Origin of the sequence: Sphingomonas gilva (assembly GCF_003515075.1) — a bacterium.
Lineage (GTDB): Bacteria > Pseudomonadota > Alphaproteobacteria > Sphingomonadales > Sphingomonadaceae > Sphingomonas > Sphingomonas gilva.
The window spans coordinates 53667-110046 of record NZ_QWLV01000002.1 but is presented as its reverse complement, the minus strand read 5'-3'; the positions used below and the strand labels follow the sequence as shown (position 1 = coordinate 110046).

55 protein-coding genes and 2 riboswitches (2 of these 57 only partly in view) are annotated in these 56380 nt (G+C 68.3%); of the genes, 26 read left to right on the top strand and 29 right to left on the bottom strand.

Annotated features, from left to right (window positions below; translation table 11 throughout):
- Window positions 1-89, bottom strand: the beginning of a protein-coding gene (locus D1610_RS05155) for a VOC family protein (RefSeq protein ID WP_118863706.1). Its footprint begins 268 nt before the window's first position; 89 of the gene's 357 nt are visible here — the first part of the coding sequence; its start codon is at window positions 87-89; the stop codon falls past the left edge of the window.
- Window positions 90-247: 158 nt separating this feature from the next.
- Here D1610_RS05155 and D1610_RS05150 point away from each other — a divergent pair, with 158 nt between their 5' ends.
- The gene (locus D1610_RS05150) at window positions 248-823 is read left to right on the top strand and encodes a TetR/AcrR family transcriptional regulator (RefSeq protein WP_118863092.1); all 576 of its coding nucleotides are present in this window, start codon (window positions 248-250) and stop codon (window positions 821-823) included.
- A gap of 138 nt (window positions 824-961) precedes the next feature.
- Here D1610_RS05150 and D1610_RS05145 read toward each other — a convergent pair whose 3' ends face one another.
- The 7 genes from D1610_RS05145 to astD all read right to left on the bottom strand — a co-directional run bounded on the left by D1610_RS05145 (window position 962) and on the right by astD (window position 7544).
- Complete coding sequence (locus tag D1610_RS05145; protein WP_118863091.1) at window positions 962-1729, bottom strand: phosphoadenylyl-sulfate reductase; 768 nt, start codon at window positions 1727-1729, stop codon at window positions 962-964.
- On the bottom strand, window positions 1722-2156 hold the full coding sequence (locus tag D1610_RS05140) for a DUF934 domain-containing protein (RefSeq protein WP_118863090.1): 435 nt from the start codon (window positions 2154-2156) through the stop codon (window positions 1722-1724). The genes D1610_RS05145 and D1610_RS05140 overlap by 8 nt, the downstream gene beginning before the upstream one ends.
- On the bottom strand, window positions 2149-3783 hold the full coding sequence (locus tag D1610_RS05135) for a nitrite/sulfite reductase (RefSeq protein ID WP_118863089.1): 1635 nt from the start codon (window positions 3781-3783) through the stop codon (window positions 2149-2151). Before D1610_RS05135 ends, D1610_RS05140 begins: the two co-directional genes overlap by 8 nt.
- Window positions 3784-4011: 228 nt before the next feature.
- On the bottom strand, window positions 4012-4308 hold the full coding sequence (locus D1610_RS05130; protein ID WP_118863088.1) for a DUF2849 domain-containing protein: 297 nt from the start codon (window positions 4306-4308) through the stop codon (window positions 4012-4014).
- Window positions 4305-5096, bottom strand: coding sequence for a uroporphyrinogen-III C-methyltransferase (gene cobA, locus D1610_RS05125; protein WP_118863705.1), 792 nt, complete (start codon window positions 5094-5096; stop codon window positions 4305-4307). The genes D1610_RS05130 and cobA overlap by 4 nt, the downstream gene beginning before the upstream one ends.
- Window positions 5097-5427: 331 nt before the next feature.
- Window positions 5428-6081 carry an ankyrin repeat domain-containing protein gene (locus D1610_RS05120; RefSeq protein WP_118863087.1) on the bottom strand — a complete coding sequence of 218 codons (654 nt, stop codon included), beginning with the start codon at window positions 6079-6081 and terminating at the stop codon, window positions 5428-5430.
- A gap of 35 nt (window positions 6082-6116) precedes the next feature.
- The gene (gene astD / locus D1610_RS05115) at window positions 6117-7544 is read right to left on the bottom strand and encodes a succinylglutamate-semialdehyde dehydrogenase (RefSeq protein WP_118863086.1); all 1428 of its coding nucleotides are present in this window, start codon (window positions 7542-7544) and stop codon (window positions 6117-6119) included.
- A 239-nt stretch (window positions 7545-7783) separates the two neighbouring features.
- On the opposite strand from astD, the gene D1610_RS05110 reads away from it, so the two are divergent.
- Both D1610_RS05110 and D1610_RS05105 read left to right on the top strand, forming a co-directional pair.
- Entirely contained in the window at window positions 7784-10210 is a 2427-nt protein-coding gene (locus tag D1610_RS05110; RefSeq protein ID WP_118863085.1) for a YadA-like family protein, read from the top strand.
- A gap of 5 nt (window positions 10211-10215) precedes the next feature.
- Window positions 10216-10773 (top strand): hypothetical protein, encoded by a 558-nt coding sequence (locus D1610_RS05105; protein WP_118863084.1) that lies wholly within the window; start codon window positions 10216-10218, stop codon window positions 10771-10773.
- 120 nt (window positions 10774-10893) lie between these two features.
- Here the strand turns inward: D1610_RS05105 and D1610_RS05100 are convergent, their stop codons facing one another.
- A complete protein-coding gene (locus D1610_RS05100; RefSeq protein ID WP_118863083.1) occupies window positions 10894-12282 on the bottom strand; it encodes a protein adenylyltransferase SelO family protein in 1389 nt (462 codons plus the stop codon).
- Window positions 12283-12319: 37 nt separating this feature from the next.
- Here D1610_RS05100 and D1610_RS05095 point away from each other — a divergent pair, with 37 nt between their 5' ends.
- From D1610_RS05095 to D1610_RS05085, 3 genes are all read left to right on the top strand, one after another.
- The gene (locus D1610_RS05095) at window positions 12320-13183 is read left to right on the top strand and encodes an alpha/beta fold hydrolase (protein ID WP_118863082.1); all 864 of its coding nucleotides are present in this window, start codon (window positions 12320-12322) and stop codon (window positions 13181-13183) included.
- Window positions 13184-13279: 96 nt separating this feature from the next.
- Window positions 13280-14398 carry a glycosyltransferase family 4 protein gene (locus tag D1610_RS05090; RefSeq protein WP_245941993.1) on the top strand — a complete coding sequence of 373 codons (1119 nt, stop codon included), beginning with the start codon at window positions 13280-13282 and terminating at the stop codon, window positions 14396-14398.
- A 74-nt stretch (window positions 14399-14472) separates the two neighbouring features.
- A complete protein-coding gene (locus tag D1610_RS05085; RefSeq protein ID WP_118863704.1) occupies window positions 14473-15876 on the top strand; it encodes an NAD(P)H-dependent flavin oxidoreductase in 1404 nt (467 codons plus the stop codon).
- Here D1610_RS05085 and D1610_RS05080 read toward each other — a convergent pair whose 3' ends face one another.
- Entirely contained in the window at window positions 15877-16086 is a 210-nt protein-coding gene (locus D1610_RS05080; RefSeq protein WP_118863080.1) for a hypothetical protein, read from the bottom strand.
- Between the two features lie 154 nt (window positions 16087-16240).
- Here D1610_RS05080 and D1610_RS05075 point away from each other — a divergent pair, with 154 nt between their 5' ends.
- Together D1610_RS05075 and D1610_RS05070 are read left to right on the top strand one after the other, a co-directional pair.
- A complete protein-coding gene (locus D1610_RS05075; protein WP_118863079.1) occupies window positions 16241-16492 on the top strand; it encodes a ribbon-helix-helix domain-containing protein in 252 nt (83 codons plus the stop codon).
- A complete protein-coding gene (locus D1610_RS05070; RefSeq protein ID WP_281268948.1) occupies window positions 16489-16806 on the top strand; it encodes a type II toxin-antitoxin system RelE/ParE family toxin in 318 nt (105 codons plus the stop codon). The genes D1610_RS05075 and D1610_RS05070 overlap by 4 nt, the downstream gene beginning before the upstream one ends.
- Here the strand turns inward: D1610_RS05070 and D1610_RS05065 are convergent.
- Window positions 16803-17804, bottom strand: coding sequence for a 2-hydroxyacid dehydrogenase (locus D1610_RS05065; protein WP_118863077.1), 1002 nt, complete (start codon window positions 17802-17804; stop codon window positions 16803-16805). The genes D1610_RS05070 and D1610_RS05065 overlap by 4 nt on opposite strands.
- A 73-nt stretch (window positions 17805-17877) precedes the next feature.
- Between D1610_RS05065 and D1610_RS05060 the strand changes: the two genes are divergently transcribed.
- A complete protein-coding gene (locus D1610_RS05060) occupies window positions 17878-18366 on the top strand; it encodes an SH3 domain-containing protein (RefSeq protein WP_118863076.1) in 489 nt (162 codons plus the stop codon).
- Between the two features lie 100 nt (window positions 18367-18466).
- Here the strand turns inward: D1610_RS05060 and D1610_RS05055 are convergent, their stop codons facing one another.
- From D1610_RS05055 to ispH, 4 genes are all read right to left on the bottom strand, one after another.
- The gene (locus D1610_RS05055; protein ID WP_118863075.1) at window positions 18467-19654 is read right to left on the bottom strand and encodes an acetyl-CoA C-acyltransferase; all 1188 of its coding nucleotides are present in this window, start codon (window positions 19652-19654) and stop codon (window positions 18467-18469) included.
- Window positions 19655-20006: 352 nt separating this feature from the next.
- On the bottom strand, window positions 20007-20462 hold the full coding sequence (gene rnhA / locus D1610_RS05050) for a ribonuclease HI (RefSeq protein WP_118863074.1): 456 nt from the start codon (window positions 20460-20462) through the stop codon (window positions 20007-20009).
- Window positions 20459-21412, bottom strand: coding sequence for a homoserine kinase (gene thrB / locus D1610_RS05045; RefSeq protein ID WP_118863073.1), 954 nt, complete (start codon window positions 21410-21412; stop codon window positions 20459-20461). The genes rnhA and thrB overlap by 4 nt, the downstream gene beginning before the upstream one ends.
- A 10-nt stretch (window positions 21413-21422) precedes the next feature.
- Window positions 21423-22382 (bottom strand): 4-hydroxy-3-methylbut-2-enyl diphosphate reductase, encoded by a 960-nt coding sequence (ispH, locus tag D1610_RS05040; RefSeq protein ID WP_118863703.1) that lies wholly within the window; start codon window positions 22380-22382, stop codon window positions 21423-21425.
- A gap of 87 nt (window positions 22383-22469) precedes the next feature.
- On the opposite strand from ispH, the gene D1610_RS05035 reads away from it, so the two are divergent.
- The 6 genes from D1610_RS05035 (at window position 22470) to D1610_RS05010 (ending at window position 29012) form a co-directional block, all read left to right on the top strand.
- Window positions 22470-23111: a hypothetical protein gene (locus D1610_RS05035; RefSeq protein WP_245941992.1), complete on the top strand. Its 642-nt coding sequence runs from the start codon at window positions 22470-22472 to the stop codon at window positions 23109-23111.
- 201 nt (window positions 23112-23312) lie between these two features.
- Window positions 23313-23403, top strand: a riboswitch (glycine riboswitch).
- A riboswitch (glycine riboswitch) is annotated at window positions 23404-23511 on the top strand.
- A gap of 61 nt (window positions 23512-23572) precedes the next feature.
- Window positions 23573-24763 (top strand): glycine cleavage system aminomethyltransferase GcvT, encoded by a 1191-nt coding sequence (gene gcvT, locus D1610_RS05030; protein ID WP_118863072.1) that lies wholly within the window; start codon window positions 23573-23575, stop codon window positions 24761-24763.
- Window positions 24764-24775: 12 nt separating this feature from the next.
- Window positions 24776-25147: a glycine cleavage system protein GcvH gene (gene gcvH / locus D1610_RS05025; protein WP_118863071.1), complete on the top strand. Its 372-nt coding sequence runs from the start codon at window positions 24776-24778 to the stop codon at window positions 25145-25147.
- 237 nt (window positions 25148-25384) lie between these two features.
- Window positions 25385-26743, top strand: coding sequence for an aminomethyl-transferring glycine dehydrogenase subunit GcvPA (gcvPA, locus tag D1610_RS05020; protein ID WP_118863070.1), 1359 nt, complete (start codon window positions 25385-25387; stop codon window positions 26741-26743).
- The gene (gene gcvPB / locus D1610_RS05015; RefSeq protein ID WP_245941991.1) at window positions 26740-28422 is read left to right on the top strand and encodes an aminomethyl-transferring glycine dehydrogenase subunit GcvPB; all 1683 of its coding nucleotides are present in this window, start codon (window positions 26740-26742) and stop codon (window positions 28420-28422) included. Before gcvPA ends, gcvPB begins: the two co-directional genes overlap by 4 nt.
- On the top strand, window positions 28419-29012 hold the full coding sequence (locus D1610_RS05010; RefSeq protein WP_118863069.1) for a DUF938 domain-containing protein: 594 nt from the start codon (window positions 28419-28421) through the stop codon (window positions 29010-29012). Before gcvPB ends, D1610_RS05010 begins: the two co-directional genes overlap by 4 nt.
- 140 nt (window positions 29013-29152) lie before the next feature.
- Here the strand turns inward: D1610_RS05010 and D1610_RS05005 are convergent, their stop codons facing one another.
- The gene (locus D1610_RS05005) at window positions 29153-30052 is read right to left on the bottom strand and encodes a DMT family transporter (protein ID WP_281268947.1); all 900 of its coding nucleotides are present in this window, start codon (window positions 30050-30052) and stop codon (window positions 29153-29155) included.
- A 363-nt stretch (window positions 30053-30415) separates the two neighbouring features.
- Between D1610_RS05005 and cas5c the strand changes: the two genes are divergently transcribed.
- From cas5c to D1610_RS04980, 5 genes are all read left to right on the top strand, one after another.
- Window positions 30416-31024 carry a type I-C CRISPR-associated protein Cas5c gene (cas5c, locus tag D1610_RS05000; RefSeq protein WP_118863068.1) on the top strand — a complete coding sequence of 203 codons (609 nt, stop codon included), beginning with the start codon at window positions 30416-30418 and terminating at the stop codon, window positions 31022-31024.
- A gap of 49 nt (window positions 31025-31073) precedes the next feature.
- Entirely contained in the window at window positions 31074-32609 is a 1536-nt protein-coding gene (locus tag D1610_RS04995) for an aminoacyl--tRNA ligase-related protein (protein ID WP_118863067.1), read from the top strand.
- Window positions 32610-32796: 187 nt separating this feature from the next.
- Window positions 32797-33141, top strand: a complete 345-nt coding sequence (locus D1610_RS04990; RefSeq protein ID WP_118863066.1) for a DUF6152 family protein — start codon at window positions 32797-32799, stop codon at window positions 33139-33141.
- Window positions 33142-33145: 4 nt separating this feature from the next.
- Entirely contained in the window at window positions 33146-33613 is a 468-nt protein-coding gene (locus tag D1610_RS04985; RefSeq protein ID WP_118863065.1) for a DUF6644 family protein, read from the top strand.
- Window positions 33614-33653: 40 nt separating this feature from the next.
- Window positions 33654-34976, top strand: coding sequence for a M28 family metallopeptidase (locus D1610_RS04980; protein ID WP_118863699.1), 1323 nt, complete (start codon window positions 33654-33656; stop codon window positions 34974-34976).
- A gap of 120 nt (window positions 34977-35096) precedes the next feature.
- Here D1610_RS04980 and trhO read toward each other — a convergent pair whose 3' ends face one another.
- Window positions 35097-36011 carry an oxygen-dependent tRNA uridine(34) hydroxylase TrhO gene (trhO, locus tag D1610_RS04975; RefSeq protein WP_118863698.1) on the bottom strand — a complete coding sequence of 305 codons (915 nt, stop codon included), beginning with the start codon at window positions 36009-36011 and terminating at the stop codon, window positions 35097-35099.
- A complete protein-coding gene (gene glpD / locus D1610_RS04970) occupies window positions 36008-37456 on the bottom strand; it encodes a glycerol-3-phosphate dehydrogenase (RefSeq protein ID WP_118863064.1) in 1449 nt (482 codons plus the stop codon). The genes trhO and glpD overlap by 4 nt, the downstream gene beginning before the upstream one ends.
- Window positions 37457-37606: 150 nt before the next feature.
- Here glpD and D1610_RS16980 point away from each other — a divergent pair, with 150 nt between their 5' ends.
- Window positions 37607-40024: a ribonuclease R family protein gene (locus D1610_RS16980; RefSeq protein ID WP_182466704.1), complete on the top strand. Its 2418-nt coding sequence runs from the start codon at window positions 37607-37609 to the stop codon at window positions 40022-40024.
- Entirely contained in the window at window positions 40025-40354 is a 330-nt protein-coding gene (locus tag D1610_RS04955) for a hypothetical protein (RefSeq protein ID WP_118863063.1), read from the top strand.
- Between the two features lie 362 nt (window positions 40355-40716).
- On the opposite strand, the gene D1610_RS04950 is transcribed toward D1610_RS04955, so the two are convergent.
- Together D1610_RS04950 and D1610_RS04945 are read right to left on the bottom strand one after the other, a co-directional pair.
- The gene (locus D1610_RS04950; protein ID WP_118863062.1) at window positions 40717-41871 is read right to left on the bottom strand and encodes a saccharopine dehydrogenase family protein; all 1155 of its coding nucleotides are present in this window, start codon (window positions 41869-41871) and stop codon (window positions 40717-40719) included.
- A gap of 112 nt (window positions 41872-41983) precedes the next feature.
- On the bottom strand, window positions 41984-43753 hold the full coding sequence (locus D1610_RS04945) for an ABC transporter transmembrane domain-containing protein (RefSeq protein ID WP_118863061.1): 1770 nt from the start codon (window positions 43751-43753) through the stop codon (window positions 41984-41986).
- Window positions 43754-43887: 134 nt separating this feature from the next.
- On the opposite strand from D1610_RS04945, the gene D1610_RS04940 reads away from it, so the two are divergent.
- On the top strand, window positions 43888-45108 hold the full coding sequence (locus tag D1610_RS04940; RefSeq protein WP_118863060.1) for a polyhydroxyalkanoate depolymerase: 1221 nt from the start codon (window positions 43888-43890) through the stop codon (window positions 45106-45108).
- A gap of 17 nt (window positions 45109-45125) precedes the next feature.
- Window positions 45126-45464 (top strand): hypothetical protein, encoded by a 339-nt coding sequence (locus D1610_RS04935; protein WP_118863059.1) that lies wholly within the window; start codon window positions 45126-45128, stop codon window positions 45462-45464.
- Window positions 45465-45466: 2 nt separating this feature from the next.
- On the opposite strand, the gene D1610_RS04930 is transcribed toward D1610_RS04935, so the two are convergent.
- The 5 genes from D1610_RS04930 to D1610_RS04910 form a co-directional block, all read right to left on the bottom strand.
- Window positions 45467-45835, bottom strand: a complete 369-nt coding sequence (locus D1610_RS04930) for a YkvA family protein (RefSeq protein WP_118863058.1) — start codon at window positions 45833-45835, stop codon at window positions 45467-45469.
- A 41-nt stretch (window positions 45836-45876) separates the two neighbouring features.
- Window positions 45877-46359: a pyridoxamine 5'-phosphate oxidase family protein gene (locus D1610_RS04925; RefSeq protein ID WP_118863697.1), complete on the bottom strand. Its 483-nt coding sequence runs from the start codon at window positions 46357-46359 to the stop codon at window positions 45877-45879.
- Between the two features lie 62 nt (window positions 46360-46421).
- Window positions 46422-47375: a glucokinase gene (locus tag D1610_RS04920; protein ID WP_118863057.1), complete on the bottom strand. Its 954-nt coding sequence runs from the start codon at window positions 47373-47375 to the stop codon at window positions 46422-46424.
- Window positions 47376-47504: 129 nt separating this feature from the next.
- The gene (locus tag D1610_RS04915; protein ID WP_118863056.1) at window positions 47505-48683 is read right to left on the bottom strand and encodes an acetyl-CoA C-acyltransferase; all 1179 of its coding nucleotides are present in this window, start codon (window positions 48681-48683) and stop codon (window positions 47505-47507) included.
- A 128-nt stretch (window positions 48684-48811) separates the two neighbouring features.
- A complete protein-coding gene (locus D1610_RS04910) occupies window positions 48812-49243 on the bottom strand; it encodes a MaoC family dehydratase (RefSeq protein ID WP_118863055.1) in 432 nt (143 codons plus the stop codon).
- A 121-nt stretch (window positions 49244-49364) separates the two neighbouring features.
- Here D1610_RS04910 and putA point away from each other — a divergent pair, with 121 nt between their 5' ends.
- A complete protein-coding gene (putA, locus tag D1610_RS04905; RefSeq protein ID WP_118863054.1) occupies window positions 49365-52391 on the top strand; it encodes a bifunctional proline dehydrogenase/L-glutamate gamma-semialdehyde dehydrogenase PutA in 3027 nt (1008 codons plus the stop codon).
- 95 nt (window positions 52392-52486) lie between these two features.
- Here putA and D1610_RS04900 read toward each other — a convergent pair whose 3' ends face one another.
- Genes D1610_RS04900 through D1610_RS04890 form a run of 3 tightly spaced genes read right to left on the bottom strand, consistent with a single transcriptional unit; the run spans window position 52487 to window position 55067 of the window.
- A complete protein-coding gene (locus D1610_RS04900) occupies window positions 52487-52861 on the bottom strand; it encodes a VOC family protein (RefSeq protein ID WP_118863053.1) in 375 nt (124 codons plus the stop codon).
- Window positions 52862-52873: 12 nt separating this feature from the next.
- On the bottom strand, window positions 52874-54055 hold the full coding sequence (locus D1610_RS04895; protein ID WP_118863052.1) for a mechanosensitive ion channel family protein: 1182 nt from the start codon (window positions 54053-54055) through the stop codon (window positions 52874-52876).
- Between the two features lie 10 nt (window positions 54056-54065).
- A complete protein-coding gene (locus tag D1610_RS04890; protein ID WP_245941989.1) occupies window positions 54066-55067 on the bottom strand; it encodes a DNA topoisomerase IB in 1002 nt (333 codons plus the stop codon).
- 109 nt (window positions 55068-55176) lie between these two features.
- Between D1610_RS04890 and D1610_RS04885 the strand changes: the two genes are divergently transcribed.
- Entirely contained in the window at window positions 55177-55734 is a 558-nt protein-coding gene (locus D1610_RS04885) for a type 1 glutamine amidotransferase domain-containing protein (protein ID WP_118863050.1), read from the top strand.
- A gap of 216 nt (window positions 55735-55950) precedes the next feature.
- Here D1610_RS04885 and D1610_RS04880 read toward each other — a convergent pair whose 3' ends face one another.
- Window positions 55951-56380: the final stretch of a putative O-glycosylation ligase, exosortase A system-associated gene (locus tag D1610_RS04880; RefSeq protein ID WP_118863049.1), read on the bottom strand. 935 nt of this gene lie beyond the right edge of the window; the window shows 430 of its 1365 coding nt (coding positions 936-1365); the start codon falls outside the window, past its right edge; the stop codon is at window positions 55951-55953.

Here is a 56380-nt window from a genome sequence, read left to right as displayed (position 1 = left end):
ACGGTGAGGCCGAGCCGCTTGTAGAAGGCCTCCGAGGCCTCGATGTCGCGGCAGGGCAGGATCGCGGTGATCCGGTGATCGGCGGTCATTGGAGCCTCCGGCTTGTTTTCGACGGCGCGATCATGCCGCGCGTCTCGCGCCATCGCGACGGGGAAAACGCATGGCGGCCGCGTTTCCGGACAAGGGACGCGACATGTCCGCCAGCCGTCGCTCGCGTCCGGCGGCGCGGCCGGTGTAGCGTCGCGCGATGACCGGCATCACCGATCCCCGCGCGCAGCGCACGCGCCAGGCCATTCTGGACACCTTCGTGCATCTCGTTTTCGAACGACGCTACGATGCGATCCGGACGGCGGACATCATCGCCGCCGCGGATATCGGTCGCGCCACCTTCTACGAGCATTTCCCCGGCAAGGAGGCGGTGCTGATCGAGGTGATGACGCCGATCCTGCTGCCGATCGCCAATGCGGCGGTGGGTCGCGCCGGCCCGGCGATGGTGCGGGCGACGCTGGAGCATGTCTGGGAACGGCGCGCCGTCGGCAGGGCGATACTCGGCGGCGCGCCCGCGAACAGGCTGCAGCGCCGGCTGGCGGCGATGATCGCGCTGCGCCTGCCCGACGATGCCGGAGGCGCGCCGAAAGACCTGGTCGCCGGTGCGATCGCCGCCGCCCAGCTGGCCATGCTGCGCATGTGGATCGGCGGGGAGGTCAGCTGCCCGGCGGACATCCTCGCCGAGCGGATCGCCGCTTGCGGTCGGCTCGGTGTGGGCGGGACGTTGCTGAAGATCGATGCGAGGACGGCGATTACCCGCATGGGTAGCTCTTAAATCCTCCCCCGCGAAGCGGGGGAGGGGGACCGCCGCAGGCGGTGGAGGGGGCTGCCGCGAGCGAATCCCCTGTGGCGCTCCCCCTCCACCATGCTGCGCATGGTCCCCCTCCCCCAGACAAGCTGGGGGAGGATTTGGTCAGAACGACGGCAGATTCGCCGGATCGTCGCCGTCCACCGCGTCGTGGATGCCGCATTCGACCTTGTCCCAGCCGCGCCAGCGGCCCGAGCGGGGGTCTTCGCCCGGCTTGACGATGCTGGTGCACGGCGCGCAGCCGATCGAAAGATAGCCCTTCGCCTCCAGCGGATGGCGGGGCAGATCGTGCTCCTCGAACCAGGCGTCGATCCGCGCCTTGTCCCAATCGGCGAGCGGGTTGATCTTCAAGCGGTCGCCGTCGAGCTCGAAACGCGGCAGGCCGGCGCGGGTCGAGGACTGGAAGCCCTTGCGGCCGGTGATCGTCGAATCGAACGCCTCGGTGGCCCTGGCGAGCGGGATCACCTTCCTGATCTCGCAGCAGCCGTCGGGATCGTAGGACCAGCGCAGGCCGCTTTCGTCCCGCGCCGCCAGCACCTCGGCGTCGGGCGTCAGGTTGCGCACGTCGGTCAGGCCGAGCCGCTCGATCAGCGTGTCGCGATAGGCGAGCGTTTCGGGGAAATGCTTGCCGGTTTCGAGGAACAGCGCCGGCGTCGCCGGATCGACCTGGGCGATCAGGTGCAGCAGCACCGCCGATTCGGTGCCGAACGACGAGACCGCCGCGACGTCGCCCGCAAGGCCGTCGCGCAGCACGCCGGTCAGCATCTCCAGCGTGTCGCGGCCGCGGAACATGTTGTTCAGGCGGATCGCGTCGGCCTGGGTGAAGCGCGGGCGCGCGTCGATCATGTCGCGGATGCGCGCGGCCTCAGCCATGGCGCAGCTTCCATACCGGCACCGCGTCGTCGGTCGCGGGCTGATAGACGTACGGATAGATATTGAGCAGCCGCTCGGCGACCTCGGGATCGATCGGCGCGGCGGGCGCGAAGCTGTCGAAGCCGCAGCGGCGCATGAAGAGCAGCTGGTCGACCAGCACGTCGCCCTCGGCGCGCAGCTCGCCGGCATAGCCCGCCTCGCGCAGGATGCGCGCCGCCGAATAGCCGCGGCCGTCGCGGAAGCGGGGGAAGGCGATCTCGACCAGCTGCACGCGCGCGAGGTGCGGGATCAGCAGCCGCGCATCCTCGCCCGCCTCGAGCCGCACCGCGCTGGCGTCGGCCTGGTCGAGGAACGCGTCGAGCGTCACCGCCGGCTCCTCGTGCGGCTCGTCGTCGCGGAAACGCAGCGAAAATGCGGGATCAGCCATAGATCGCCTCCTTGAACGGCTCCATGCCGACGCGGCGATAGGTGTCGACGAAGCGCTCGCCGTCCTGGCGCTCGCGCAGATAGACGTTGGTCGCCTTCTCGACCGCGTCGACCACGCCGTCCTCGCTGAAGCCGGGGCCGGTGATCTTCGCGAGGCTCGCGTCCTCCGCGCCCGATCCGCCGAGCAGCAGCTGGTAGTTCTCGGTGCCTTTCCTATCGACGCCGAGGATGCCGATATGCCCGGCATGATGATGGCCGCAGGCGTTGATGCAGCCGGAGATCTTGAGCTTCAGCTCGCCCAGCTCCTTCTGGCGGCCGAGATCGGCGAAGCGGCCTGCGATCTTCTGCGCGACGGGGATCGAGCGGGCGTTGGCGAGGCTGCAATAGTCCAGGCCGGGGCAGGCGATGATGTCGCTGATCAGGTCGAGATTGGCCGAGGCGAGGCCGGCGGCGTCGAGCGCCTGCCACAGCGTATAGAGATCGGCCTTCTTCACATGCGGCAGCACGATGTTCTGCGCGTGCGTCACGCGCAGCTCGTCGAAGCTGTAGCGTTCGGCGAGATCGGCCATGAGGTCGATCTGGTCGGCCGAGGCGTCGCCGGGGATGCCGCCGGTGGGCTTCAGGCTGATGTTGACGATGGCGTAGCCGGGCGCCTTGTGGGCGCGGACATTCTGATCGAGCCACACGGCGAAATCGGGATCGCTGCGGTCCACGTCCTCGGGCAGGCCGGTCTCGAAGGGCGGCGGTTCGAAGAACGCGGCGATGCGGTCGAACTCGGCGCGGGGAACGTCGGAATTGTTGGCCAGGATCGCCTGCCACTCCACCTCGACCTGGCGGGTGAACTCCTCCTGGCCGAGATCGTGGACCAGGATCTTGATGCGCTGCTTGTGGATATTGTCGCGGCGTGCCCAGCGGTTCCACACGCGCAGCGCCGCCTCGCAATAGCTGAACAAATTGTCGACCGGCAGGAACGGCCGGATCAGCGGCGCGACGAAGGGCGTGCGGCCCATGCCGCCGCCGATATAGACCTCGAAGCCCAGCTCGCCGGCGTCGTTCCTGACCAGCTTCAGCCCGATATCGTGCAGCCGGATCGCGGCGCGGTCCTCGTCGGCCGCGGTCACTGCGATCTTGAACTTGCGCGGCAGATAGCTGAATTCGGGATGGAAGGTGGTCGCCTGGCGGATCAGCTCGGCCCAGGGGCGCGGATCGCAGATCTCGTCCGCCGCGGCGCCGGCATACTGATCCGAAGAGACGTTGCGGATGCTTTCGCCCGAGGTCTGGATGGCATGCATCTCGACCGTCGCCAGATCGGCGAGGATATCGGGCGCCTGCTCCAGCTTGATCCAGTTGTACTGGATGTTCTGGCGCGTGGTGAAATGGCCGTAACCGCGATCATATTTGCGCGCGATATGGCCGAGCATCCGCATCTGGCGGCTGTCGAGCGTGCCATAGGGGATGGCGACGCGCAGCATGTACGCGTGGAGCTGGAGGTAGAGGCCGTTCTTCAAACGCAGCGGCTTGAACTGGTCCTCGCTGAGCGCGCCCGACAGCCGGCGCGCGGTCTGATCGCGGAACTCGGCGACGCGGGCGTCGACGATCGCCTGATCGTACTGGTCGTATTTATACATGGTCGTTCTCGTGCAGGCGCCTGGAGGCAGGAGGGTTCACGCGGAGGCGCGAAGGCGCGAAGAGGAAAGAAGAGGGGTTCACGCGGAGGCGCGGAGACGCGGAGGAGATGCGCAGGTGGAGAGCGCCCGCGCCAGCGGGCAGAAAATCGATCGAGGCGAAGATATTTGAGCGCCGCTGCGCGGCGGATTCACGTCCTCCGCGTCTCCGCGCCTTCGCGTGAACCGAAATCATATCACCCAGCTCCCCGCATTCGGGTCCGCCGGCTTCAGCGTCAGATCGGTCCGCACCGTCGGGCCGAGCGCGCGGATGCGGTCCTTGATGTGCGCGGGGCGCGGGCCTTCGGGCGTCGCGGTCGCGTCGATCACATAGGGGCCGTTGACCCGGCGCGCGCCTTCCTCGGCACGGGCGATCGCCTCGCCCTGCTCATCGACGTCCGCCGCGTCCTCGACATGGAGCGACCAGTCGCGGCCGGTCCACCACACCACCGCGCCGGTGGGCAGATCGTTGCCCGTCAGGATCTTCATGCGTGCATTCCTTCCGCAGCGCGGGCCCATGCGGCCATGCGGTCCTGCGCGTCGGACAGGGTGACGACCTCTCCGACGACGATGATCGCCGGGCTCTGAACGGCCTCGCGCTTCACCATCGCGCCGAGATCGGCGAGCAAGGTGCGCAGCGCGCGGCTTCCCTCCAGCGTGCCCCTTTCGAGCACGGCGACGGGCATGTCGGGGGCGACGCCGTCGGCCATCAGCTTGTCGGCGATCTGATCGGCGGTCGCGACACCCATATAGATGACCAGCGTGCGGCCCTGCCCGGCGAGGCCCGACCAATCCTGATCGGTCAGCCCCTTGCACTGGCCGGCGACGAAGCTGACCGCCGAGCTGTAGTCACGGTGGGTGAGCGGCAGCATCGCCTCCGCCGCGCAGCCGAGCGCCGCCGACACGCCGGGGACGACCTCGACCTTGAGGCCCGCCGCGCGAACCGCCTCCACCTCTTCGCCGCCGCGGCCGAAGATGAAGGGATCGCCGCCCTTCAGGCGCACGACGATCGCGCCGAGCCGGACATGCGCGACGATCAGCGCGTTGATGCCCTCCTGCGGCACGGTGTGGCGCGCGCGGCTTTTGGCGACCGAGATGCGCTGCGCGGACGCCGGCGCGAGATCGAGCACGCGGCGGTCGATCAGCCCATCGTGCACGACGACGTCGGCGCTCTTCAGCGCCTCCACCGCGCGCACGGTCAACAGACCGGGATCGCCCGGCCCCGCGCCGACAAGAATGACGCGCCCGCGCGCGTCCGGATCGAGAAGACTGGCCATGATCGTGAAGGTGCTGATCGCGCGCGCCGATCGCAACCGATGGATGCTTGGGGAAGGGGTAGGGAAACTATTGCACGGCGCCGCGGCTGCCTTGCGTCAGATATGGGCCATCCATGCCCTCCGGGGGCGTGCGATAGACCCTTTTCCGTCACCCCGGACCCTTCGACAGGCTCAGGACAGGCTTGTTCCGGGGTCCATCAATCCGCGGGCGCAGCACCTTGAGCTCTTGCTACGCGCTTGCCGCACCATGGACCCCGGAACGAGTCCGGGGTGACGAATGGGCAGGGCGTGTCATGCAGCGCACCGTTACCGCGCTGAAACAGCGACGCGATCACGGTTCACCGATCAGGCTGACCGCCATTGGCTGTCGGTTGGGATTGATGCGGTAGGGGCCGTAACATAGCAGCCGCAGCACGGTATCGTCGCGCAGCGCGCGGCTGGCCCAGGCGAGCGGGGTTTCGCCGTGCGCGTCGCGCGCGTCGATGGTGGCGCCGGCGGCGATCAGCGCCTCGATCGTCTGCGGCAGGGCGCAGGTGGCGGCGCGGTGCAGCGGGGTTTCGCCGCGGGTCAGCGTGTCGCGCATGTAGCAGCCGGTTTCTACCCCGGGCGTGGTGGTGCGGTTGGGGTCGGCTCCCGCATCGAGCAGCACGCGGACGACGCGATCGTGCGTCACGCTGTCGCGCCGGCACAAGGCGGCGTGGAGCGGGGTCTCGCCGTTGTCCGCGAGAGGGTGATTGGGATCGGCGCCGCATTCGAGCAGGAAGGCGGTGAGCTGCCAATGGCCGTGGAACGCCGCGCCGTTGAGCTCGGCCTGCGGGTCCAGCGGCGCGCCATGCGCCATCAGCTGCCTGAGCGCGCCGACGTCGCCATAATAGGCCGCCCATTGCAACAGCGACGCGCCGTCGACGGTCGCGCCGGGCGCGCCGCCCGTGGCCAGCCATTCGAAGATCAGATCGGTCCTGCCCCTGGCGATGCGACCCAGCATGGCTTGTCCTCCTTCGCGTGGGGCGGGCGGACGCGTTACCGCTCCCCGTCTATGTCCCTCAGCCCGACGCCGATCGCGGCGCGCGCCTGGTCGGCCTCGCTCGACGCGACCGGATAGGCGCAATAGTCCGCCGCATAATAGGCGCTGGGGCGGTGGTTGCCGGACCAGCCGATGCCGCCGAACGGCGCACCCGAGGATGCGCCGTTGGTCGGGCGGTTCCAGTTGACGATGCCGGCGCGGATATTGGCCCAGAAGCGGTCGTACAGCGCCGGATCCTGGCTGAGCAGCGAGGCGGAGAGGCCGTAGCGCGTGTTGTTCGCCTCGCGGATCGCGGCGTCGAAATCGGGGACGCGGATCACCTGCAGCACCGGGCCGAAAAGCTCAGCATCGGGTCGGTCGTGGACGTCGGTCACGTCGATGATCGCGGGGGTGAGAAAGGGACGATCGGCCTGCGGGCGCTCGAGATGCTTGATCGGGCGGCCGCCCTTCAGCATCAGATCGAGGAACGCCTCCGACAGCTGGTCCGCCGCGCCATTGTCGATCACCGTGCCCATGAAGGGGGCGGGCTCGTCGAACGGGCTGCCGACGATCAGCCGGTCGGCGAGCTTGTGGACCGCATCGACGATCTCGTCGGCCTTGTCCTGCGGCACGATCAGGCGGCGCGCGGCGGTGCAGCGCTGGCCGGCGGTGGTGAAGGCCGATTGGCAGGCGAGCGCGGCAACGCTGTGCAGATCGGGCGAATCCCACACCACCAGCGGGTTGTTGCCGCCCATCTCCAGCGCCAGGATCTTCTCCGGCTTGTCGGCGAAGGCTCGGTTGAGCGCGATGCCGGTGCGCGCCGCGCCGGTGAACAGCAGCCCGTCAATGTCGTCATGGCCGGCAAGCGCCCGGCCTGTGTCGGGCCCACCGATCAGGCAGCGCACCACGCCTTCGGGCACGCCCGCCTCGTGATAGCGATCGACCAGGAACCTGCCCGTCGCCGGCGTCTTCTCCGACGGCTTGAAAACCACCGCATTGCCCGCGATCAGCGCGGGGACGATGTGGCCGTTGGGCAGGTGGGCGGGGAAGTTGTAGGGGCCGAGCACCGCCAGCACGCCGTGCGGCTTGTGCCTGAGCGCGGCGCGCGCGCCGCCCGCGCCCTCCAGCCGGCGCTGCGCGGTGCGCTCGTTATAGGCGGCGGCGGATATCTCAACCTTGGCGATGACGCTGTCGACCTCGGTGCGCGCTTCCCATAGCGGCTTGCCTGTCTCGCGCGCGATCAGCTCCGAAAAGGCAGCGTGATGCGCGCGCACCGCGTTGGCGAAGCGGCGCAGCGTCTCGACCCGGTAGGCGAGCGGGCGGGTGGCCCATTCGGCCCACGCCGCGCGCGCCGCCGCGACCTCGGCATCGGCATCCCCCGCCGTCCCCCGCCACACGATCGCGCCGGTGGCGGGCTCGGTCGATTGCAACTCGGTACTGGTCATGTCTTAGGTAATCGCGCCCGATACGAAGTGGGATCGCACCCTTGCCGCAAAATCGCGGCGAAGGCCACCGCCCGGTCCGGCCGATATTGGTTGACGCGATCTTCACTTCGTCGTTGCAGACGACCGGTTCGCCGACTAGCTTCCTAAAACCATTCGCGAATCCCGTCGGAGGGCTCGTGGCCGCTGGCGGCCACAAACGAGCGGGGTCGCGCGCGGAAAAACATGGGGAGTATTCCAGAATGCAAGCGAAGTCCGTTCTGCTGCGCCGCTCGGCGCTCGCCGGGGCGTCGGCCATTGCCGCCGTCCTTCTCGCCACCGCGCCGGCGCATGCCGACGCCACGCCCGAATGCAACGACGGGGCGGGTTTCGCATCGACGGAGTGCGGCACCGCTTCGCTCACCACGTCGGACGGCGACACCGCGGTCGGCACCTTCGCCTTCGCCGACGGCACCGGCGGCGGCTTCGCCACCGCGATCGGATCGCAGAGCCTGGCGCTCGGCGCGCAGAGCCTGGCGCTTGGCGGGCTGTCGTTCGCGGCCGGGGTCAACGCCTCGTCGGTCGGGTATTTCTCGACCGCGATCGGCGACAACACGACCGCCATCGGCGCCAGCAGCAGCGCCGTGGCGGCCAACGCCACGGCGCTGGGCAACGCGGCCTCGGCGCAGGGTGTCAACAGCACGGCCCTGGGGGCCAATGCGGTTGCCGCAACGGAGGATTCGACGGCAATCGGCGGCAACGCTCAGGCGACCGGCGCGAATGCGGGCGCGTTCGGCGCCAACGCCAATGCCGCCGGAACGAACTCCACGGCCCTGGGGACGAGCGCTTCGGCGACGGCGTCGAACTCCACCGCCGTCGGCGAAGGTGCGACGGCGACCGGCGTCAACTCGACCGCGCTCGGGCGCAACGCGAGCGCCGGCACGTCGGCCGTGGCTGTCGGCGCCGGCGCCGATGCGGCGAGCGCGAATTCGGTTGCGGTAGGCGGCGGCGCATTCGGCGGGCAGAACGCCACCGCCGTCGGCCGGAACGCAGCTGCGACCGGGCTCGGCAGCGTCGCCATGGGCATCGGATCATCGGCGGCTGGAGAGGCGTCGATCGCGGTCGGCCGCAATGCCGCGACCACCGGCGACAACGCGATCGCGATCGGCGACGGCGTCACCGCCGGCGAGAATGAGGTCGCCATCGGCAACGCCAACAACACCTACACCTTCGCCGGTCTCGCCACCGGCGGCGGCACCGAGTTCGTCACGGTCGACGCGGCGGGGCAGCTTTCCTCCGCCGAACTGACCTCTGCGGCGATCGACTTCACCGGGGCGGGCGCCAACTCGACCGAGGTGAACGGCAACGCGGCCGGGACCAATTCGGTCGCGGTCGGATCGGGCGCGAGCGCGACCGGCAACGATGCCGTCGCGGTCGGCTTCAACGCGACGGCCAACGGCAATTCGACCACCGCGGTCGGCGGCATCTCGACCGCCACCGGGCCGGGCGCGAGCGCGTTCGGCTGGATGGCCGAAGCCGGCGCGGAGCGGGCGACGGCGCTCGGCCATCTCGCCACGGCGCAAGGCGTGCGATCGCTGGCGGTCGGCGAGAATGCCGATGCGCAGACCGACTTCTCGACCGCGATCGGCAACGAAGCGATCGCCAACGGCACCGACGCGCTGGCGATCGGCGACACGGCCATGGCGATGGGCAACTCGACCACCGCGGTCGGCGGCGAATCGGTCGCCACCGGTCCGGGGGCGACCGCCTATGGCTGGCAGAGCAATGCGAGCGAGCGGGCGACCGCGCTCGGCCACCTTGCCGACGCCTCGGCGGTGCGTTCGGTCGCGATCGGCGAAGGCGCCTCGACCGCCTCGGCCAACGCGGCTTCGCTCGGCACCTCGGTCGCGATCGGCAACCTGGCGGTGGCGTCTGACGAGGACGCCGTCGCGCTCGGCGATCAGGCGACCGCGTCGGGCTTCCATTCGACCGCGATCGGCGGCGAATCGGTCGCCTCGGGCCGCGGCGCGCAGGCGTTCGGCTGGCAGGCGAGCGCGACCGGCGCGACGGCGGTCGCGGTGGGGCACCAGGCCAGTGCGGCGGGCGCCAATGCCGGAGCGTTCGGCAAGAACGCCAGCGCGGCGTTCGCCGGTTCGACCGCGGTGGGCTTCGGCGCCACCACGACCCGCGACAACCAGGTCGTGCTGGGCGGCGACGGATCGTCGGTGACGGTCGGCGACATCGCCGCCTCGACCGCGGCGCAGACGGGCGCGATCTCGGTCGCCACGGTCGACGCCAGCGGCACGCTGGGCGCGGGGCCGATGCTCAGCGACCTCGCGACGGTCGGACAGATCAACACGCTGACCGGGCAGGTGAACACGCTCAATGGCCAGGTGAACACGATCAACGGCCAGATCAGCGCGCTGCAGACGCAGAGCGCGTTCAACCTCTCCGAGGTCCGCCGCGCCAACGAAGGCGTCGCGGTGGCGCTGGCGATGGAGTCGCCCTCAGTGCCCGCGGGCGCGAACTTCGCGCTTTCGGGCGGCGTCGGCTACTGGAACGAGCGCACCGGCGGCGCCGCGGCCTTCACCGCGCGGGTCGGCGAGAATGCGGCGATCTCCGGCGGCGTCGGCGTGGGCTTCGGCTCGGGCGAGGTCGGCGCGCGCGGCGGCTTCCAGGTCGCGTTCTGACGATCATGACGCTCAACAGTATCCTGCGTAACGGGCCGGGGCGTTTGATCGCCCCGGCCCTCCTCATTCTCGGCGCCGCCGGACCGGCCCCGGCGCAGCAACAGACCTCCGCCCCGGCCTCCAACGTGCCGGTGCCGGGCGAGCTCGAGCTCTCCAAGCTGATCTGGTCGACCATGGCGGCGGTCGATCACGCCAACCAGGCGGGCAATTATTCGGTGCTGCGCGACCTGTCCGCGCCCGGATTCCAGGTCAACAACGACGCGGCACGGCTGGCGCAGGTGTTCGCCAGCCTGCGCGCGCAAAATATAGACCTGAGCAACTGCCTGCTGCTCGCGCCGACCTATACGTCGACGCCGACCCAGGTGCAGCCGGGCGTGCTGCGCGTGCAGGGCTATTTCGGCCTCAGGCCCACCGCCATCGTGTTCGACCTCTATTATCAATGGGCCGGCGGCAAATGGCGGCTGTTCGGCGTGTCGATCACCCCGCGCCGGCTGGCCGGCGAACAGCCCAGGGCGACGCCCTCGGCGGTCCCCACGCAGGCGCCCGCGCCGCAGCGGCGGTAGCTATTCCGCCGTCGCCCCTGCGAAGGCAGGGGCCGCAATCGGCATACGCTACGCTGATCGTGCCACAAGCCAGGCGGCCCCTGCCTTCGCAGGGGCGACGGTCTTGTATCATATGCGATCTCACGCGCGCATCGCATCACCCATCGCCCGGATCGCGGCGATCTTGGCGTTGAAGGCGGACCAGTCGTCCTCTGCGGCGATGCGGTCCCAGAGGGCCTCTACCTCTTCGATCAGCATCGTGCAGGGTTCGCCCGACCAATAGGCATGGTCGAACGTGCGGGCGGAGGCATATCCCGCCAGCGCCTCACGCACTGGCTCCCACGCCGGTTCGGGATGCGGCGCGCGCTCGCGGCCGCCCTGCCAGTCGAAGAAGAAGCGATCGATGCCTTCGCCGCTTTCGATCAGCGCCGCCTCGATCGCCTGGACCAGCGCGACATCCTCGGCCGCGCCGCGCGGTGTCACGCCCAGCCGCCAGAGCATCCGGTCGGTCAGCGCCGCCTGATAGCGCGGGCCGAAGGTCTCCAGCCGCTCGATCATCGGTTCGATCTCGGCGATCAGCCTGAGCGCGCCGGCAAGCTGGACGACGTCCCAGTGGATCGCCTCGGGCTGGCGGCCGAAGGCGTAGAGCCCGGCATGGTCGAAATAGGCGGCGGTGAAGCCCGGCTCCCACCTGGGCGCGAAGCGCCACGGGCCGTAATCGAAGCTTTCGCCCGTGACGTTGATATTGTCGCTGTTGAGCACGCCGTGGACGAAGCCCGCCGCCATATAGCTCGCGGCGAGATCGGCGGTGGCGTCGACGACATGGTCGAGCAGGCGGACCGGGCCGTCCTCTCCGGCCTCTTCGCCGTGGAAGTGCCTGAGGCAATAGGCGGTGAGCGCGCGCATCCCGTCCGCGTCGCCGAGCGCCGCCAGCCGCTGGAAGGTGCCGATGCGGATATGGCCGTGGCTGAGGCGGACGAGCACGGCGGAGCGGGTGGGGGAGGGCTCGTCGCCCCGTTCCAGCGCCTCGCCGGTCTCGATCAGCGAGAAGGACTTGCTGGTATGGACGCCGAGCGCCTCGAGCATCTCGGTCGCCAATATCTCGCGCACGCCGCCCTTCAACGTCAGCCGCCCGTCGCCGAAGCGGCTCCACGGCGTCCGGCCCGATCCCTTGGTGCCGAAGTCGAGCAGTCGGCCGTCATGCCCGCGCATCTGCGCGAACAGGAAACCGCGGCCGTCGCCGATCTCGGGATTGTACACGCGGAACTGGTGGCCGTGATAGCGTAGCGCCAGCGGCCGGGCGAGGCTGTCGGGCAGCGGCTCGAAACGGGCGAAATGGCGGATCCATCGATCGTCGTCGAGGCCGCCCAGCCCGACCGCTTCCGCCCAGCGATCGTTGCGGAAGCGCAGCCTCGCTTCGGGGAAATCGGCCGGCTCGACCGGATCGTAGAAGCTGCCGCCGAGTTCGAGGATCGCGCTTTCGCCCCGCCAGGGGGCCGGTGCGGGCGGAGGTTGCGGAGTGAACGCCATCCCGCGATATGGGGTGCGGTCATCAAGGGGTGCAAGCGTGGCGGAATGGCAGAACGGGGTCTGGTGGTCCAACGACAACCTGCGCCTGCATTACCGCGACTATGCCGGGCCGGCCGACAAGCCGCCGATCATCTGCATCCCGGGCCTGACCCGCAACGCGCGCGACTATGAGGGCGTCGCCGCGCGGCTGGCGGGCGATTGGCGGGTGATCTGCGTCGATCTGCGCGGACGGGGGGAGAGCGCCTATGCCCCCGATCCGATGAGCTATGTGCCGCTCACCTATGTGCAGGATCTCGAGCGGCTGCTCGATACGCTGGGGATCGAGCGGTTCGTCTCGGTCGGCACCTCGCTCGGCGGGATCGTCACGATGCTGCTGGCGGCGACCGATCGCGGGCGGATCGCCGGCGCGCTGCTCAACGATGTCGGGCCGGAGATCGACCCGGCGGGGCTCGCGCGCATCCGCGGCTATGTCGGCAAGAACGCCAACCACCCGACCTGGATGCACGCCGCCCGCGCGCTCGCCGAGGCCAATGCCGCGGTCTATCCCGGCTGGGGAATCGAGCAATGGCTGGTGATGGCGAAGCGGCTGTTCAAGCTGACCTCCGCCGGGAGGATCGTGCTCGATTACGACATGAAGATCGCCGAGCCGTTCCGCATTCCGGGCAATGAAAGCGGCGTCGACATGTGGCCCGCGCTCGATGCGCTGGCCGATGTGCCGGTGCTGGTTGTGCGGGGCGAGAGGTCGGACATCTTCGCCGCCGCGACCGCGGAAAAGATGGTGGCGCGGCTGGGCAAGGCCGAGGGGGTGACCGTGTCCGGCGTAGGCCATACGCCGACGCTGGAGGAACCTGAAGCGGTTGCGGCGATCGACCGGTTGCTGGCGAAGGTGGCCAATGAATAGCCCGTCGCCCCTGCGCAGGCAGGGGCCTCAGTCGGCAAATGCGATCTCGGATGTGCCACAAACCCAGAGGCCCCTGCCTGCGCAGGGGCGACGGTAGTGGTTCGCATCCTCCATCTCCACTCGACCTTCGCGCCGGGCGGGAAGGAAGCGCGCAGCGTTCGGCTGATGAATGCGTTCGGCGCGGCGGCCAGCCACACCATCGTCAGCGCGATGCCCGATCAGACGGGCGCTGCGAAGATGATCGATCCCCGCGTCGCCTGGGAAATCGCGCAAGCGCCGCCCTCGCTTACCGGCAAGCCCTCGGTCGACCGCTATCAGGCGATCGCGCGCTATCTGCGCAGGTTCGATCTGGTGCTGAGCTATAACTGGGGCGCGATGGACGGGGTGATGGCGAAGCGCCTGTTCGGCGGGCCGCCGCTCGTTCATCACGAGGACGGCTTCAACGCCGACGAGGCGGTGAAGACCAAGCTGGAGCGAAACCTGTTCCGCCGGCTGGCGCTGAAGGGCGCGCAAGCGCTGGTGGTGCCCTCGGCGCGGCTGGAGGCGATCGCGCGCGCCAAATGGGGCGCATCGGCCAGGCTCGTCCGCATCTCGAACGGCATACCGACCGTGCGCTATGCCGGGCGGCCGCTGCAGCCGCTCAGGAAGACGCTGGGGCCGAAGCCGGGCCGCGCCCTCGTCGGCACGCTCGCGGGCCTGCGCGAGGTGAAGAACCTGCCGCGCCTGGTCCGCGCCTTCGCCGCGAGCGGGGCGGACGCCGATCTGGCGATCGTCGGCGAGGGGCCGGAGCACGACGCGATCCGCGCGGCGGGCGATGCGGCGGGGCTGGGCAAGCGGCTGCACCTGCCTGGTCATCTCGCCGATCCGCACCGCTATATCGGCCATTTCGACCTGTTCGCGCTGTCCAGCGACAGCGAGCAGCAGCCGATCTCGGTGATCGAGGCGATGGCGGCGGGGCTGCCCGTCGCCGCCCCGGCGGTCGGCGATGTCGCCGACATGGTGAGCGAGGCCAATCGCCGCTTCATCACCGCCCCCGGCGACGAGCGCGCGCTGGCGGGCGCGATCCGCGCGCTGATAGCCGATGCCGACCTGCGCGCGAGCATCGGCGCCGCCAATCAGGCGCGGGCGCTCGCCCACTATGACGAGGCGAAGATGATCGCCGCCTATCGTGCGCTCTACGCCGAAACATTGGGGCGTCCAGGCGCGTTCGGCTAACGTAACGTAAATATGTCGCGCGGCAGCCTGCTTGCTCTATAGGGGTGGGCGATAGCCATGTGTCGGAGATGTTCGTGTTCAAAGGCCTCAAACCCATCGTCTATAACGGCCAGGAGGTCTGGCCGCTGGTGGAAGGCGGGAAGGGCGTCGCCGCGACCAACCACGCCTCCGCGGGCGCGTGGGCGGCGGCGGGCGGCATCGGCACGGTCAGCGCGGTCAACGCCGACAGCTATGATCCCGATGGCAAGATCATCCCGCAGATCTACCACGCGCTCACCCGGCGCGAGCGGCACGAGGAGCTGATCAACTACGCCATCGAAGGCGCGGTGCAGCAGGTGAAGCGCGCGTTCGAGATTGCCGGCGGCAAGGGCGCGATCAACATCAACGTGCTGTGGGAAATGGGGGGCGCGCAGCGCGTGCTGCACGGCGTGCTCGAACGCACCCGCGGGCTGGTCGCCGGCGTCACCTGCGGCGCGGGGATGCCGTACAAGCTCTCCGAGATCGCGGCCTCCTACAATGTCAGCTACCTGCCCATCGTCAGCTCGGGCCGGGCGTTCCGCGCGCTGTGGAAACGCGCCTATTCCAAGGCGTCCGAATGGCTCGCGGCGGTGGTCTATGAGGATCCCTGGCTGGCCGGCGGGCATAACGGCCTCAGCAACGCGGAGGACCCGCTCAAGCCGCAGGATCCCTATCCGCGCGTCAAGGAGCTGCGCGAGGTGATGCGCGAGGGCGGCATCTCGGACGAGGTGCCGATCGTGATGGCGGGGGGTGTCTGGTATCTGAGGGACTGGAACGACTGGATCGACAATCCCGAGCTTGGCCAGATCGCCTTCCAGTTCGGCACGCGGCCGCTGCTCACCCAGGAAAGCCCGATCCCGCAAGGGTGGAAGGACAAGCTGACCGATATCGAGGAAGGCGAGGTGCTGCTGCACCGCTTCTCGCCCACCGGCTTCTATTCATCCGCGGTGCGCAACCCCTTCCTGCGTGAGCTGGAGGCGCGATCGGAACGGCAGGTGCCCTTCTCCACCCAGCAGGCGGGGGACCATACCCACCAGCTCGACGTGGGGGTGAAGGGCAAGAATTTCTGGGTGACCAAGAACGACCTGCTGCGCGCGCGCGAATGGTACGGTCTCGGCTATGTCGACGCATTGAAGACGCCGGATAACACACTGGTATTCGTAACTCCCGAAGAAAAAACAATGATCCGCAAGGACCAGGCCGATTGCATGGGCTGCCTCAGCCAGTGCGCCTTCTCGTCATGGGCGGATACGGAGACCAACTCGACCGGCCGCCTCGCCGATCCGCGATCTTTCTGCATCCAGAAAACGCTGCAGGACATCGCCCATGGCGGCCCGATCGACCAGAACCTGATGTTCGCCGGTCACGGCGCCTACAACTTCAAGCGCGATCCCTTCTATTCGAACGGCTTCGTGCCGACGGTGAAGCAGCTGGTGGACCGGATCCTGACCGGGGATTGATCAGTCGGGGTCGGGATCGGCGGTTGCGGCGCCCACCGCCGCGCCGCCCACGCCGCCGACGGCTGCGCCTTCCTCCACGCTCACATCATCGCTCAGCGCCCCGACCGCCGCGCCGCCGGCCGCGCCGATCGCGGCGCCCTCGACGATATTGCTCGAGCAGCCGGCGAGGCCGACGGCGGCGAGAAGGGCGAGGGGGACATGCGTCTTCATGATGGGCTCTCCGAAGTGGCTCCATCATTTCCAACGGTGGGCACCGCGTGCCGGTTCCTCATCTTGGCAGACCTCGCTTGCATCCGATCCGGTTGAAGCCTATTCTTGTCCACATTATGAGGATTTAAGTGGACAGGAGTGTCGTGCGGTGCCGATGACGTTGAACGTGCGTCTGAGTGGAATACTTGAGGATCATGTCGCCGAAAATGTCGGCGAGTACGGCGCTTATGAGAATGTCAGCGAGTATGTCCGTGATTTGATCCGGAAGGATCGAGCCCGTGCCGAAGAAGAGCGTTTCCAGGCGTTAAAAGCCGAACTACAGGCGGCGTTCGCGACACCCGACAGCGAATTCCTGCCTTTCGATGCCGATGAGTTCCGTGCGCGCATGAAAAAGCGTTACGCGTGACAAGAGCTACCATCGCTCCCGCTGCCATGGCGCAACTGGAGGACATCTACGACTATACTTTCCGCCGTTGGGGCGTGAAGCAAGCCGACACTTATTCCGATTCGCTGCTGGACGCGATCGAACGGATAGCCGCCAGGCAAGTACCTTGGCGGGCTGTCGCGGCGGACATAGGTGTTGATGGCTATTTCTGTCGAAGTGGAGCCCATTTTATATATTGGCGTGTCTCTGACGGGACCGTCAGAGTCGTGGCGATTCTGCATCAGCAGATGCATCAGCTAGATCGCGTGCGGCAGGCGTTCGCCGACGAACCTTAAACCCACCCCTCCAGCACCTGGTCCGGCGGCCTGTGCCCGTCGGCCCAGACGCGGATGTTCTGGATCACCTTCTCGCCGGTCGCCTCGCGGCCCTCATAGGTGGCGCTGCCCATGTGCGGGGTCATCACGACGTTGGGGAGGGCGAGCAGGCGCGGGTCGATCTCCGGCTCGTGCTGCCACACGTCGAGTCCCGCGCCCGCCAGCCGGCCCGCCTCCAGCGCCTCTACCAGCGCCTCTTCGTCGACGATGCCGCCGCGCGAGGCGTTGATCAGATAGACGTGGCGGCGGAGCAGGCCGATGCGGCGCGCGTCGATCAGGTTCTCGCTGTCGGCGTTGCGCGGGGTGTGGATCGTCAGGATGTCCACCGCCCTCAGCATCTCGTCGAGGTGCTCGTGCCAGACGGCGCCGACCTCCTCCTCGGCGATGGCGGGCAGGCGGTGGCGGTTGTGATAGTGGATCGACAGGCCGAAGGCGCGCGCGCGGCGCGCCACCGCGCGGCCGATGCGGCCCAGCCCGACGATCCCCAGCGCCTTGCCGCCGATGCGGTGGCCGAGCATCCCGCCGGGGCTCCAACCTTTCCACTGACCCGAGCGGACGAGCTTCTCGCCCTCGGCCAGGCGGCGCGGCACCGCGAGGATCAGCGCCATCACCATGTCCGCGGTGTCCTCGGTCAGCACGCCCGGCGTGTTGGTGACGATGATGCCCTTCTTTCGCGCTGCCTTCAGGTCGATATGGTTCACCCCCGCGCCGTAATTGGCGATCAGCTTGAGGCGCGGGCCCGCCGCCTCGATCAGCGCGGCGTCGATCTGGTCGGTGACGGTGGGGACGAGCACGTCGCAGTCCGCCACGGCGGCGCGCAGCTCGTCGGCGGACATCGCGCGGTCGTCGCGGTTGAGCGCGGCGTCGAACAGGTCCGCCATTCGACGCATCGCCGCGTCGGGCAGCTCGCGGGTGACGACCACCCTGGGCCTGGCGTGGCGCTCCATTGTCATCGCCATTCGATTGGGGTTTCGGGGGCCATGCGTCAAGCGATGGGTTGAAGCGGCGGCCCGGCTGTCGCATTGAGGGGCCATGAGGGCGAAACGGGTGATCGGGCTCGCGGTGGGGATCGCGATGGCCGCGAGTGTGGGGCAGGCATGGGCGCAGGCGCGCAAGGCGCCCTATTTCGCCTCGATCGGCGCGGGCGAGGCGCGGATGCGCACCGGGCCGGGCCGCAACTATCCGGTCGACTGGCTCTATGTGCGAAGCGGCCTGCCGGTGCGCGTGGTCGAGACCTATCCGCACTGGCGCAAGATCGAGGACCCCGACGGCACGATCGGCTGGATGCAGGCCAATCTGCTGAGCGACACGCGCACCGCGATGGTGCGCGGCGGCGAGATCCGCACGCTGGTCGAGGAGCCCCGGCGGGGCGCGCGCGTGCTGTGGCGGGTCGAGCCCAAGGTGATCGGCCGCATCAGCGACTGCGAGGACGGCTGGTGCCGCTTCGACGTGCGCGGGCGCGCGGGCTATATCGAGGTGGCGCACCTCTGGGGCGTCGAGGCTGGCGAGGTCGTGGAGTAGCAACCGTCGCCCCTGCGCAGGCAGGGGCCGCTGGGTTCGTGGCACATCCGAATTCCGCATGCGCCGCCTGAGGCCCCTGCCTGCGCAGGGGCGACGGGGATTAGTCGACCAATTCCAGCGCCACCGCGGTCGCCTCGCCGCCGCCGATGCACAGGCTCGCGACGCCGCGCTTGAGGCCGCGGTTCTGCAGGGCGGCGATCAGCGTCGCCATGATCCGCGCGCCCGATGCGCCGATGGGATGGCCAAGCGCGGTCGCCCCGCCGTTGACGTTCACCTTGGCGTGATCGATGCCGAGATCGCGCATCGCGATCATCGACACGCAGGCGAACGCCTCGTTGACCTCGAACAGATCGACATCGCCGGCCGACCAGCCCGCCTTGTCGAGCACCTTCTGCATCGCGTTGACCGGCGCGGTGGTGAATTTCGCCGGCTGGTGCGCATGCGCGGCGGTGGCGACGATGCGGGCGACGGGCTTCAGGCCCTTCGCGTTCGCGACGCTCTCGCGCGCCATCACCAGCGCGGCGGCGCCGTCCGAGATGGAGGAGGCGTTGGCGGCGGTGATCGTGCCGTCCTTGGCGAAGGCGGGCTTGAGACCGGGGATCTTGGACGCGTCGCCCTTCAGCGGCTGCTCGTCCTTGTCGACCGTCTCCACGCCTTTGCGGGTCCTGACCTCCACGGCCACGATCTCGCGATCGAAGCCTCCCGATTTCTGCGCCTCTTGTGCGCGGGTGAGCGAGGCGATGGCGTAATCGTCCTGCGCTTCCCGCGTGAACTGATATTCGCCCGCGGTCTCCTCGGCGAAGCTGCCCATCGCGCGGCCGGGCTCATAGGCGTCCTCCAGCCCGTCGAGGAACATCGAATCGATGATCCGGTCATGCCCGATGCGCGCGCCGCCGCGATGCTTGGCGAGCAGATAGGGCGCATTGGTCATGCTCTCCATCCCGCCCGCGACGAGCAGGTCGACCGATCCGGCGGCGAGCGCTTCCGCGCCCATGATCGCCGCCTGCATGCCGCTGCCGCACATCTTGTTGACCGTCGTCGCCTCGACCGACTGGGGCAGCCCGGCCTTGAGCGCCGCCTGCCGCGCCGGCGCCTGGCCGAGCCCGGCGGGAAGCACGCAGCCCATATAGATGCGCTCGACATCCTCGCCGTCCACCCCCGCGCGCTCGACCGCCGCCCTGACCGCGGTCGCGCCCAGATCGGTCGCCGACGCGCCCGCGAGGCTGCCCTGGAACGAGCCCATCGGGGTGCGGGCATAGGACAGGATGACGACGGGATCGGCGTTCATGGCGTGGGCTCCGGTGGATGTGCTGCCGCTGATCTAGGGTCCAAACTCAATTAGAACAGGGTCGTGACGGAGCGGATTTTGGCGCCAGGCTAGGAGCAAGGAGGGAGCGATGCCATAGCATCGTGACCGACGCGCAACGCCGCATGGCACCAAAAGCCGCCCGCCGCCGGAGGCGGTCGCCCGTGGAAGACCGCCGAGCGTCGTCGCTTGCTTGCGCGTAGCTTCGGCTACGCGACTGCGCTGCGCTCCTTGTCGGCGGTCTTCCACGGGCGATCACGATCCCTGTTCTAATTGAGTTTGGACCCTAGTGTCGATCGCGACCAAGTCGAGTCCGGCGCCTTGGGTTTGGACCCTAGGCCACCCGCGGCCTCTGCGCCAACGCCGCATCGCAGGCGAGCCTGTCGGCGCGCTCGTTGTCGGGATGGCCGTTGTGACCGCGCACCCACACCCATTCGATGCGGTGGGGCTTCGCCGCCGCCCATAGCGCCTGCCACAGATCGGCGTTCTTGACCGGCTTCTTGTCGGCGGTGCGCCAGCTGTTCTTCAGCCAGCCGTGCATCCACTTGGTCATGCCGTCCATCACATAGCGGCTGTCGGTGGAAAGCGTCACGCGGCACGGCTTCTTGAGCGCGCCCAGCGCCTCGATGACCGCCGTCATCTCCATGCGGTTGTTGGTGGTCAGCGCCTCGCCGCCGGACAGTTCCTTCTCGCGCGCGCCCGACCGGATGATCGCGCCCCAGCCGCCCGGTCCCGGATTGCCCTTGCACGCGCCATCGGTGGCGATCTCGACATGGGGAAGCTCGGTCATGCGAAGCAGCCCGGATTGGCGCGATACCATTCCAGCCGCCGCAGATAGGCGACCGGATCCTTCCGGGTGACGAGCGCGTCGGCGGGGGTGTTCAGCCAATCCCAGGCGCGGGTCAGCAGGAAGCGGATGCAGGCGCCGCGCGCGAGTATCGGCAGCGCCGCGCGCTCCTCGCTGCTCAGCCCGAAGGCGGAAGCGTAGCCGCCCAGGATATTCGCGCCCACGCCGGCGTCTACCGGCGCGCCGGTCGCGTCGAACGCCCAGGCGGAATGGGTGACGGCCAGATCATAGGCGCGAATGTCGGTGCAGGCGAAATAGAAGTCGATCAGCCCGCTCACGCTGTCGCCGCGCACCAGCACATTGTCGGGGAACAGATCGGCATGGATCGTGCCGGTGGGGAGCGAGCGCGGCCAATCGCGCTCCACATCGTCCAATGCGGCCGAGATCGTGGCGAACAGGTCCGGCGCGATTTGGTCCAGATCGCCGCTGCAGCGGTTGAGCAGCGGCCGCCAGGCATCGACGCCCAGCCCATTGGGCCGCGTCGGCGTGAAGTCGCGGAGCGCCGCGTGCATCGCACCCAGCGCGCGGCCCGCGCTTGCCGCCTGCCTTGGGGTCGGGTGCGACAGCGACACGCCCGGCAGGAATTCGATCAGGCACGCGGGGCGCCCCTCGACCGTCTGCACCTGCACGCCCGCCCGATCGGGGATCGCACGCGGCACCGGGTTGCCGCGCTCCGCCAGATGATCGAGCAGCGCAAGGAAGAAGGGCAGGTCGCCCGCATCGACGCGCTTTTCGTACAGCGTCAGGATGAAGCGCGCCCGGGTCGTGTCGACCAGATAGTTGCTGTTCTCGACACCCTCGGCGATGCCCTTGGCGCTGACCAGTTCGCCGACATCGTAGCGCGCCAGCAACGCTTCGAGCGCCTCCGCCGAGACGTGGGTATAAACCGCCATCCCGCTTCGCTCAGGCGGCTTCGAGGCCGCGGGGGAGCTTGAACGCCATGTTCTCGGCCATCATCTCGACTTCGCGCTCGGTCACCTCGAAGCGCGTGGCGAGATGGTCGACGACCTCGCGCACCAGCAGTTCAGGGGCGGAGGCGCCCGCGGTGATGCCCACCGTGCCGACGCCGCGCAGCCAGTCGAAATCGATGTCGGCGGCGCGCTGGATCAGCCTGGCGTCGGTGCCCTGCCGCTCGGCGACCTCGACCAGGCGGACCGAATTGGACGAATTGGGCGCGCCGATCACCAGCACCAGATCGACCGAAGAGGCGATCGCCTTGACCGCGGTCTGGCGGTTCGAGGTGGCGTAGCAGATATCCTCGCCGCGCGGCGCCTGGATGCTTGGGAAGCGCGTCTGCAACGTGCGGACGATGGCGGCGGTGTCGTCGACCGACAGCGTCGTCTGCGTCAGAAAGGCGAGATTGTCCGGATCGGCGGGCGAAAGCGCAGCGACATCGGCCTCGGTCTCGATCAGCGTCATCGATCCTTCGGGCACCTGGCCGAAGGTGCCGATCACCTCGGGATGACCCCTATGGCCGATGAAGACGATGTGCCGCCCCGCCGCGACCAGCCGCTCGGCCTGACGATGGACCTTGCTGACCAGCGGGCAGGTGGCGTCGAGATAGTTGAGGCCGCGCTCGGCCGCCTTGTGCGGCACCGCCTTTGGCACGCCGTGCGCGGAGAACACCACCGGCACGCCGTCCGGCACGTCGTCCAGCTCCTCGACGAACACCGCGCCCTTGGCCTTCAGATCGTCGACGACATAGCGGTTGTGGACGATCTCGTGCCGCACATAGACCGGCGCGCCATATTTCTCGATCGCCAGCTCGACGATGCGGATCGCCCGGTCGACGCCGGCGCAGAAACCCCGCGGCGCGGCGATCAGCAGTTCGAGCACGGGCTTGGCGGCGGCTTGGGCGTTCATGCGCCCGCCCATACGCGATTGCTTGCGCGCGCGGAACCCGGACCCTAAAGCATCGCCCATCTTTTTGTGCGAAGGAATTGCGTCCCCGTGCCCAGCCCCAAGATCCTCCTTTCGCTTTCGGCCGCCGCTCTCGCCCTGGCGGGCTGCGCGGGCACCGGTGACATCGTCGATGGCGGCATTACGCAGATCCGGTCCGCCTGCCCGGCCGTGGGCGTGCCGGCGGGCACCGGCGACGTGACGCTGTTCGATCCGGCGAACTCGACGCTGGCGAGCGCGATCGACGTGACCGCGACGATCACCAATGTCCGCTCGACCTGCGGCGAGGGCGGCAGCGAGATCGTCACCGGCGTGACGTTCGACGTCATCGCGCTGCGTCGCGACGTGGGCGCGGCGAGGGCGGTGACGCTCCCCTATTTCACCGCGGTGATCCAGGGCGGCAACGCCGTCGTCGCCAAGCGCACCGGCCAGGTGGTGCTGAACTTCGCCGCGGGCGAGGCGCGCGCGCAGACCTCGATCTCGGCGGGCGCGTCGGTCGATCGCGCCGCCGCCGAGCTTCCCGACGACATCGAGGAGCAGATCACCCGCAAGCGCGAGGTGGGCGATCCCGACGCGGCGATCGATCCGCTGTCGCTGCCCGCGGTGCGCCAGGCGGTGCTGCGCGCGAGCTTCGAGGTGCTCGTCGGCTTCCAGCTGACCCAGGAGCAGTTGCGCTACAACGCGACGCGGTAACAGTCCCGTCGCCCCTGCGCAGGGCACCCAGCAAAGTAATATATTGCTGGGATCCAAGGCAGGGGCCGCAGGGTTTGTGGCACACCCGGCATAACGTTCGCCGACTGAGGCCCCTGCCTGCGCAGGGGCGACGAGGATTGCGATTGACTCGCCTCCGCGCCGCAGCCAAGGCTCGCGCCAGTCGATGACGGGTCCGCCCGTCGGAGTCGCGCGGGAGAGGGTGGGTTTCGAGCCTGCCGCCGAAGGAGCAACCGCCCCGGAATCTCTCAGGCAAATGGACCGCGCGAGGCCGTTCGACGCTCTGGAAAGCGAGGCCCGGAAGGGACTCCACCGAAGGGGTAAGCCGGCTCGCCGCAAGGGCCGCGCGAAAGCTCTCAGGTTCCGTGACAGAGGGGGCAGCGCAAGCGACGGCGGATCGATCGATCCGCCCGCTTCGTTGCACCGCCACGGGAGAGTGATCGATGAGCGAGATCGTCCATAACGGCCCCACCGACGCCACCCAGGCGCGCGGGCAAGCCTATAGCGGCGACCCCGATGGCGATGCGGACGCGCCCGCCGTCCAGCACCTCCCCCTCGACGCCTGGCACCGCGCGCGAGGCGGCCGGATGGTCGAGTTCGCCGGCTATCACATGCCCGTCCAGTACGAAGGCGTGATGGCCGAGCATCTCTGGACGCGCGAGAATGCGGGGCTGTTCGACGTCAGCCATATGGGCCAGCTGCTGTTCACCGGCGAAGGCGGGGCGGACCCGGCGCGCGCGCTGGAGGCGCTGCTTCCTGGCGACATCGCCGGGCTCGGCGAAGGGCGGATGCGCTATTCGCTGCTGCTCTCCGAAGGCGGCGGCATCCTCGATGATCTGATGGTGACGCGGCGCGCCGACGGCATCTACATGGTGGTGAACGGCGCGACCAAGTATGACGATCTCGGCTGGCTGCGCGAGAATCTCGCCGACGACATCACGATCAACCATATGGACGAACAGGCGCTGCTGGCGCTGCAGGGGCCCAAGGCGGTCGATGCGCTCCAGCGTCTCGTACCCGGCGTCGCCGACCTGACCTTCATGAAGGCGGCCGCGTTCGACTGGAACGGCATCCCGCTGTGGATCAGCCGCTCGGGTTACACCGGCGAGGACGGGTTCGAGATCTCGGTTCCGGCAAGCGCCGCCGCGACGCTCGCCGACGCGCTCACCGAACAGCCGGAGGTCAAGCCGATCGGCCTCGGCGCGCGCGATTCGTTGCGGCTGGAGGCGGGGCTGCCGCTCTACGGCCACGATCTCGACGAGGACACCACGCCGGTGATGGCCGATCTCGGCTTCGCCCTCTCCAAGCGCCGCCGCGAGGAGGCGAACTTCATGGGCGCGTCACGCATCCTGCTCGAACGCGAGCAAGGGCCGGTGGTCAAGCGCGTCGGCCTGCTGGTCGAAGGCCGCCAGCCGGTGCGCGAGGGCGCGGCGGTGGTCGACGGCGACGGGAACGAGGTCGGCAAGGTCACCTCGGGCGGCCATTCGCCCAGCCTCAACGGCCCGATCGCGATGGCTTATGTCCCCGCCGCGATGGCCGCGCCCGGCGCCGCCGTCACGCTCGCCCAGCGCGGCAAGGTCCACCAGGCCATAGTCACGCCGATGCCCTTCGTTCCCCACCGCTATCACCGCTGAGGAGTCCGCCGCATGAGCCGCTACTTCACCGAAGACCATGAATGGATCGATGTCGACGGCGATACCGCCACCGTCGGCATCACCGACTATGCCCAGGGCCAGCTCGGCGACATCGTGTTCGTCGACGTGCCCGAGGAGGGCAAGGAGCTGGCCAAGGGCGACGAGGCCGCGACGGTCGAATCGGTCAAGGCCGCCTCCGACGTGTACACCCCGGCATCGGGCACGGTGATCGAGGGCAATGCCGAGCTCGCCGACCAGCCCGGCCTGGTCAACGAGGACCCCGAGGGCGACGGCTGGTTCTTCAAGCTGACGCTGAGCGACACGTCCGAGCTCGAAGAGCTGATGGACGAGACCGCCTACGCGGCGTTCGTTTCGAAGCTTTGAAGCTACTCCCTTCCCTGCAAGGGAGGGGTTGGGGGTGGGTGCGAGCGAAGCGAGCTCCCGCTGCATCCCCAAGCGCCGACAGCGGCATCGAGCCGCTGCCGCCGCTGGACCCACCCAGTGAATGACCGCAACTGGGTCGATCATGCCCCCGGCATGATCGAAAAATGCCTGGGAGGCATTTTGGGCCCAATTGCGGTCATTCACTCCCTCCCTTGCAGGGAGGGGAGAGGACATCGAATGCGCTACCTGCCCCTTACCGATCCCGATCGCCAGGCGATGCTCGCCGTCATCGGCGCGTCGTCGATCGACGATCTGTTCGTCGACGTCCCCGAAGCCGCCCGGCTCGACGGGCCGATCCACGGCCTGCCGCTGCACGCCAGCGAAATGGCGGTCGAACGCCATCTGACCAAGCTGGCGGCGAAGAACCTCGCGGCCGGCAGCGCGCCCTTCTTCCTCGGCTGCGGCGCCTATCGCCACCATGTGCCCGCCTCGGTCGACCACCTGATCCAGCGCGGCGAGTTCCTCACCGCCTACACGCCCTATCAGCCCGAGATCGCGCAGGGCACGCTGCAGATGCTGTTCGAGTTCCAGACGCAGGTCGCGCGCCTGCTCGGCACCGATGTGGCGAACGCATCCATGTATGACGGCTCGACCGCCTGCTGGGAGGCGATCGGCATGGCGCGGCGGATCACCAAGCGGGCGAAGGCGATCCTCTCCTCGGGCCTGCACCCGCACTACGTCTCGGTCGCGAAGACGATGGCGAAGTTCACCGGCGACGTGCTGGAGACCGCCGCGCCGACGCTGGACCCCGAGCCCGATCACGCCCGGCTGCTCGATCTGATCGACGGCGACACCAGCTGCGTCGTCGTCCAGTTCCCCGACATCCTCGGCCGGATCGGCGACCTGTCCGAGCTTGCCGCGCGCTGCGCCGCCAACAAGGCGCTGCTGATCGCGGTCGTCACCGAACCCGTCGCCTTGGGCGCGCTCAGATCGCCCGGTGAGATGGGCGCGGACATCGTCGTCGGCGAAGGCCAGTCGATCGGCGTCGGCCTCCAGTTCGGCGGGCCCTATGTCGGCCTGTTCGGGGCGAAGGAAAAGTATGTCCGCCAGATGCCCGGCCGGCTGTGCGGGGAGACGGTCGACGCGGAAGGGAAGCGCGGCTTCGTGCTGACGCTGTCCACGCGCGAACAGCATATCCGCCGCGAAAAGGCGACGTCGAACATCTGCACCAATTCAGGGCTTTGCGCGCTGGCCTTCTCGATCCACATGACCTTGCTCGGCGAGCGCGGCCTGCGCGATCTCGCCGCGCTCAACCATGCCGGCGCGGTCGCGGCGGCGGAGCGGCTGGCGAAGGTGCCCGGCGTCGAGCTGGTCAACACCGGCTTCTTCAACGAATTCACGCTGAAGCTGCCGCACGAGGCGCGCCCGGTGGTGCGGACGCTGGCCGATCGCGGCATCCTCGCCGGCGTTTCGCTCGGCCGGCTCTATCCGGACGAGGCGGACCTCGCGGGCGGTCTTGTCGTCGCCGTCACCGAAACCACCACGCCGGAGGACGTCGAGACCTTCGCCTCCACGCTCGAGGAGGTGCTGGCATGAGCATCAACCGGAGCGGGTGGAAGCCCGAAATGAGCCAGGTGGGCGCGAGCGACACCGCCACCTTCACAGGCAACCGCGCGCTGATGCTGGAGGAGCCGCTGATCTTCGAGATCGGCAGCACTGAGACGACGGGCGTCGATTTCGATCCGATCCTCCCCGGTACGGGGAGGGGGACCGCCGGCGAAGCCGGTGGTGGAGGGGGGGCAACCACAAGCGACTCGCTTGCGGCCAGCCCCCTCCACCGTCCTTCGGACGGTCCCCCTCCCCGTGCCGGGGAGGATCGCCTCGGCGACCTTTCCCGCACCGCGCCCATCGGCCTCCCGGGCCTCTCCGAGCCCGAAGCGGTGCGCCACTACACCCGGCTCAGCCGGCAGAACTACGCCATCGACCTCGGCCTGTTCCCGCTCGGATCGTGCACGATGAAGCACAATCCGCGCCTTAACGAGCGGATGGCGCGGCTGCCTGGGTTCGCCGACATCCATCCGCTCCAGCCGGTCGACACCGTCCAGGGCGCGCTCGGCGTCATCAACGAGCTGGCGGTCTGGCTGATCGAGCTGACCGGCATGTACGGCGTGGCGATGACGCCGAAGGCCGGCGCCCACGGGGAATTGTGCGGCATCCTGTGCATCCGGGCGGCGTTGGAGGCGCGGGGCGATCCCCGTTCGGTGATCCTCGTCCCCGAAAGCGCCCACGGCACCAACCCCGCCACCGCCGCCTTCGCCGGCTACAAGGTGGAGGATATCCCCGCGACGCCCGACGGCCGCGTCGACCTGGAGGCGCTGAAGGCGCGGCTGGGCCCCGACGTTGCGGGCGTGATGATCACCAATCCCAACACCTGCGGCCTGTTCGAGCGCGACATGAAGGCGATCTCCGACGCGGTGCACGCGGCGGGCGGCTATGTCTATTGCGACGGGGCGAACTTCAACGCCATCGTCGGCCGCGTCCGCCCCGGCGATCTCGGCATCGATGCGATGCACATCAACCTGCACAAGACGTTCAGCACGCCGCACGGCGGCGGCGGGCCCGGCTCCGGCCCGGTGGTGCTGTCTGAGGCGCTGGCGCCCTATGGCCCGCTGCCCTTCACCGAGCGCCATGCCGATCGCCATATCACGCTGGTGGAGGAAGAGACCGTCGGAGACCGGCATCCGCACAGCTTCGGCCGCATGTCCGCCTTCCACGGCCAGATGGGCATGTTCACCCGCGCGCTCGCCTACATCCTGAGCCACGGCGCGGACGGGCTGCGCCAGGTGGCGGAGGACGCGGTGCTCAACGCCAACTATGTGCTGAGGAGCCTCGACAAGACGCTCGACGCGCCGTTCGCGCATTCGGGCCCGTGCATGCATGAGGCGCTGTTCAGCGACAATGGCCTGCCCGAAGGCTTCTCCACCATCGACATCGCCAAGGCGCTGATCGACGAGGGCTATCATCCGATGACGATGTATTTCCCGCTCGTCGTCCACGGCGCGATGCTGGTCGAGCCGACCGAGACCGAGAGCAAGGCGGCGCTCGACCAGTTCATCGGCGCGCTCAGGTCGGTGGCGGAACGCGCCAAGGCGGGCGACTCCTCGCTCAAGTCCGCCCCCCACTTCGCCCCCCGCCGCCGCCTCGACGAGACGCTGGCGGCGAGGAAGCCGGTGCTCGTGTGGAAGGAGCCCGAGGCGGCGAAGGCGGCGGAGTGAGCGACCCGCGCCGCCACGCGCCGGCGACCTCGCGCAACCGCGATCCGATCCTGGCGGTGCTGCGCGACGCGCTGCCGGCGTCGGGCGTGGTGCTGGAGATCGCCAGCGGATCGGGCGAGCACGCCGCCCATTTCGCGCCGGCGCTGCCCGGCATCGTCTGGCAGCCGAGCGACCCCGATGCGGCGGCGCGCGAATCGACCGCCGCCTGGACGGCAGGGATCGCCAATGTCCGCGCGCCGCTCGCGCTCGACGCGGCATCGGCCGATTGGCCGGTCGCCGCGGCCGACGCGCTGGTCTGCATCAACATGATCCACATCGCGCCATGGGCGGCGTGCGAGGGGCTGATGGCCGGCGCAGGGCGCATCCTGCAGCCGTGCGCGCCGCTGGTCCTCTACGGCCCGTTCCGCCGCGCCGAAGTGCTGACCGCGCCCTCCAACGAGACGTTCGACGCCTCGCTCAAGGCGCGCGATCCCTCTTGGGGCCTGCGCGATCTGGAAGCGGTGTCCGCGCTCGCCGCCGTTCACGGCCTGCGCTTCGATCGCGCGGTGGAGATGCCGGCCAACAACCTCAGCCTCATCTATCGCCGCTAGGTCCGTCCCGTGCGGGCGGGGTCTCCCACGTCGCCCCTGCGAAGGCAGGGGCCTCAATCGGCATATGCGACGGCGGATGTGCCACAAACCCAGAGGCCCCTGCCTCCGCAGGGGCGACGAGTCCTAGACAGAACACACCCCTAATCCACCGCCACCGGCGTCTCGGCGCGGCGCAGGCGGTGCTCGCGCCAGACGATGTAGAGGCCGCTCGCGACGATGATCGGCGCGCCCAGCCAGGTCAGCGGCGCCGGCAGCGCCCCGAACAGCAGCCAGCCGAACGCCGCCGCCCAGATCAGGCTGGTATAGTCCATCGGCAGCACCACCGCGACGGGCGCGAGCCTCAGCGCGCCGGTCAGCGCGAGCTGGCCGATGCCCCCCGCCACCCCCATCGCGATCAGCAGCCCCCAGGTCGCCGCGTCATGCCCCTGCGCGAAGAAGGGGAAGGCGATGCCCAGCGGCACCAGCGAGGTGACGGTGAACCAGAAGACGATGGTCGGCGCGCGCTCGGTCCGGCCCAGGTCGCGGATCAGGATCGTCACCGTCGCGGTCAGGATCGCGCCGGTCAGCGCCACCGCCGCGCCCGCCAGCGGGACGTGATTTCCGCCCGGCTGCAGCACGATCACCACGCCAATGAAGCCAGCGATCACCGCGCCCCAGCGATGCGCGCCGGTCGTTTCCTTGAGCACAACGGCGGACAGGATCGTCGCGAAGATCGGCACGGTGAAGCCGAACGTCGTCGCCTCGGCCAGCGGCAGCAGCAGCACCGCCCAGAAGTTGAAGATCATGCCGGTCAGGCCGATCGCCATCCGCCTGACATGCGCCACCGGCCGCGCGGTCCTCAGCGTGCCGACGCCCCCCGTCGCCAGCACCCAGCCGAGCACCAGCGGCGCCGCGATCGCCTGCCGCCAGAACACGATCTCCCCCAGATTGGCGCCCTTCGCCTCGGCCAGCTTGGCGGCGGCAAACATCACCGCCAGCGCCAGCACCGCCACCAGGCGCAGCGCTATTCCGGCGAGGGGGCGACTATCCGGGCTTGGCACCCGGCGCTGATAGTCGCGGGATCCAGGTTCGGCCAGACGACAGTCGCGCAATTTATCGCATGCAGGAACTGCGCTTTCGTGCGGAATGACGGCGAGATGGCGCGGCAGACCGGCGCCCGGGATGCGAGGTGACAACGGTGAACGTGAGCTCGATCACGGTACCGGACGGCAAATTGTCCGGGCATTTGACGTTGATCATTTCATGCCTTTCGAAACGCTCGCTTACGCGAGAATTCGTTCGGCTTAGCCGTCTTGAGCGGCATCTGAAATTAGAGGCACGTCCATTATGGATATAGAGTTTGATCCATAGCGGACATGTCGTTCCTTCTTATGAACAAAGAAAGAACATAAGAAGTTCTTGATATGGCCTTCCGTCTGCTCATTTCCGGCCCGAAAGCGTGCTTCCCGAGGCCGGAATTTCGCTTCGCACGAATTAGCTATGACGTGATGACCCCCGTTGCAGCCAAAGGCGTTCTCGAGGCGATACATCTGAAACCCTCGATCAACTGGATCGTCCAACGGATTCGCCCGCTGATGCCCATCCGGATGACCGACGTGGCGGCCGTGTCCCGCCGGGAGGCGAAGGAACTGGGCGGGCTGGATCACATGAATGTCGATGGCCGAATTCTCGTAGATGTCGCGTATCTTATCGAAGCGCGGTTCGAACTGACGGCGCTCGCGCGCGATGACGAGACGACGGCGGCGCATTCCGCCATGTTTCAGCGGAGGTGCAAGCGCGGCGGCTACATCCCCCCATTTCTGGGCATGCCCGGCTTTTCCTCCACCATCCGGCTTCTGGAGCGAGATGAGGGTCTGCCGATTTCCGTCGGCATACCGGACGAGCTGGATCTGGGCTGGATGATCTACGATGTCGCGCCGGTGGAGGGGGGGACCCCGCGCTTCTTCCGAGCAGAAATCAAGAACGGCGTCCTCGACGTGCCCCCTGCCCATAGCCCCGACATTCGCGCTTGACCGCTATTTGACCGATGACGCGGTCGGCGAACGGCGTTAAGCGCCCGCCATGATCAAGCGCGCACTCTCCGTCACCCGCGAGGACGATTTCGCCCAATGGTATCAGACCGTCATCGCCGAGGCCGACATGGCCGAGGAATCGGGGGTGCGCGGCTGCATGGTGATCCGACCCTGGGGCTACGGCATCTGGGAACGGATGCAGCGCCTGCTCGACGATCGGATCAAGGCGGCGGGGCATGAGAATTGCTATTTCCCGTTGTTCATCCCGCTTTCCTATTTCGAGAAGGAGGCGGAGCATGTCGAGGGCTTCGCCAAGGAGATGGCGGTCGTCACCCACCACCGGCTGATCGCCGACGGCAAGGGCGGGCTGATGCCCGATCCCTCCGCCAAGCTCGAGGAGCCGCTGGTCGTGCGCCCCACATCGGAGACCGTGATCGGCGCCGCCTTCGCGCGCTGGGTCCAGTCGTGGCGCGATCTCCCCGTCCTCATCAACCAGTGGGCGAACGTCGTCCGCTGGGAGATGCGCACGCGCATGTTCCTGCGCACCAGCGAGTTCCTCTGGCAGGAGGGCCATACCGCGCACGCGAGCGAGACCGAGGCGCGCGAGCACACGCTCAGGATGCTCGAAGTCTATCGCAGCTTCGCCGAGGAGGATCTGGGCCTTCCCGTCGTGGCGGGCGAGAAACCCGAGCATGAGCGTTTCCCCGGTGCGGTCGCGACCTATTCGATCGAGGCGATGATGCAGGACGGCAAGGCGCTGCAGGCCGGCACCAGCCATTTCCTCGGCACCAATTTCTCGGAGGCGCAGGGCATCCGCTTCCAGAACGCCGAAGGCCAGTTGGAACTTGCGCAGACGACCAGCTGGGGCGTCTCCACTCGCATGATCGGCGGCGTCATCATGGTGCATGGCGACGATGACGGCCTGCGCGTGCCGCCGCGCATCGCGCCGCACCAGATCGTCATCGTGCCGATGCTGCGCGACGCGCCCGAGGACGCCGCGATCGTCGATTATTGCGACAAGCTCGCCGGCGTGCTGCGCGGCCTGCACGCGTTCGGCGAGCCCGTCCGCGTGCTGTTCGACAAGCGCGCGGTCAAGGCAGCGCCCAAGCGCTGGGGCTGGGTCAAGAAGGGCGCGCCGATCATCGTCGAGGTCGGCGGGCGCGACGTCGCCGGTGGCAACGTCTCGGTGGTCCGCCGCGACCGGCTGTACCGTGAGGATGGCAAGCTCGACAGCGCGATCGTCGCGCAGGCGGATTTCGTCGCCGATGCGGCGGAGATGCTGGTCGAGATCCAGCACGGGCTGTTCGCCGAGGCCAAGGCTCGGCTGGAGGCGAACATCACCCGCGGCGTCACCGATTTCACGGGAATCGAAGCGGCGTTCGCCGAGGGGAACAAGGCCCCCGGCTGGGTCGAGATCGCCTGGTCGCGCCCCACCGGCGCGGCGCTCGACGCGGTGGTCGAGCGGCTGAAGGATTTGAAGCTTACGATGCGCAACGCCCCGCTAGACGGCGGCCCGGTCGAAGGCGCCTGCCCGCTCACCGGCGAACCCGCGGTGGAACGCATCCTGATCGGGCGGTCCTACTAAATCCTCCCTCGCGAAGCGGGGGAGGGGGACCGCCAGCCGACGGCTGGTGGTGGAGGGGGCTCGCCGCGAGTGCTCCGCATTTCCCCTCCACCAGCCTTCGGCTGGTCCCCCTCCCCAGACAATCTGGGAAGGATTTGAACTCCGCTGCCATTCATGCGTAATTCTCCCACCCTTTGGGAGACACATCATGCGCCGCATCACCCTCTTCGCAGCCGCGCTCGCCGTCGCCGCCCCGGCGATCGCGCATCACGGGTGGAGCTCGTACGACGAATCGAAGCCGATCACCCTCACCGGCACGCTGACCAGCGTCAGCTGGGCCAATCCGCACGGCAGCGCCACCATGCGCTGGCAGGGCAAGAGCTGGGACGTGATCCTCGCCCCCACGTCGCGGATGGACGCGCGCGGGCTGACCGAGGCGATGATCGCGCCCGGCCAGCGGATCAGCATGACCGGCTATGCCCGCCGCGACGGGACGCCTGAGATGCGGATCGAGCGCGTCACCGCCGCCGGAAAGACCGTCGAGCTGCGCTGATCGCGTGGAGGCGATTGCCATCTGGCTCGACGCGGCGGGGCTGCGCGCCTTCGCCGGCGGCGCGAACTATCCCTGGATCAATAGCATCCACCTGCTCGGGCTGGTGATGTTGGTCGGCGCGATCGGCATGGTCGATCTGCGGATCGCCGGCGCGTGGCGCGGGCTGCCGATGGCCGCGCTGTCGCGCGCGCTGACGCCCGTCGCGATCGTCGGCCTCGTCATCCTCGCCGCCAGCGGATTGCTCCTGTTCGCCGCCGACGGCGTCGCGCTGGCGCGATCCGACACCTTCCAGCGAAAGCTTGTGCTGATCGCCCTCGCGCTCGCCAACGCCGTCGCCTTCCGCTGGATCTGGCGGCGCGGGATGGGCGACTGGGGCGACGTCGCGCCCACGCCCGCGCGGATCATGGCGGCGGCATCGGTGCTGCTGTGGCTCGCTATCGGCCTCCAGGGGCGGCTGATCGCCTATAGCTGAGCGGCTTGCGGGTGAGGGCGGCGTGCGCGACAACCGGCGCATGAAAGCCCTCTTCACGCTCGCCGCCATGCCGCTCCTCACCGCCGCCGCGTCGGGCGATCCGGTGGAGGCGGTGTCGGAGCGCGAATTGCGCGCCGGCGTCGAACGCCTGGTCGGCTTCGGCACGCGCCACACGCTGTCCAGCCAGACCGACGCCAGACGCGGCATCGGCGCCGCGCGGCGCTGGGCGGAGGCGCGTTTCCGCAGGATATCGAAGGATTGCCGCGGCTGCCTTCAGATCGCGCTCCCCGAAAAGATGGTCAGCGGAGACCGTATTCCCGCACCCGTCCGGCTGGTCGATGTCGTCGCCATCCAGCGCGGGACCGAGCGGCCGGGCGAGGTCGTCATCATCCAGGGCCATATCGATTCGCGCGCGTCCGGCGCGATGGACGCGGAGAGCGACGCGCCCGGTGCCAACGACAACGCATCGGGCACTGCCGCGGTGATCGAGGCGGCGCGGGTGCTGTCTAAGCAGCGCTACCCCTCCACCATCGTCTATGCCGTGCTCTCGGGCGAGGAGCAGGGACTGTACGGCGGCGCGCTGCTCGCCGAATGGGTCAAGGCGCAGGGCTGGACGGTCAAGGCGGTGCTCAACAACGACATCATCGGCGGATCGCGCGGCAGCGACGGCAAGGTGGACGACGCCACGGTGCGCGTCTTCTCCGAAGGCCCGCGCGCCGATGCGACGCCGGAGATCACCGCGAACCAGCGGCGGCGCGGCGGCGAGAATGACAGCCCCTCGCGCAATCTGTCGCGCTTCGTCGACGTACTTGCGGACCGCGCCAAGGTGGGTCTCGACGTCCGCCAGATCTGGCGCACCGACCGCTTCGGACGCGGCGGCGACCATTTGCCGATGCTCGCGGCGGGCATTCCCGCGATCCGCCTATCGGTCGGGATCGAGGATTACGACCACCAGCATCAGGACCTCCGCACCGAAAACGGCCGCAAATATGGCGACACCATCGACGAGATGGACTTCGCCTATCTCGCCAGGGTGACCCGGCTCAACGTCGCCGCGCTCGACCATCTCGCCCGCGCGCCGATGCCACCCGCGTCCACGGTAGAAGGCGCGGTCAAACCCGACACAACGCTCGCCTGGACGGCGGTGCCGGGCGCCGCGAAATACATCGTCCGCTGGCGGGAGACCGACGCCAATCAGTGGCGGCACGCGGTCGAACTGCCCGGAACCGCGACCGGCCATGTCCTGACGGGCGTGCGCGTGGACGACTGGGTGTTCGGCGTGTCGTCGGTGTCGGGGGAGGGGGTGGAGAGCCCGGTGGCATCAGCCGTGCCGGGCGGGGCGTTTGCACCCATCAACCCCTGAACTTCCTTACCAAGCCGTCACCCCGGACTTGTTCCGGGGTCCATCTCTCCACCCTGCAAGGGCGCGCTTGGGGCGCGATGGATGCCGGAACAAGCCCGGCATGACGGTTGTGGTAGAGATTCAACCCTTCACCACCACCCCCACATGCGCCTGGCCGCGCGCCTCGGCGAGCTTCACCTGCCGGTGCCGCTCGGCATAGCCCGCGCGCTGCGCCTCGTCGCGCGCGCCGTGGCAGGCGGGGCAGGCGACGCCCTCCTCGTAGAGCGGCGAGGCGCGGTCCTCGGGGCTCACCGGCATCCGGCAGGCGCGGCACAGGCTGTGGCTGCCTGGGGCGAGGCCGTGGCCCACCGCCACCCGCTCGTCGAACACGAAGCACTCGCCCCGCCAGCGGCTCTCCTCCGCCGGCACCTCCTCCAGATATTTGAGGATGCCGCCTTCGAGGTGATAGACCTCCTCGATCCCCGCGGCCTTGGCGAAGGCGGTCGCCTTTTCGCAGCGTATCCCGCCGGTGCAGAACATCGCCACCGGCCGGCCCTCCAGCTCGGCGCGGTGCGCGCGGAACCAGGCGGGAAAGTCGCGGAAGCTCTTCGTCCGCGGATCGACCGCGCCGGCGAAGCTCCCCACCGCCACCTCGTAATCGTTGCGCGTGTCGATCAGGATGGTGCGCGGATCGCCGATCAGCGCGTTCCAGTCGGCCGGCTTCACATAATGGCCCGCGCCGGTCAGCGGATCGATGCCGGGCTCGCCCATCGTCACGATCTCGCGTTTCAGCCGCACCTTCATGCGGTGGAAGGGCATCGCCGCCGCCGACGAATATTTGACCTCGAGATCGGCGCAGCCCGGAAGGCCCCGTATATGCGCCACCACCGCCTCGATCGCCTCCGCCGCGCCGGCGATCGTGCCGTTGATCCCCTCGCGCGCCAGCAGCAGCGTGCCTTTCACGCCTCGCGCCTCGCACAGGTCGAGCAGCGGCCCGCGCAGGCCGGCCGGATCGTCGAACCGCGCGAAGCGGTAGAGCGCGGCGACGCGGATCACGGCTTCGTCCACCACGCCTCGATTTCGGCCGCCTCGGCCTCGCTCAGCACCAGCCCCAGCTTCGACCGCCGCCACAGCGCATCCTCCGCGCACCGCGCCCATTCGCGGTCGCGCATCCAGCTGAGCTCAAGCGCGGTCAGCCCGCCGCCGAAGCGCTTGCCCATGCCCGCCTCGTCCGTGACGCCCTCAAGCATCTCCACCAGCAGCGATCCATAGGCGCGCGCCATCCGATCGGTGCGATCGCCCAGGAACGGCCATTTCTCGCGCGCCTGATCGATGAAATGCGCCAGATCCGGGATCATCCCGCCGGGCAGCACGCGCGCGCGGGTGTGCGGCTGGAACTCGGCGCCGAGCGGCGCGGCGATCTTCTCCACCGCCTCCTGCGCCAGGTGGCGCGCGGTGGTGATCTTGCCGCCGAATACGGAGAGCAGCGGCGGCCCGGCCTCGTCGAGTTCGAGCACATAATCGCGCGTCACCGCCTTCGCCTCGGCCTCGCCGTCGTCGTAGAGCGGCCGCACGCCCGAATAGCTCGACACCACGTCGCGCGGCGCGATCTGGCGCACGAAATGGCCGTTCACGGCATCGCACAGATAGGCGATCTCCGCGTCGCTAATCCGCGCGTCCCCCGGCGTCTCGACCGGCACGTCGGTGGTGCCGATCAGCGTGAAATCGCCGTGATAGGGAATGGCGAAGACGATCCGCCGGTCGGCGAGTTGCAGGATATAGGCGTGCTCCCCCTCGTACAGCCGCGGCACGACGATATGGCTGCCCTTGACCAGCCGCACGCCCGCCGCCGCGTCGACGCCCAGCCGCCCGACCGTCTCCGCCACCCACGGCCCCGCCGCGTTGACGATCCCGCGCGCGGTCACCTCGCGCCCGTCGGACAGCGCGGCGCGCCACACATCGCCCTCGCGCCGCGCGGAGACGAGTTCGGTCCCCACCGCGATTTCCGCGCCGTGCGCCGCCGCGTCCATCGCGTTGAGCACCGTCAGCCGCGCATCGTCCACCCAGGCATCGGCATAGACGAAGCCCGATGCGCCGCCCTTCAAGGGTTCGGAATAGGCGGTGTCGCCCGCGCGCAATCCCCGCGCGCGGGGCAGGCTGCTCCGGCCCGCGAGCGTGTCGTACAGCCACAGCCCGGCGCGGACCATCCACCAGGGGCGCACCGCATTCTCCTGCGGCAGCACGAAGGTCAGCGGGGTGACGATATGCGGCGCGGCGGTCAGCAGCCGCTCGCGCTCGACCAGCGCTTCGCGCACCAGGCCGAACTCGTAATATTCCAGATAGCGCAACCCGCCATGGATCAGCTTGGTCGATTTGGACGAGGTGGCGGAGGCGAGGTCGCCCTTCTCGACCAGCAGCACAGACAGATGGTTCAGCGCCGCCTCGCGCGCGATCGCGCAGCCGTTGATGCCGCCGCCGATGATCAGGAGGTCACAGGTCACACCTGCGCCCTAACAACTTCCGTCGCCCCTGCGAAGGCAGGGGCCGCTGGATTGTTTGCCCAATGCACTGCCACAAACGCAGCGGCCCCTGCCTTCGCAGGGGCGACGGTAAAGGGTGACGGCGTAAGCTGCAGTCCCTATCTCTTTGTCATGAAGCGAACCCCCGGCTTGCCATCCCGGCAGCAAATCCTCGATTTCATCAGCACGTCGGACACGCCCGCCGGCAAGCGCGAGATCGCGCGCGCCTTCGGCCTTTCCGGCGCGGACAAGGTGGCATTGAAGGCGCTCTTGAAGGACATGGCCGATGAAGGGCTGATCGACAGCGCTCCCGGCCGCGCCTTCCACAAGATGGGCGGGCTGCCCAAGGTGACCGTGCTGCGCGTCACCGATGTCGATGATGGCGGCACTATCTGGGCCGCGCCCGAGCGCTGGGAGGCCGAAGGCGTCCCCCAGCCGCGGCTGCGCGTGCGCGAGAAGGGGAAGAAATCTGCGCTCGGTGTCGGCGACCGCATCCTCGCCCGCACGGAGGAGGCCGGAAAGGGCTGGATCGCCCATCCGATGAAGCGGCTCGCGCGCGGCGAGGAGCTGATGCTCGGCGTGCTGCATGAGGAAGCCGGCCGGATGTGGCTGCAGGGGATCGAGAAGAAGGACCGCCGCGATCTGCCGGTCTCTGACGCGGGCGGCGCGGGGGCGGGCGACCTGGTGCTTGCGGAGAAGACCGGCCGCCCGCCGCGAATCTCCGCGCGCGTCACGCAAATTCTCGGCGATCCGATGGCGCCGCGCAGCTTCTCGCTGATCGCGATCCACAAATTGGGCATTCCCAATGTGTTCGGAGAGGATGTTCTGGCGGAAGCCGAGCGGGTGGCGAAGCTCAAAATCCTCCCCACGCGAAGCGGGGGGAGGGGGACCGCCCGCAAAGCGGGTGGTGGAGGGGGCGTGCCGCAAGAGGTGCCGCCTGAGGCCAACCCCCTCCACCAGCCTTCGGCTGGTCCCCCTCCCCGTGCCGGGGAGGATGGGCGCGAAGACCTCCGCCACCTCCCCATCGTCGCGATCGACCCCGCCGACGCGCGCGATCACGACGATGCGGTGTGGGCAGCGCCCGACGACGACCCCGCGAACAAGGGCGGGTGGAAGGCGATCGTCGCCATCGCCGACGTCTCCTTCTACGTCCGCCCCGGCTCGGCGCTCGACAAGGAAGCGCGCAAGCGCGGCAACAGCGTCTATTTCCCCGACCGCGTCGTCCCGATGCTGCCCGAGGAGCTGTCCGCGGACATCTGCTCGCTCAAGGAAGGCGAGGACCGCGCCGCGCTCGCCTGCCATATGACGATCGGCAAGGACGGCCAGATCAGGAACTGGCGCTTCACCCGCGCGGTGATCCGCGTGGCGGCGAACATCGCCTATGAGGACGCGCAGGCGATGATCGATGAATCGTCGCCCCCGCACAGGCGGGGGCCGCAGGCCGATATCGAATCGCCTGCTGCCCGCGGCCCCCGCCTGCGCGGGGGCGACGAGATATTGCAAGCCCTCCTCCCCCTCTGGGGCTGCTGGCGTGCGCTCTACAAGGCGCGCGAGAAGCGCGAGCCGCTCGACCTCGACCTGCCCGAACGGCGCATCGTGCTGGACGAGAAGGGCCGCATCCTCTCGGTCGCGCCCAGGGAGCGGCTCGATGCGCACAAGCTGATCGAGGATTACATGATCGCCGCCAACGTCGCCGCGGCGAAGGCGCTGGAGGCGAAGAAGGCGCCGGTCATGTACCGCGTCCACGAGCCGCCGAGCCGCGAGAAGCTGGTCGCGCTGAAGGATTACCTCAAGACCTTCGATCTGGAGCTGGCGCTGGGCCAGGTGATCCGCCCGGCGACCTTCAACCGCGTGATCGAGCGGGTGGGCGAGGCGGACCACAAGCCGCAGGTGATGGAGCAGGTGCTGCGCACCCAGACCCAGGCCTATTACGGGCCGCAGAATCACGGCCATTTCGGGCTGGCGCTGGGCAGCTATGCGCATTTCACCTCGCCGATCCGCCGCTATGCCGATCTGATCGTCCACCGCGCGCTTGTCGGCGCGTACGGGCTGGGCGAGGGCGCGCTCTCCGCCGAGGATGCGGCGAACATGGAGCGCGTCGGCGAGATGATCTCCACCCTCGAACGCCGCGCGATGGAGGCCGAGCGCGACACGATCGACCGCTATGTCGCCGCCTATCTCTCCGAACGCGTCGGCGAGGTGGTCGAGGCGCGGATCACCGGCGTGCAGAATTTCGGCTTCTTCGCGACGGTCGAGGGCGTCGGCGGCGACGGGCTGGTGCCGGTGCGCGACCTCGGCCGCGAATATTTCCGCTTCGACGAGGCGACGCATAGCCTGACCGGGGAGGAGAGCGGCGTCGCCTTCACCATCGGCCAGCGGCTGGAGCTGCGCTTGGCCGAGGCCAATATCGTCTCCGGCGCGCTCCGCTTCGAGCTGCCCGAGGGACGCGGCGGCGCGCTGCCGCCGCCCAGGGACCGCAAGGACCGCAAGCGCCCGATCAAGCGCCGCGGCCGCCCCGCCAATATCCGCCACGATGGGAAGAAGCGCTGAATGCCCAAAGAAGCCGAAGCCACCGTCGCCCGTGCGCGCCGCCGCGTCATCCGCCACTTCACCGACGCCAACGCGACGCGTCCATCGCGCGCCACCGCCTATGAGCCGGCAAGCGGCATCGATGAGCGCCAGTTCGCCCGCCTCGTTCATCTCGGCGTGATCGAGGAGACCGGGCCCGGCCTCTACTGGTTCGATCGCGCGATGTTCGATCAGGTCGAGGGCAGGAACCGCCGCAACACCGGCATCGCCGTCGGCCTCGCCAGCGCCGTCGCGGTCGGCGCCTTCGTCTGGCTCAGGCGGCGTGCGAGGGCGGCGGCAAGCAAGGACTGACATCAGCCCTGGGGCGGAACCAGGACCGACATTATCCTTGGGGCGGACCAGGACCAACATCAGCCCTGGGGTGAAATCAGGACCGACAGTCCCCGTCGCCCCTGCGAAGGCAGGGGCCCATCCGAACAAGCCAAGGGCCTCGGCGCCGGCGGGAAGGGGAGATGGGCCCCTGCCTGCGCAGGGGCGACAGGAGACCTGATCCATAAAGATCTTCGTCAACCCTGATCCACAAAGATACCGTCACCCCGGACTTGTTCCGGGGTCCATGTCTCCGCAAGCGCCGCAGAGGCTATTCTTGCGGCACGCTCGACCCCCGGAACAAGCCTGTCCCGAGCCTGTCGAAGGATCGGGGGTGACGGGGGCTAGGGATGCACCGCGAAGCTCAGCCCCGCCTTCGCCTCCAGCCGCCCGACCAGCGGTTCGGCCATGATCCCGCCCGGCGTCCAGATGCCGCCGTTCCCTTCGACATCCTCGATCAGGCAGCGCGCGCTTTCGGCGATCATCTTGCTGGTCGATCCGTAGCCGGGATCGCGGTCGCCCTTGACGGTGACGCGCACCTCGTCGCCGCCTTCGACCTCGCCGATGAACTGGACCTCGTAGAAGCCGCTCTCGCGCTCCTCCTTCGACGGGCCTTCGCCGGGCCTGGGGCCCTTGTCGCTCGCCAGCGGGTTGAACTTCTGCAGCGCCTCGGCCGCCGCGCGGCCGACTTCGCCCAGGCCCGTGACCATCATCTCGTCATAGCGGAAGTCCTCGCCATAGGCGTGGCCGAGCAGGAAGTTGGTGCGGTGGACGTTCTTGGTGTTGATCGGCGCCATGATGAACGGCGCGACCCATTTGCCGACGCTTTCGTCGACATGCGGCAGCATCCCCATCGGCTGGGCGGGGCCGTCGAAGCCGGGGGTGAGCGCGAACGGGTCGGTCAGCAGCTTGACCAGCGAAGGGTTGCGCGCGGCGGCGGCCATCGTCGCCTTGAGGCTCGCCGCGGTGCCGCCGGAAAAGCCGCCCTGCATCGCCATCACCCGGCCCTTGACCCGCGCGGCGGGCTTGCCGTGGCGCTCGCGCGCGACCTGCTGGAGCTTCCACACGCCGAGATCGAAGGGGATCGAATCGAAGCCGCAGGAAAAGACGATGCGCGCGCCCGATGCGGTGGCCGCGCCCTCATGCGCGTCGATCATCTCGCGCATCCAGGCGGGCTCGCCGCACAGATCGACATAGGCCGTGCCCGACGCGGCGCAGGCGGCGACGAGATCGCTGCCGTAGAGCTGGTAGGGGCCGACCGTGGAGATGACGACCTTTGCCCGCTCGACCATCGCCCTGAGGCTGGCGGGATCGTCGGCGTTGGCGGTGATCAGCGGAGTCCCGGCCGGCGCGCCGACAGACGCGCGCACCTCCTGCAATTTGGAGAGGGAGCGCCCGCCCATCGCCCAGTTGGTCGCGCCCGATCGCGCGAGATACTCGGCGACGAGGCGCCCGGTGAAGCCGGTCGCGCCGTAGACGATGATGTCGAAATCGCTCACTGGTCATCCTCCGTCACCCCGGACTCGTTCCGGGGTCCATCTCGCCATTTGCGAGAGCGTAGCTTGGGGCACGATGGATGCCGGAACAAGTCCGGCATGACGGATGTGAGACCTACGCCGCCTCCGCGCCGAACTGCAGTTGCGCCAGCCGGGCGTAGAGCCCTCCCGCGGCGCTCAGGCTGGCGTGGTCGCCCTGTTCGACGATGCGGCCCTCGTCCATCACGATGATGCGTCCGGCGGCGCGCACCGTCGCCAGCCGGTGGGCGATAACGATCGTGGTGCGGCCCTCCATCAGCCGCTCGAGCGCCGCCTGCACCAGCCGCTCGCTCTCGGCGTCCAATGCGCTGGTCGCCTCGTCGAGCAGCAGGATCGGCGCGTCGCGCAAAAGCGCACGGGCAATCGCAAGTCGCTGCCGCTGCCCCCCCGACAGCCGCGCGCCGCCTTCGCCCATGAAGGTGTCGAGCCCTTGGGGCAGCTTCCTCAGGAACTCGGCGGCGTTGGCCGCCTCCGCGGCGTCCCACAGCCGATCATCGCTCGCGTCCCATTCGCCGTAGCGCAGATTGTCGCGTGCTGACGCGGCGAAGATCACCGTCTCCTGAGGGACCATCGCGATGCGCGCGCGCACCTCGGCGGGATCGGCGTCGCGCAGCGGCACGCCATCGACGCTGACCACGCCTGCCTGCGGATCGTAGAAGCGCTGGACGAGCTGGAACAAGGTCGACTTGCCCGCGCCCGATGGGCCGACCACCGCGACGGTCTCGCCCGGCGCGACCTCCAGGCTGAAATCGACCAGCGCGGAGACCTCGGGCCGCGTCGGGTAGCGGAAGGCGACATGATCGAAGCTGACGCGGCCGAGCGGCGGCTGGGAGAGGGGAACCGGATTGGCCGGCGCGGCGATGCCGGGCTGCTCGGCGAGCAGTTCGGCCAGCCGCCCGGCAGCGCCCGCACCGCGCAGCAGGTCCGAATAGACCTCGGTTAGCGCGCCGAACGCACCTGCGACCAGCGCCCCCGTCAACAGGAACGCGCCGATCGTGCCGCCCGACAGGTCGCCCTGCGACACCTGCAGCGCGCCTTCCCACATGACGAAGGTGATCGCGCTGAAGATCAGCGTGATGACCACCCCAGTCATCATCGCCCGCAGCCGGATCCGCCGCCGCGCGGTGACGAAGGCGCTGCCGACCGCATCGGCGAAGCGGCGCGTCTCGCGTCCCTCCTGGCCGAACGCCTGGACGACCTTCATCGCACCCAGCACCTCGTCCACCATCGCGCCGACATCGGCGATGCGATCCTGGCTCTGCCGGCCCATGTCGCGCAGCTTGCGGCCGATCACGACGATCGGCACGATGACCAGCGGAATGCCGATCAGCAGCCGCGCAGCGAGACCGGGCGCGAGCGCGAACAAGTAGATCACGCCGCCCACGCCCATGACGACGTTGCGCAGCGCGATCGACATGGTCGAGCCTACCACCTGCTCGATCACCGATGTGTCGGCGGTCAGCCGGCTGGCGATCTCACCGGGCCGATTCTCCTCGAAATAGGAGGGGCTGAGGCGCAGCAGATTGGCCTGCACCGCGGCGCGGACATCCGCCACCACCCGCTCGCCCAGCCAGGAGACGAAGTAGAAGCGCAGCGCGGTCGCGATCGCCAGCACGACGACGATCAGCAGCAGATAGTGGAACCAGCGGCTGATATCGCCGTCTTCGCCGGCAAAACCGCGATCGATCACCAGCCTGACGCCGTTGGGGATGGCCAGCGTCGCCGCGGCGGCGACCAGCAGCGCCAGCCCGGCCGCGGCGATGCGCCCCGGATAGCGGATGGCGAAGCGCCAGACCATGCGAAGATTGCCGAGCTTGCGTGACGGCGGGGCGGCGGATTCTGCCATGAACGCGCGCCTAGCAGGGTCTTCACCATCCCTCAATGCGACCGATGGCATCGATGGTGCGTTGCACAAGCTGACGATTCGAGACTAGAGTATGTGAAACCGGTATCAGGGGCATGCCGCCATTAGGAATTTGAATGCTTTACAATGCCTATGAAATGCAGCGCTCGATGCTCGCGGGGGCGAGCGCGATGGCCAATATCGGCGTAGGACTGCTCCAGAACCCGGCCAATCCCTTCGCCTATTTCGGCGGCGGGACGATCATCGCATCGGCGCTTGACGTGTTCGCCCATGCCGCGGCCCCGCGCGGCAAGCCGGCTTTCGGGCTCGGCTTCACCACCATCGGCGGCCGCCAGATCGCGGTGAGCGAGGAGATCGTGTTGCAAAAGCCGTTCGGCCAATTGAAGCATTTCAAGCGCGAAGGGGTGAGGGGCGGGCCGCGCCTGCTGATCGTAGCCCCCATGTCCGGCCATTTCGCCACGCTGCTGCGCGGCACGGTGGAGCGGATGCTGCCCTTCGCCGATGTCTACATCACCGACTGGCGAGATGCGCGCAACGTGCCGCTTTCCGAAGGCCGTTTCGACCTCGACGATTATATCGACTATGTGATCGAGTTCCTGGAGACGGTCGGTCCCGGCGCGCACATGCTGGCGGTGTGCCAGCCGTCTGTGCCCTGTTACGCGGCGGTGGCGCTGATGAACGCCGACGATCATCCCGCGACCCCGCGCACGCTGACGATGATGGGCGGACCCGTCGACACGCGCGAAGCGCCGACCGCGGTGAACACGCTGGCGACGCAGCGGCCGCACAGCTGGTTCGAGCAGAACGCGATCGTCACCGTGCCGATGATGTATCCCGGGGCGGGACGGAAGGTCTATCCGGGCTTCCTCCAGCTTGCCGGCTTCATGTCGATGAACCTGGGCAACCACATGATCTCGCACTGGGAGATGTTCAAGCATCTCGTCACCGGCGACGGCGACAGTGCCGAGGCGACCAAGGATTTCTACGACGAGTATCGCGCGGTGTGCGACATGACCGCGGAATTCTACCTGCAGACGGTCGAGGTGGTGTTCCAGACCCATGCGCTGCCGGAAGGCAAGATGACGCACCGCGGCCGCCGCGTCGATCCGGCGGCGATCACCAAAACGGCGCTGTTGGCGATCGAGGGAGAGCGCGACGATATTTCGGGCATCGGCCAGACCAAGGCGGGGCTGACCATCGCGACCAACCTGCCCGCGAAGATGAAGAAATACCACCTCGCCAAGGGGGCGGGGCATTACGGCATCTTCAACGGCAGCAGGTGGCGGACGAAGATCGCGCCGGTGCTGGAGGAATGGATCACCGCGCACGAAAGGTGAGTCGACGGGAGCTGGTCATGCGCACGGTTGCGATTTCGATCCTTGCTGCGGCGATGCTGAACTCGCCCGCCTCGGCCCAGATTTCAGGCGGTGGCAGCCCCAGCTCGCTGCCCGCCGGTTCGAGCCTCGGCCGCCAGCTTGGCCAGATCAATGACGGCATCGGTGATGGCCGCCGCCATGCCCAGCTGTCGCGAGACGAGGCCAAGGCGCTGCGGCGCGAGGAAGCCATGATCCGCACGCTGGAAGAACGCTATGCGCGTGACGGCCTGTCGGACTCCGAAAAGGCCGAGCTCAGGACGCGCCTGGAGGTCCTCCGGAATGAGGTGAACATGAAGCGCGCCGGACGAACCGAGTAGCATCAATCCCAGTTCACCCGCACCGTCCACCACATCAGCCACGCCGCCGCGATCCACAGCGCGATCATCATCGCCAAGCCCAGTTTCGAAGTGGGCCGTTCGCTCGCCGCTTCAGCGGCCGCCCGGTGGCGGGCGTACTGGGCTTCGGGGATCATGCGGCGAAACAGCCATAGGCCGGCGGGGATGATGACGGCATCGTCGATCAGCCCCAGCACGGGGATGAAATCCGGGATCAGATCGATCGGCGACAGCGCATAGGCGGCTACGAGCAGGCCGACGATGCGCGCGGACCAGGGCGTAGCCGGATCGCGGATCGCCAGCCAGACGGCTTGCGCCTCGACGCGCAGCCGGTGGGTGAGGGTAGGGGCCATGTCACGGCCATCCTCCGCCCGCCGGCCGGCGTCAACCGGCGTCAGAGCGTCACCTCGGCATGTCGCCCGGCCTCGTCGGGATCGATCGTCTGGCCGGTGAGCATCTTGAACTTGCCCTTGAGCGACTGGTCACCTTCCCAGATCTCCGCGTCCTTCAGGTCGAAGCGCAGCATCATCAGATTGGGATCGTCGCGCCCGCCATCGAACCAGGCTTCGGTGATGTTGGACCAATATTTGTCCTTGATCGCCTCGCTGGTCTCCTCGGTCAACGTGCCGTGGATGCAGGCGAAGATCTCGTGCCCCTTGGAGACGAACTGCGCCATCGCCTCGCCGCCCCTGGCGACGCGATTGTCGCGGTTGCAATAGAACCAGAATTGGCCGCGCGCGTCTTCGTCCAGTTGCGCAGTCATCGGCTCGCGGTGATCGTGGCTGCCGATCAGGCCGATCATCACGAAGGGGCTCTTGCCCATTTCCTTCCACATCCGCGCGCGGACTTCGGCGTCCTGTTCCTGCTGAGCCTGCATGTCCATTTCTCCGTTGCTGGGGTTGCGGAGAGAACGGCTGGCGCGGCGAGAGTTTCCGTCGATCAGCGCCGGTTGAGCGCCGCGGCGGCGCCGATCAGCTCGAGATCGCTGCTGGAGACGACCGAGACCGGCACGCTCGCCAGCTGGCGGCGGAAAACCCCCTTGTCTTCCAGCCGCCGGCGGAAGGCGGGCGCGGCCAGTTGCGCCTGAAGCGCGCGCGCGATCGGGCCGGTGAGGTAGACGCCCTGCCAGGCGGTGAAAGCGAGCGCGAGATCGCCGACATAAGCGCCCAGATACTCGACGAACATCGCCGTCGTGCGGCTGGCGGTCTCGTCGCCGGCATTGCGGCGGGTCACTTCCTCAGCTTTGTCCACTGTCTTGCCGGCGCCGAGCGCCGCATAGGCGGCAACGAGGCCGCCCGCGCTCAGCAGCGATTCGGCGCTGACCGACTGGCCCTTGGCCGCGATCGCCTGCGCAAGGGCCTCCTCGTCTGCGCTGCGGGGGGAGAATGCCATGTGCCCCGCCTCGCTCGCCACCGGCACGAAACGACCCGATTCGGAAATCAGCGCCGCGACGCCCAGGCCGGTTCCCATGCTGACCACCAGATAGTTGCCGCCCTCCGCGACGGGCTTGCTCGCCGGGCCGGGCAGGGGGGAGATCGCGGACTGGGGCAGCGCGGTCAGCGCCAACGCCTTGGCGGCGCATTCGTTGAGCGCGCGGGGCCGGGTGCGCAGCACCGCCTCGACCCCCGACAGGGAGATGTACCAGCGGCTGCCGGTCAGGTTGATGACGTCGCCATTCACCGCGCCGGCGATCGCCAGCGCGCTGGGAAGCGGCGTGTCCTCCAGCCGCAGTTCGGCCAGATAGGCGACGAGCGCGCTGGTGAAGGTCGAATGCTCGCCCGTGTGGAAGCTGCGCACGTTGCGCGGGGCAAGCCCCTTGCCGCCGCCCGTCAGCCCGAACCGCACCGATACGCGACCGACATCGGCCACGAGCCCCAAGGCGTCGCCCCCCATAGCGTCTCTCTCCCCCGCCTTGCCTTTACGGGCACGGTCGGCGCGACTGATAGCGTCAAGCAGACGATCGCACAATATGTGCGTTGGTAGCGATATCAGTGTCTGATTATTGCGAAACTGAGCTCGATATCACAATACCTCGAACAGTCCCGCCGCGCCCATGCCGCCGCCGACGCACATGGTGACGACGACATATCGGGCGCCGCGGCGCTTGCCCTCGATCAGCGCGTGTCCGGTCATGCGTGCGCCCGACATGCCATAGGGATGGCCGATCGAGATCGCGCCGCCGTTGACGTTGAGCAACTCGTCGGGAATGCCCAGCTTGTCGCGGCAGTAGATCACCTGCACCGCGAAGGCCTCGTTCAGCTCCCACAGGCCGATATCACCCACTGAAAGCCCGTTCTTCTCGAGCAGCTTGGGCACGGCGAAGACCGGGCCGATGCCCATCTCGTCGGGCTTGGTGCCGGCGACCGCCATGCCGACATAGCGGCCGAGTGGCGCCAGGCCCTTCTTCTCCGCGATCGAGGCTTCCATCAGCACGCTCGCCGATGCGCCGTCCGAAAGCTGGCTGGCGTTGCCTGCGGTGATGTGACCCTGCGGCCCGACGACCGGCTGCAGCGCAGCGAGCCCCTCGGCGGTGGTGTCCGCGCGATTGCCCTCGTCCTTGGCGAGCGTCACCTCCTTGGTGGAGACCTCCTTGGTCTCCTTATTGACGACGTTCATAACGCTGGCGAGCGGGACGATCTCGTCGTCGAACTTGCCCGCGGCCTGCGCCGCGGCGGTGCGCTGCTGCGACTGGAGACCATAGGCGTCCTGCGCGTCGCGGCCGATGCCGTAGCGCGTGGCGACGACCTCTGCGGTCTGCAGCATCGGCATGTAGATGTCGGGGTGCCTGGCGACGAGTTCGCTGTCCATTCCGACGCGCATCTGCGGGGTCTGCACCATCGAGATGCTCTCCACCCCACCGCCGACGACGACATCCATGCCATCGACGATAATCTGCTTGGCGGCGGTTGCGATCGCCATCAAGCCGCTCGCACATTGCCGGTCGACCGACATGCCCGCGACCGAGGTCGGCAGCCCCGCCATAAGTCCCGCCTGGCGCGCGATATTGCCCGCCTGGTGGCCCTGCTGCAGCGCCGCGCCCCAGATCACGTCGTCGACTTCGGCGCCGTCGATCCCGGCGCGCTTCACCGCGTGTTCGATCGCGTGGCCGGACAGCTTCTGCGGGGTGGTGTTGTTGAACGCCCCGCGATAGGCGCGGCCGATCGGCGTGCGGGCGGTGGAAACGATGACGGCGGTGCGCATGGGGTGGTCTCCTCTTTAAGCCCCTCCCCTTCAGGGGAGGGGTTGGGGGCGGGGAATGTGTCTCACCGAGGTCGTCGCCCGATGACATGCCCCACCCCAACCCCTCCCCTGAAGGGGAGGGGCTTTGATTAAACGAAAATCTGGCTGATCCATTCGGCGATCATCGCGGGCTTGTCCTCGCCCTCGATCTCGACGGTGAACTCGTTGGTCTGCTGCCACTGGCCGGGGCGCTTCTCCTCGAAGGAGAGCAGCTTGAACCGCCCGCGCACACGCTTGCCCGAGCGGACGGGCGTGAGGAAACGAACCTTGTTGCCCCCATAGTTGACGCCCATCCTGACGCCGTCGATCTTCGGCTGCTCGGTCTTCGAAGCAAGCAGCGGCATCAAAGAAAGCGTCAGGAAACCATGCGCGATGGTGCCGCCGAAGGGCGTCATCGCCGCCATCTGCGGATTCACATGGATGAACTGGTGATCGCCGGTCGCATCGGCGAACTTGTCGATCATCTCCTGGCTGACCTCGACCCAGTCGGACACCGCCTCCTGGCCCACGCGGCCCGGCATGTCTGTTACGGCGATCGTCTCGGCCACAGCTTTCCCTCCCGATGCTTTTGCGTAATGGAGCGGCATCTCTTTGGCCCATGCCTGCCGCCTCGGCAAGCGTAACCGCACCGGATGCTCGAAAATGACCGCCGACGTAACGTCCTCCGCCCGCGAAGGCCTGCGCAAACTGCATCGCGCCGCCGAACCCGAAGTTCTAAAATCGCTGATCGCCCATGCCCGACTCGATGCCGCCGAGCGTCGCGGCGTGGAGGGCCATGCGCTCGGCCTACTCGCCGATCTGCGCGCGGCACAAGGTTCGGGCTGGGTCAACCAGTTCCTCCAGGAATATCGGCTGAACTCGTCCGAAGGCGTCGCGCTGCTGAGCTTGGCCGAAGCTTTCCTGCGCGTGCCCGATCCCGACACCGCCGACGCGCTGATCGCCGACAAGCTGGGTGACGCCAATTGGCGCGCGCATGCCGGCAAGTCCAACTCGGCGCTGGTCAACTCGGCGACCTGGGGGCTGGTGATGGGCCGCGCGCTGGTCGGCGAGACCCAGAAGGCGGGCGCGCTGCGCCGCCTGATCAGCCGCGCGGGCGAGCCGTTCGTCCGCCAGGCGGTGGGCGCGGCGATGAAGATGATGGGGGAGGTCTTCGTCATGGGCCGCACCATCGACGAAGCCATCCGCCGCATGGGCAAGGGCGAGAACAAGGGCTTCACCGCCAGCTTCGACATGCTGGGCGAGGCGGCGCGCACTTGGCCCGATGCGGAGAATTACGGCCACGCCTATCTCGACGCCATCGAGGCGGTGGGGAAGGTCAAGGATGCCGGCCATTCGGTCTCGATCAAGCTTTCCGCGCTCCATCCGCGCTATGAGGTCGCCCAGTGGCGGCGCTGCATTCCCGAGCTGATCGACATCCTGTTGCCGCTCGCTCGCCGCGCCGCGGCGCTCGACATCGGCTTCACCATCGACGCCGAGGAGAGCGAGCGGCTGGTGATGAGCCTGGAGATCATCGAGGCGCTCGCGCGCCATCCCGATCTCCAGGACTGGGACGGGCTGGGCATGGCGGTCCAGGCCTATGGCAAGCGCGCGCGCCGCACGGTCGAATGGGCGGAGGAGATGGCGGCGGCGACCAGTCGCCGGCTCGCGGTCAGGCTGGTCAAGGGCGCCTATTGGGACAGCGAGATCAAGAAGACGCAGGAGCAGGGCCTCGCCGATTATCCGCTGTTCACCCGCAAGGCGGCGACCGATGTCAGCTATCTGGCATGCGCCAAGGACATGCTCGCCGCGCCGCATATCTACCCGGCTTTCGCGACGCATAACGCGCTGACCGTCGCGACCGTGCTCGAATGGGCCGGCGACAGCCGCGACTTCGAGTTCCAGCGCCTCCACGGCATGGGCGAGGGGCTTTACGAACGGCTGGTGCGCGAAGAGGGCTACCACTGCCGCATCTACGCGCCGGTCGGCGGCCACCGCGACCTGCTCGCCTATCTCGTCCGGCGGTTGCTGGAAAACGGCGCCAATTCGAGCTTCGTCCATCAGCTTGCCGACGAGCGGCTGACCGATGCCGAGATTCTCGCCGATCCGGTGGAGAAGATCGTCGCGGTCGGCGGGGCGCGGCATCCGAGCATTCCGCTGCCGATCGATCTATTCCGCCCGGAGCGGGCCAATAGCGAGGGGCTGGATCTGTATGATCGGGCGGTGCTGGATAAGACCGCCGCCGACATTCGCAATCATCCGTTCGCTTCGAGCGAAGCCGAGAGACGTACCGCAGGGAAAGGTGTCTCGACTTCGCTCGACACCGACGGCGTTGGGAAGGTTGTGGGAAGGGCCCACACCGCCTTTCCCGCCTGGTCGCAAACCCCCGTCGAAGCGCGCGCCGCCTGCCTCGAACGGCTCGCCGACCTGCTCGAGGAGAACCGCACCGAGCTGATGGCGATCTGCGTCCATGAAGCCTTCAAGACCATCCCCGATGCGCTGGGTGAGGTACGTGAGGCGGTCGACTTCTGCCGCTATTACGCCGCCCAAGCGCGGCTGAAGTTCGTGCCGCTGGAGCTGCCGGGACCGACCGGCGAGCGCAACGTGCTGCGCTATGGCGGGCGCGGCGTATGGGCGACGGTGGCGCCGTGGAACTTCCCGCTGGCGATCTTCCTCGGCCAGACCGTCGCCGCGCTGGTCGCGGGCAACACCGTCGTCGCCAAGCCGGCGCCGCAGACGCCGCGCATCGCCGCGGCCGCGGTCCGCCTGGCGCACCGCGCGGGCGTGCCGGAGGACGCGCTGATCCTCGCTCCCGGCGGGCCGGAGGTGGGTGCGGCGCTGGTCGCCGATCCGCGCATTGCCGGCGTCGCCTTCACCGGCTCCACCGCCACCGCCAGGCGCATCGCGCGGTCGCTGCTGGAGGACGACGCCCGCCCGATCGTTCCCCTGATCGCGGAGACCGGCGGCATCAACGCGATGATCGTCGATTCGACCGCGCTGCCCGAGCAGGTCGCCGCCGCGGTGGTCGCATCCGCCTTTCAGTCGGCCGGGCAGCGCTGCTCGGCGCTGCGCCTGCTGCTGATCCAGGAGGATGTCGCCGAGCGCACGATGGAGATGCTGGACGGGGCGATGGACCTGCTCAACGTCGGCGATCCGGGCAATCCCGAAACCGATATCGGCCCGGTGATCGACCAGGCCGCCTATGACCGGCTGATGACCTATCGCGAGAGCATGAAGCCGCGCTGGATCAAGACCATCGACGTGCCCGTCGACGGCCTGTTCGTCCCGCCGACGATGATCCGGCTCGAATCGATCGACGATCTCACCCAGGAATGGTTCGGGCCCGTGCTGCACGTCGCGACATGGAAGGCGGGCGAGCTGGCCGAGACGATCGAGCGGGTCAACGCCAAGGGTTACGGTCTCACCATGGGCCTGCAGAGCCGCATCGCCCGATCGGCCGAGATCATGGAGGCGCTGGGCGAGGCGGGGAACATCTACGTCAACCGCACGATGATCGGCGCGGTGGTGGGATCGCAACCGTTCGGCGGAGAGGGATTGTCGGGCACCGGCCCCAAGGCTGGGGGCCCCAACTACCTGCCGCGCTTTGCCGCAGAACGCGTCACCTCGACCGACACCACAAGCGCCGGCGGCAATGCCACGCTGCTCAGCATGGACGATGTCGCCGGCATATAACAACCGTCGCCCCTGCGCAGGCAGGGGCCGCTGGGTTATGAGGAATCGACCGCCGCGTATGCCGACTGAGGCCCCTGCCTGCGCAGGGGCGACGATCACATGCTGTTGACGTGCAGGATGTTGCCGTCGGGGTCCTTGAACCAGATCGCGCGGAAATCGTCGTCCTTGTGGACGCCGTTGTCGACCTCCATGCCCATGTCGGGATACTCCTCCAGCCGCACGCCCCTGCGACGCAGGTCGTCCGCGATCGTCTCGACGTCCTTGCCGCCGCCCCACGCCACGGCGTTGGCGGTGCTCGGTTTGAAGCCCTCGGATTGGTAGACCACCAGCCAGGTATCGCCAGTCCTGAAGGTCAGCGCGCCGTCCATGTCCTCGGCAAGTTCGAGGCCGAGCGTGTTGGCGTAGAAATCGCGCGCGCGCTCAAGATCGCTTGCGCCGACGATAGCGGATGATGACTTGTCCTTCAGCATGGCAGTCTCTCCTCATTCCTCGTCTTCGCCCTTGTCCACGCGGCGCACCGGCTGGACCTCGGGATAGGGCATGACGATCGTTCCGTCCGGCGCGGCGGTGTAGGTCGTCTGCGTCGGATAGGGGATGCTGATCTTCTCCGCGGCGAAACGGCGGAGCACCTCGATCATCACCGCATCACGAATCTTGTGCGCGGTGGGCCAATCGTTGCCCGGGATGTCGAACCACAGGGCGAAATCGACCGAGCTCGCGCCGAACGCCTCGAAGCTTGCACGTGCGAGGGTCGCGTTCGCCGCTTCTACAATGCCCGTCAGCATGTCGGGCAGCGCCTCCAGCTTTTCGGGCGGGGTTTCATAGGCGACGCCGATCACGAGCTGGATGCGAATATGGTCACGATTGGTGATGTTCTGGATTTCCTTGTCCAGAAGCTGCTTGTTGGAGATGATCCGCTCTTCGCCGGTGAAGGCGCGGATGCGCGTCGATTTTAGGCCGATGGCCTCGATAACGCCGGTCGTTTGGTCATAGGTCACCTTGTCGCCGCGCCGGAAAGGCTTGTCGAAGATGATCGACAGCGCCGCGAACAGATCGGCGAAGATGCCCTGCGCGGCGAGGCCGATGGCGATGCCGCCGACGCCCAGGCCCGCCACCAGGCCGGTGACGTTGACGCCGAGATTGTCGAGCACGACGATCAGCGCGATGGCGAACAGCGCGACCGTCACCAGCAGGCGGATGATGCCCATCGCGTTGATCAGCGCCTCGCCGCGATAGCCTTCGGCCCCGGTGCGATGTTCGATGAAACCCAGGATCAGCTCGCGCGCCCAAATCGCTGCCTGGAACACCGCGGCGACGGTCCACAGGAACTCGATCGTCGTCATCACCACCGCCGGCGGCTGGGCGTAGCCGGAGACGAGCCTGGCGGCCGCCATGATGATGAAGAAGCTTCCGGTCTTGCTGATCGCGCGGCCGAACACCGTCGGCCAGCCGGTGTGGCGCGGATCGCGCTCGCACAGCTTCACGCCCATCCGGCGCAGGAAGTAGAGCAGCAGGACGATGCCGGTCGCGACCGCTACCGCGATCAGTATCTGCAGCCAGTGCGTCTGGAACCAGATGGCGCTGTCGTTCCACATAACCTGCAGCTGCGGTCCCAGGTCCGGGCGCGCGGTCGCGCTCGTGTTGGCGGCGGCGGTGTTGCTCATGGGTCTCCTGTTAGGCGGCCTTGGCGCGGGGCGCGGGACTGTCGAGCAGCTCGATCAGCCCGCGCTCGTGGCGGGATAGATAGCGGGTCGCGCGGGGCAGCTTCAGCCCCTCGCGGAACGCCTTCTGGCCCGTCTTGGTCAGGTCGATCAAGCGGGGATGGACATAGGATTTGCGCGCGATGGCCGGCGTATTGCCCAGCGCCTGGATCACCGGATCGAGCATCGCCGCGAGGCTGAGCGGCTCCTTCGCTTCCGCCAGCGCTTCGAAGGCGAGCACGCTTGCGCCCCAAGTGCGGAAATGCTTGGCGGTGAAATCCTCGCCCATGGCCTCGCGGATATAGTCGTTGACGATCGTCGAGGTGACGACATGGCACGCGCCGTCCTCGTCGGTCCATTTGAACAGCTGCTGGCCGGGCAGGTCCTGCATCTGCTTGACGAAGCGGGTGAGAGTGCCGTCGGTGACTTTCATCACGCGCAGCTTGCCGGATTTGGCGCGATATTCGAGGCTGAGCGTCTTGCCGCGAACATCGGCATGGCGCTTGCGCAGCGTCGTCGCCCCGAAGCTCTTGTTCTCCTTCGCATAGCCTTCGTTGCCCACGCGCACGCGCCCCAGATCGAGCAGCCGCACCACCGATGCGATCGCCTGATCGCGGCCGAGCCGTCTGCGCCTGAGATCGCTTTCCACCCGCGCGCGCAGCAGCGGCAGCGCACGCCCGAAATCGGCGCACAGGTCGTATTTGGCGGCTTCCTGCCGGGCGCGAAATTCGAGATGATAGCGATATTGCTTGCGGCCCTTGTCGTCATAACCGGTCGCCTGGATATGTCCGTCGGCGGAGGGGCAGAACCAGCAGTCCCGATAGGCCGGCGGCATTCCGACCGCGTTCAGCCGGTCGATCTCGTCGCGATCGGTGATGCGCTTGCCCTTGGCGTCGAAATAGGCCCAACCCTTGCCCGCCTTCCGGCGGGTGATGCCGGGCAGGCCGTCGTCGACATAGGCGATCTTGGTGGCCACCGCTGCTCCTTTTGCTTGGGCCTTCCAATGCGCAGGGCCATCGCATCGTTCCGGAACTTGCGCGTGTCGCGCCTGTTGAGGGGCGGACACCCAGCATCGGAGACCCATCATGGCCGACCTCAACGACAAGCATGTGCTGATCCTCGCGACCGACGGTTTCGAGGAGTCCGAGCTGTTCGAGCCGCGCCAGGCGCTGCTCGATGCAGGCGTCAGGGTGACGCTCGCCTCGATCGGGACCGATCCGATCCAGGGCGTGGTCAACGACAGCGAAAAGGGGCGGACGATCGCGCCCGACCTGACGCTCGATCAGGTCGATATCGATGACTACGACGCGCTGCTGCTGCCCGGCGGCGTCGGCAACCCGGACAAGATGCGCCTGGAGGAAACGGCGGTGAACATCGTCGAGGACTTCATGGACGATGGGAAGACCGTCGCGGCGATCTGCCACGCCCCCTGGATGCTGGTCGAGGCGGACGTGGTCGACGGCCGCCGCGTCACGGGGTGGCCGTCGGTGCGCACCGATCTGGTCAACGCCGGCGCCGACGTGGTCGACGAGGAGGTGGTGATCGACGGCAATCTTATCACCAGCCGCAAACCCGATGATATTCCGGCGTTCAGCAAGGCGTTGCTGGAGAAGCTGCGCGAGGACGTGGCCGAGGCGGTGTGACGATAGCTAAGATCACACCCTTCGCTGAAGCCCCTCTCAACTTCGGCCAGGTCGCTATGCTCCCGGCCTCCGTATCTCTCCCCTGAAGGGGAGAGAGGTTATGATTTCTTTCTCCCCTTCAGGGGAGAGATACGAAGACTTGGGGCAACGCCCCTAGTCGCAGTTGAGAGGGGCCGGCACGAGCAGCTTCCGCCCGCTAAGCGCGTTTCGACAGGGTCAGCCCGCTTCAACCAAAACCGGCCCCGCCCGCTTCTTCCGCCGGATCGGGTTCCACGCCGCTTCCTTGCGCCGTCGCGCGAGATAGGTGTCGAGCCCGATCTGCGCGCCGATCAGCATGAACAGCACCGGCTGGAAGGCGATTCCGACGAACACCGCGCCCAGCAGGTAGATCAGGTGCGCGTGCTGCAGCGCGGTGGCGAGCCTGCCGGCCCAGGCGTCCGCGCCCTCGCGGTAGCGCCGCCGCAGCACCTCCATGCGGTAGAGCCCGCCCAGGTTGATCAGCATCCACAGGATGAAGCCGGGCCAGCCCTGTTCGCCGAGCATCTCGAAATAGGCGCTGTGATAGGCGCGGCCGCGATCGACCTCGAGCGTGCGTTCGACCGTGGCGTTGTTGCCCGCGACATCGTCGACCTTGATCTTGTCGTAG

Bases quoted from the DNA above. Each gene is read 5' to 3' on its own strand.
- D1610_RS05150 (WP_118863092.1), top strand. From the start codon at position 248: ATGACCGGCATCACCGATCCCCGCGCGCAGCGCACGCGCCAGGCCATT.
- D1610_RS05145 (WP_118863091.1), bottom strand. From the start codon at position 1,729: ATGGCTGAGGCCGCGCGCATCCGCGACATGATCGACGCGCGCCCGCGC.
- D1610_RS05140 (WP_118863090.1), bottom strand. From the start codon at position 2,156: ATGGCTGATCCCGCATTTTCGCTGCGTTTCCGCGACGACGAGCCGCAC.
- D1610_RS05135 (WP_118863089.1), bottom strand. From the start codon at position 3,783: ATGTATAAATACGACCAGTACGATCAGGCGATCGTCGACGCCCGCGTC.
- D1610_RS05130 (WP_118863088.1), bottom strand. From the start codon at position 4,308: ATGAAGATCCTGACGGGCAACGATCTGCCCACCGGCGCGGTGGTGTGG.
- cobA (WP_118863705.1), bottom strand. From the start codon at position 5,096: ATGGCCAGTCTTCTCGATCCGGACGCGCGCGGGCGCGTCATTCTTGTC.
- D1610_RS05120 (WP_118863087.1), bottom strand. From the start codon at position 6,081: ATGCTGGGTCGCATCGCCAGGGGCAGGACCGATCTGATCTTCGAATGG.
- astD (WP_118863086.1), bottom strand. From the start codon at position 7,544: ATGACCAGTACCGAGTTGCAATCGACCGAGCCCGCCACCGGCGCGATC.
- D1610_RS05110 (WP_118863085.1), top strand. From the start codon at position 7,784: ATGCAAGCGAAGTCCGTTCTGCTGCGCCGCTCGGCGCTCGCCGGGGCG.
- D1610_RS05105 (WP_118863084.1), top strand. From the start codon at position 10,216: ATGACGCTCAACAGTATCCTGCGTAACGGGCCGGGGCGTTTGATCGCC.
- D1610_RS05100 (WP_118863083.1), bottom strand. From the start codon at position 12,282: ATGGCGTTCACTCCGCAACCTCCGCCCGCACCGGCCCCCTGGCGGGGC.
- D1610_RS05080 (WP_118863080.1), bottom strand. From the start codon at position 16,086: ATGAAGACGCATGTCCCCCTCGCCCTTCTCGCCGCCGTCGGCCTCGCC.
- D1610_RS05075 (WP_118863079.1), top strand. From the start codon at position 16,241: ATGACGTTGAACGTGCGTCTGAGTGGAATACTTGAGGATCATGTCGCC.
- D1610_RS05065 (WP_118863077.1), bottom strand. From the start codon at position 17,804: ATGGCGATGACAATGGAGCGCCACGCCAGGCCCAGGGTGGTCGTCACC.
- D1610_RS05060 (WP_118863076.1), top strand. From the start codon at position 17,878: ATGAGGGCGAAACGGGTGATCGGGCTCGCGGTGGGGATCGCGATGGCC.
- D1610_RS05055 (WP_118863075.1), bottom strand. From the start codon at position 19,654: ATGAACGCCGATCCCGTCGTCATCCTGTCCTATGCCCGCACCCCGATG.
- rnhA (WP_118863074.1), bottom strand. From the start codon at position 20,462: ATGACCGAGCTTCCCCATGTCGAGATCGCCACCGATGGCGCGTGCAAG.
- thrB (WP_118863073.1), bottom strand. From the start codon at position 21,412: ATGGCGGTTTATACCCACGTCTCGGCGGAGGCGCTCGAAGCGTTGCTG.
- ispH (WP_118863703.1), bottom strand. From the start codon at position 22,382: ATGAACGCCCAAGCCGCCGCCAAGCCCGTGCTCGAACTGCTGATCGCC.
- gcvT (WP_118863072.1), top strand. From the start codon at position 23,573: ATGAGCGAGATCGTCCATAACGGCCCCACCGACGCCACCCAGGCGCGC.
- gcvH (WP_118863071.1), top strand. From the start codon at position 24,776: ATGAGCCGCTACTTCACCGAAGACCATGAATGGATCGATGTCGACGGC.
- gcvPA (WP_118863070.1), top strand. From the start codon at position 25,385: ATGCGCTACCTGCCCCTTACCGATCCCGATCGCCAGGCGATGCTCGCC.
- gcvPB (WP_245941991.1), top strand. From the start codon at position 26,740: ATGAGCATCAACCGGAGCGGGTGGAAGCCCGAAATGAGCCAGGTGGGC.
- cas5c (WP_118863068.1), top strand. From the start codon at position 30,416: ATGGCCTTCCGTCTGCTCATTTCCGGCCCGAAAGCGTGCTTCCCGAGG.
- D1610_RS04995 (WP_118863067.1), top strand. From the start codon at position 31,074: ATGATCAAGCGCGCACTCTCCGTCACCCGCGAGGACGATTTCGCCCAA.
- D1610_RS04990 (WP_118863066.1), top strand. From the start codon at position 32,797: ATGCGCCGCATCACCCTCTTCGCAGCCGCGCTCGCCGTCGCCGCCCCG.
- D1610_RS04980 (WP_118863699.1), top strand. From the start codon at position 33,654: ATGAAAGCCCTCTTCACGCTCGCCGCCATGCCGCTCCTCACCGCCGCC.
- D1610_RS16980 (WP_182466704.1), top strand. From the start codon at position 37,607: ATGAAGCGAACCCCCGGCTTGCCATCCCGGCAGCAAATCCTCGATTTC.
- D1610_RS04955 (WP_118863063.1), top strand. From the start codon at position 40,025: ATGCCCAAAGAAGCCGAAGCCACCGTCGCCCGTGCGCGCCGCCGCGTC.
- D1610_RS04945 (WP_118863061.1), bottom strand. From the start codon at position 43,753: ATGGCAGAATCCGCCGCCCCGCCGTCACGCAAGCTCGGCAATCTTCGC.
- D1610_RS04940 (WP_118863060.1), top strand. From the start codon at position 43,888: ATGCTTTACAATGCCTATGAAATGCAGCGCTCGATGCTCGCGGGGGCG.
- D1610_RS04935 (WP_118863059.1), top strand. From the start codon at position 45,126: ATGCGCACGGTTGCGATTTCGATCCTTGCTGCGGCGATGCTGAACTCG.
- D1610_RS04930 (WP_118863058.1), bottom strand. From the start codon at position 45,835: ATGGCCCCTACCCTCACCCACCGGCTGCGCGTCGAGGCGCAAGCCGTC.
- D1610_RS04925 (WP_118863697.1), bottom strand. From the start codon at position 46,359: ATGCAGGCTCAGCAGGAACAGGACGCCGAAGTCCGCGCGCGGATGTGG.
- D1610_RS04920 (WP_118863057.1), bottom strand. From the start codon at position 47,375: ATGGGGGGCGACGCCTTGGGGCTCGTGGCCGATGTCGGTCGCGTATCG.
- D1610_RS04915 (WP_118863056.1), bottom strand. From the start codon at position 48,683: ATGCGCACCGCCGTCATCGTTTCCACCGCCCGCACGCCGATCGGCCGC.
- D1610_RS04910 (WP_118863055.1), bottom strand. From the start codon at position 49,243: ATGCCGGGCCGCGTGGGCCAGGAGGCGGTGTCCGACTGGGTCGAGGTC.
- putA (WP_118863054.1), top strand. From the start codon at position 49,365: ATGACCGCCGACGTAACGTCCTCCGCCCGCGAAGGCCTGCGCAAACTG.
- D1610_RS04900 (WP_118863053.1), bottom strand. From the start codon at position 52,861: ATGCTGAAGGACAAGTCATCATCCGCTATCGTCGGCGCAAGCGATCTT.
- D1610_RS04895 (WP_118863052.1), bottom strand. From the start codon at position 54,055: ATGAGCAACACCGCCGCCGCCAACACGAGCGCGACCGCGCGCCCGGAC.
- D1610_RS04885 (WP_118863050.1), top strand. From the start codon at position 55,177: ATGGCCGACCTCAACGACAAGCATGTGCTGATCCTCGCGACCGACGGT.